The sequence below is a fragment of the Anaerovorax odorimutans genome (genome assembly GCF_024459955.1).
Lineage (GTDB): Bacteria > Bacillota > Clostridia > Peptostreptococcales > Anaerovoracaceae > Hominibacterium > Hominibacterium odorimutans_A.
In genome coordinates, this window is the sequence record NZ_JANFXK010000003.1 from 1 (window position 1) to 57,482 (window position 57,482).

General features: G+C 48.0%; 59 protein-coding genes and 1 pseudogene (1 of these 60 running past the window's edge). 50 read left to right on the forward strand and 10 right to left on the reverse strand.

The genetic code is table 11. The features are described from left to right. Positions 1-584 (forward strand): hypothetical protein (locus NE619_RS03565; RefSeq protein WP_330640663.1); only part of this gene is annotated, 584 nt, incomplete at its 5' end. 17 nt (positions 585-601) lie between these two features. Further along, entirely contained in the window at positions 602-2,278 is a 1,677-nt protein-coding gene (locus tag NE619_RS03570) for an N-acetylmuramoyl-L-alanine amidase (RefSeq protein ID WP_256130997.1), read from the forward strand. 67 nt (positions 2,279-2,345) lie between these two features. Here the strand turns inward: NE619_RS03570 and NE619_RS03575 are convergent, their stop codons facing one another. The 4 genes from NE619_RS03575 to NE619_RS03590 all read right to left on the reverse strand — a co-directional run bounded on the left by NE619_RS03575 (position 2,346) and on the right by NE619_RS03590 (position 6,759). Further along, a complete protein-coding gene (locus tag NE619_RS03575) occupies positions 2,346-3,416 on the reverse strand; it encodes an Rpn family recombination-promoting nuclease/putative transposase (RefSeq protein ID WP_256130998.1) in 1,071 nt (356 codons plus the stop codon). Positions 3,417-3,609: 193 nt separating this feature from the next. Continuing rightward, entirely contained in the window at positions 3,610-4,728 is a 1,119-nt protein-coding gene (locus NE619_RS18995; RefSeq protein ID WP_256130999.1) for a sensor domain-containing diguanylate cyclase, read from the reverse strand. A gap of 134 nt (positions 4,729-4,862) precedes the next feature. Further along, complete coding sequence (gene dapA, locus NE619_RS03585) at positions 4,863-5,744, reverse strand: 4-hydroxy-tetrahydrodipicolinate synthase (protein ID WP_256131000.1); 882 nt, start codon at positions 5,742-5,744, stop codon at positions 4,863-4,865. Between the two features lie 22 nt (positions 5,745-5,766). Next, positions 5,767-6,759 (reverse strand): aspartate-semialdehyde dehydrogenase, encoded by a 993-nt coding sequence (locus NE619_RS03590; RefSeq protein ID WP_256131001.1) that lies wholly within the window; start codon positions 6,757-6,759, stop codon positions 5,767-5,769. A gap of 185 nt (positions 6,760-6,944) precedes the next feature. Here NE619_RS03590 and NE619_RS03595 point away from each other — a divergent pair, with 185 nt between their 5' ends. The 8 genes from NE619_RS03595 (at position 6,945) to NE619_RS03630 (ending at position 16,882) form a co-directional block, all read left to right on the forward strand. Further along, entirely contained in the window at positions 6,945-7,781 is an 837-nt protein-coding gene (locus NE619_RS03595) for an undecaprenyl-diphosphate phosphatase (RefSeq protein ID WP_256131002.1), read from the forward strand. 20 nt (positions 7,782-7,801) lie between these two features. Beyond that, a complete protein-coding gene (locus NE619_RS03600; protein ID WP_256131003.1) occupies positions 7,802-10,516 on the forward strand; it encodes an FtsK/SpoIIIE family DNA translocase in 2,715 nt (904 codons plus the stop codon). Next, complete coding sequence (rimO, locus tag NE619_RS03605; protein WP_256131004.1) at positions 10,517-11,830, forward strand: 30S ribosomal protein S12 methylthiotransferase RimO; 1,314 nt, start codon at positions 10,517-10,519, stop codon at positions 11,828-11,830. A 1-nt stretch (position 11,831) separates the two neighbouring features. Continuing rightward, the gene (gene pgsA, locus NE619_RS03610; RefSeq protein WP_256131005.1) at positions 11,832-12,359 is read left to right on the forward strand and encodes a CDP-diacylglycerol--glycerol-3-phosphate 3-phosphatidyltransferase; all 528 of its coding nucleotides are present in this window, start codon (positions 11,832-11,834) and stop codon (positions 12,357-12,359) included. A gap of 31 nt (positions 12,360-12,390) precedes the next feature. Continuing rightward, positions 12,391-13,620: a competence/damage-inducible protein A gene (locus NE619_RS03615; protein ID WP_256131006.1), complete on the forward strand. Its 1,230-nt coding sequence runs from the start codon at positions 12,391-12,393 to the stop codon at positions 13,618-13,620. Between the two features lie 169 nt (positions 13,621-13,789). Next, on the forward strand, positions 13,790-14,872 hold the full coding sequence (gene recA, locus NE619_RS03620) for a recombinase RecA (RefSeq protein WP_305146566.1): 1,083 nt from the start codon (positions 13,790-13,792) through the stop codon (positions 14,870-14,872). A gap of 73 nt (positions 14,873-14,945) precedes the next feature. Further along, positions 14,946-15,728: an SDR family NAD(P)-dependent oxidoreductase gene (locus tag NE619_RS03625; protein WP_256131007.1), complete on the forward strand. Its 783-nt coding sequence runs from the start codon at positions 14,946-14,948 to the stop codon at positions 15,726-15,728. Between the two features lie 17 nt (positions 15,729-15,745). Beyond that, positions 15,746-16,882, forward strand: coding sequence for a DUF4317 domain-containing protein (locus NE619_RS03630; protein WP_256131008.1), 1,137 nt, complete (start codon positions 15,746-15,748; stop codon positions 16,880-16,882). Between the two features lie 67 nt (positions 16,883-16,949). Here NE619_RS03630 and NE619_RS03635 read toward each other — a convergent pair whose 3' ends face one another. Beyond that, positions 16,950-18,230 (reverse strand): serine dehydratase subunit alpha family protein, encoded by a 1,281-nt coding sequence (locus NE619_RS03635; protein ID WP_256131009.1) that lies wholly within the window; start codon positions 18,228-18,230, stop codon positions 16,950-16,952. Positions 18,231-18,399: 169 nt separating this feature from the next. On the opposite strand from NE619_RS03635, the gene NE619_RS03640 reads away from it, so the two are divergent. The 15 genes and pseudogenes from NE619_RS03640 (at position 18,400) to spo0A (ending at position 32,940) form a co-directional block, all read left to right on the forward strand. Then, the gene (locus NE619_RS03640) at positions 18,400-19,029 is read left to right on the forward strand and encodes a GntR family transcriptional regulator (RefSeq protein WP_256131010.1); all 630 of its coding nucleotides are present in this window, start codon (positions 18,400-18,402) and stop codon (positions 19,027-19,029) included. Positions 19,030-19,039: 10 nt separating this feature from the next. Then, the gene (locus tag NE619_RS03645) at positions 19,040-20,452 is read left to right on the forward strand and encodes a Sapep family Mn(2+)-dependent dipeptidase (protein WP_256131011.1); all 1,413 of its coding nucleotides are present in this window, start codon (positions 19,040-19,042) and stop codon (positions 20,450-20,452) included. 254 nt (positions 20,453-20,706) lie between these two features. After that, on the forward strand, positions 20,707-21,549 hold the full coding sequence (locus tag NE619_RS03650) for an Rpn family recombination-promoting nuclease/putative transposase (protein ID WP_256131012.1): 843 nt from the start codon (positions 20,707-20,709) through the stop codon (positions 21,547-21,549). Between the two features lie 186 nt (positions 21,550-21,735). Then, positions 21,736-22,044, forward strand: a pseudogene (gene rplU, locus NE619_RS19000) (50S ribosomal protein L21); the annotation flags it as partial. Positions 22,045-22,293: 249 nt separating this feature from the next. Continuing rightward, positions 22,294-22,554 carry a 50S ribosomal protein L27 gene (rpmA, locus tag NE619_RS03660; RefSeq protein ID WP_305146568.1) on the forward strand — a complete coding sequence of 87 codons (261 nt, stop codon included), beginning with the start codon at positions 22,294-22,296 and terminating at the stop codon, positions 22,552-22,554. 64 nt (positions 22,555-22,618) lie between these two features. Then, the gene (gene obgE / locus NE619_RS03665; RefSeq protein WP_256131014.1) at positions 22,619-23,911 is read left to right on the forward strand and encodes a GTPase ObgE; all 1,293 of its coding nucleotides are present in this window, start codon (positions 22,619-22,621) and stop codon (positions 23,909-23,911) included. A gap of 80 nt (positions 23,912-23,991) precedes the next feature. After that, positions 23,992-24,501 (forward strand): M23 family metallopeptidase, encoded by a 510-nt coding sequence (locus NE619_RS03670; protein ID WP_256131015.1) that lies wholly within the window; start codon positions 23,992-23,994, stop codon positions 24,499-24,501. A gap of 64 nt (positions 24,502-24,565) precedes the next feature. After that, entirely contained in the window at positions 24,566-25,102 is a 537-nt protein-coding gene (locus tag NE619_RS03675) for an HD domain-containing protein (RefSeq protein WP_256131016.1), read from the forward strand. Next, a complete protein-coding gene (locus NE619_RS03680; RefSeq protein ID WP_256131017.1) occupies positions 25,103-26,938 on the forward strand; it encodes a TIGR03960 family B12-binding radical SAM protein in 1,836 nt (611 codons plus the stop codon). It abuts the gene before it with no gap. Next, positions 26,935-27,603, forward strand: a complete 669-nt coding sequence (locus NE619_RS03685; protein WP_256131018.1) for a TIGR03936 family radical SAM-associated protein — start codon at positions 26,935-26,937, stop codon at positions 27,601-27,603. Before NE619_RS03680 ends, NE619_RS03685 begins: the two co-directional genes overlap by 4 nt. Positions 27,604-27,684: 81 nt before the next feature. Next, on the forward strand, positions 27,685-28,323 hold the full coding sequence (locus NE619_RS03690; RefSeq protein WP_256131019.1) for a helix-hairpin-helix domain-containing protein: 639 nt from the start codon (positions 27,685-27,687) through the stop codon (positions 28,321-28,323). Positions 28,324-28,332: 9 nt separating this feature from the next. After that, complete coding sequence (locus tag NE619_RS03695) at positions 28,333-30,417, forward strand: SpaA isopeptide-forming pilin-related protein (protein ID WP_256131020.1); 2,085 nt, start codon at positions 28,333-28,335, stop codon at positions 30,415-30,417. A 40-nt stretch (positions 30,418-30,457) separates the two neighbouring features. Further along, positions 30,458-30,919: a BofC C-terminal domain-containing protein gene (locus NE619_RS03700; protein WP_256131021.1), complete on the forward strand. Its 462-nt coding sequence runs from the start codon at positions 30,458-30,460 to the stop codon at positions 30,917-30,919. Between the two features lie 11 nt (positions 30,920-30,930). Beyond that, the gene (gene spoIVB / locus NE619_RS03705) at positions 30,931-31,989 is read left to right on the forward strand and encodes a SpoIVB peptidase (RefSeq protein ID WP_256131022.1); all 1,059 of its coding nucleotides are present in this window, start codon (positions 30,931-30,933) and stop codon (positions 31,987-31,989) included. Positions 31,990-32,142: 153 nt separating this feature from the next. Continuing rightward, complete coding sequence (gene spo0A / locus NE619_RS03710) at positions 32,143-32,940, forward strand: sporulation transcription factor Spo0A (protein WP_256131023.1); 798 nt, start codon at positions 32,143-32,145, stop codon at positions 32,938-32,940. A gap of 157 nt (positions 32,941-33,097) precedes the next feature. Here the strand turns inward: spo0A and NE619_RS03715 are convergent, their stop codons facing one another. Then, positions 33,098-33,307, reverse strand: coding sequence for a helix-turn-helix domain-containing protein (locus NE619_RS03715; protein WP_256131024.1), 210 nt, complete (start codon positions 33,305-33,307; stop codon positions 33,098-33,100). Between the two features lie 136 nt (positions 33,308-33,443). On the opposite strand from NE619_RS03715, the gene NE619_RS03720 reads away from it, so the two are divergent. Together NE619_RS03720 and NE619_RS03725 are read left to right on the forward strand one after the other, a co-directional pair. After that, on the forward strand, positions 33,444-34,547 hold the full coding sequence (locus NE619_RS03720) for a GGDEF domain-containing protein (protein WP_256131025.1): 1,104 nt from the start codon (positions 33,444-33,446) through the stop codon (positions 34,545-34,547). Positions 34,548-34,640: 93 nt separating this feature from the next. Beyond that, complete coding sequence (locus tag NE619_RS03725) at positions 34,641-35,186, forward strand: flavodoxin family protein (RefSeq protein ID WP_256131026.1); 546 nt, start codon at positions 34,641-34,643, stop codon at positions 35,184-35,186. A gap of 124 nt (positions 35,187-35,310) precedes the next feature. On the opposite strand, the gene NE619_RS03730 is transcribed toward NE619_RS03725, so the two are convergent. Together NE619_RS03730 and fabF are read right to left on the reverse strand one after the other, a co-directional pair. Further along, positions 35,311-36,969, reverse strand: a complete 1,659-nt coding sequence (locus NE619_RS03730; protein ID WP_256131027.1) for a class I adenylate-forming enzyme family protein — start codon at positions 36,967-36,969, stop codon at positions 35,311-35,313. Between the two features lie 29 nt (positions 36,970-36,998). Beyond that, the gene (fabF, locus tag NE619_RS03735; protein WP_256131028.1) at positions 36,999-38,231 is read right to left on the reverse strand and encodes a beta-ketoacyl-ACP synthase II; all 1,233 of its coding nucleotides are present in this window, start codon (positions 38,229-38,231) and stop codon (positions 36,999-37,001) included. Between the two features lie 144 nt (positions 38,232-38,375). On the opposite strand from fabF, the gene NE619_RS03740 reads away from it, so the two are divergent. The 5 genes from NE619_RS03740 to mnmA all read left to right on the forward strand — a co-directional run bounded on the left by NE619_RS03740 (position 38,376) and on the right by mnmA (position 41,943). Next, positions 38,376-38,600, forward strand: a complete 225-nt coding sequence (locus NE619_RS03740) for a DUF896 domain-containing protein (RefSeq protein WP_256131029.1) — start codon at positions 38,376-38,378, stop codon at positions 38,598-38,600. Positions 38,601-38,713: 113 nt separating this feature from the next. Next, positions 38,714-39,157, forward strand: coding sequence for a hypothetical protein (locus tag NE619_RS03745; RefSeq protein WP_256131030.1), 444 nt, complete (start codon positions 38,714-38,716; stop codon positions 39,155-39,157). Between the two features lie 91 nt (positions 39,158-39,248). Next, positions 39,249-40,418: a cysteine desulfurase NifS gene (nifS, locus tag NE619_RS03750; protein ID WP_256131031.1), complete on the forward strand. Its 1,170-nt coding sequence runs from the start codon at positions 39,249-39,251 to the stop codon at positions 40,416-40,418. Between the two features lie 12 nt (positions 40,419-40,430). Beyond that, entirely contained in the window at positions 40,431-40,874 is a 444-nt protein-coding gene (nifU, locus tag NE619_RS03755; protein WP_256131234.1) for a Fe-S cluster assembly scaffold protein NifU, read from the forward strand. 1 nt (position 40,875) lies between these two features. Next, the gene (gene mnmA, locus NE619_RS03760) at positions 40,876-41,943 is read left to right on the forward strand and encodes a tRNA 2-thiouridine(34) synthase MnmA (protein ID WP_256131032.1); all 1,068 of its coding nucleotides are present in this window, start codon (positions 40,876-40,878) and stop codon (positions 41,941-41,943) included. A 24-nt stretch (positions 41,944-41,967) separates the two neighbouring features. Here the strand turns inward: mnmA and NE619_RS03765 are convergent, their stop codons facing one another. Continuing rightward, positions 41,968-42,924, reverse strand: a complete 957-nt coding sequence (locus NE619_RS03765; protein ID WP_256131033.1) for an aldo/keto reductase — start codon at positions 42,922-42,924, stop codon at positions 41,968-41,970. A gap of 95 nt (positions 42,925-43,019) precedes the next feature. Here NE619_RS03765 and NE619_RS03770 point away from each other — a divergent pair, with 95 nt between their 5' ends. The 13 genes from NE619_RS03770 to NE619_RS03830 all read left to right on the forward strand — a co-directional run bounded on the left by NE619_RS03770 (position 43,020) and on the right by NE619_RS03830 (position 54,784). After that, positions 43,020-43,190, forward strand: a complete 171-nt coding sequence (locus NE619_RS03770) for a hypothetical protein (RefSeq protein WP_256131034.1) — start codon at positions 43,020-43,022, stop codon at positions 43,188-43,190. Beyond that, the gene (locus NE619_RS03775; protein ID WP_256131035.1) at positions 43,190-43,345 is read left to right on the forward strand and encodes a hypothetical protein; all 156 of its coding nucleotides are present in this window, start codon (positions 43,190-43,192) and stop codon (positions 43,343-43,345) included. The genes NE619_RS03770 and NE619_RS03775 overlap by 1 nt, the downstream gene beginning before the upstream one ends. A 128-nt stretch (positions 43,346-43,473) precedes the next feature. Further along, entirely contained in the window at positions 43,474-44,547 is a 1,074-nt protein-coding gene (locus NE619_RS03780; RefSeq protein ID WP_256131036.1) for an SIR2 family protein, read from the forward strand. Beyond that, positions 44,544-45,053: a nitroreductase family protein gene (locus NE619_RS03785; RefSeq protein ID WP_256131037.1), complete on the forward strand. Its 510-nt coding sequence runs from the start codon at positions 44,544-44,546 to the stop codon at positions 45,051-45,053. The genes NE619_RS03780 and NE619_RS03785 overlap by 4 nt, the downstream gene beginning before the upstream one ends. Further along, a complete protein-coding gene (locus tag NE619_RS03790; protein WP_256131038.1) occupies positions 45,050-47,779 on the forward strand; it encodes a S8 family serine peptidase in 2,730 nt (909 codons plus the stop codon). Before NE619_RS03785 ends, NE619_RS03790 begins: the two co-directional genes overlap by 4 nt. Positions 47,780-47,881: 102 nt before the next feature. Further along, positions 47,882-50,503 (forward strand): alanine--tRNA ligase, encoded by a 2,622-nt coding sequence (gene alaS, locus NE619_RS03795; protein WP_256131039.1) that lies wholly within the window; start codon positions 47,882-47,884, stop codon positions 50,501-50,503. Between the two features lie 177 nt (positions 50,504-50,680). Next, positions 50,681-50,911 (forward strand): IreB family regulatory phosphoprotein, encoded by a 231-nt coding sequence (locus tag NE619_RS03800; protein WP_420314505.1) that lies wholly within the window; start codon positions 50,681-50,683, stop codon positions 50,909-50,911. A gap of 65 nt (positions 50,912-50,976) precedes the next feature. Beyond that, positions 50,977-51,402 carry a Holliday junction resolvase RuvX gene (gene ruvX / locus NE619_RS03805; RefSeq protein ID WP_256131041.1) on the forward strand — a complete coding sequence of 142 codons (426 nt, stop codon included), beginning with the start codon at positions 50,977-50,979 and terminating at the stop codon, positions 51,400-51,402. Between the two features lie 41 nt (positions 51,403-51,443). After that, a complete protein-coding gene (locus NE619_RS03810; protein ID WP_256131042.1) occupies positions 51,444-51,917 on the forward strand; it encodes an acyl-CoA thioesterase in 474 nt (157 codons plus the stop codon). A gap of 87 nt (positions 51,918-52,004) precedes the next feature. After that, positions 52,005-52,493 (forward strand): acyl-CoA thioesterase, encoded by a 489-nt coding sequence (locus NE619_RS03815; protein ID WP_256131043.1) that lies wholly within the window; start codon positions 52,005-52,007, stop codon positions 52,491-52,493. Positions 52,494-52,561: 68 nt separating this feature from the next. Beyond that, positions 52,562-52,966 (forward strand): lipocalin family protein, encoded by a 405-nt coding sequence (locus NE619_RS03820; RefSeq protein WP_256131044.1) that lies wholly within the window; start codon positions 52,562-52,564, stop codon positions 52,964-52,966. A gap of 21 nt (positions 52,967-52,987) precedes the next feature. Next, positions 52,988-53,371, forward strand: a complete 384-nt coding sequence (locus NE619_RS03825) for a lipocalin family protein (protein WP_256131045.1) — start codon at positions 52,988-52,990, stop codon at positions 53,369-53,371. 237 nt (positions 53,372-53,608) lie between these two features. Beyond that, positions 53,609-54,784: a GreA/GreB family elongation factor gene (locus NE619_RS03830; protein WP_256131046.1), complete on the forward strand. Its 1,176-nt coding sequence runs from the start codon at positions 53,609-53,611 to the stop codon at positions 54,782-54,784. A gap of 212 nt (positions 54,785-54,996) precedes the next feature. Here the strand turns inward: NE619_RS03830 and NE619_RS03835 are convergent, their stop codons facing one another. After that, a complete protein-coding gene (locus tag NE619_RS03835; RefSeq protein ID WP_256131047.1) occupies positions 54,997-55,392 on the reverse strand; it encodes a hypothetical protein in 396 nt (131 codons plus the stop codon). 290 nt (positions 55,393-55,682) lie between these two features. Here NE619_RS03835 and NE619_RS03840 point away from each other — a divergent pair, with 290 nt between their 5' ends. From NE619_RS03840 to NE619_RS03860, 5 genes are all read left to right on the forward strand, one after another. Continuing rightward, positions 55,683-55,877 (forward strand): hypothetical protein, encoded by a 195-nt coding sequence (locus NE619_RS03840; protein ID WP_256131048.1) that lies wholly within the window; start codon positions 55,683-55,685, stop codon positions 55,875-55,877. Between the two features lie 42 nt (positions 55,878-55,919). Then, positions 55,920-56,126, forward strand: coding sequence for a hypothetical protein (locus NE619_RS03845; protein WP_256131049.1), 207 nt, complete (start codon positions 55,920-55,922; stop codon positions 56,124-56,126). 50 nt (positions 56,127-56,176) lie between these two features. Next, positions 56,177-56,887, forward strand: coding sequence for a rolling circle replication-associated protein (locus tag NE619_RS03850; protein ID WP_256131050.1), 711 nt, complete (start codon positions 56,177-56,179; stop codon positions 56,885-56,887). Then, on the forward strand, positions 56,880-57,134 hold the full coding sequence (locus tag NE619_RS03855; RefSeq protein ID WP_256131051.1) for a hypothetical protein: 255 nt from the start codon (positions 56,880-56,882) through the stop codon (positions 57,132-57,134). Before NE619_RS03850 ends, NE619_RS03855 begins: the two co-directional genes overlap by 8 nt. 276 nt (positions 57,135-57,410) lie before the next feature. Then, a protein-coding gene (locus tag NE619_RS03860) for a hypothetical protein (protein ID WP_256131052.1) crosses the window boundary here: on the forward strand, positions 57,411-57,482 show its 5' end (the start). 78 nt of this gene lie beyond the right edge of the window; only the first 72 of its 150 coding nucleotides appear in the window; the start codon lies at positions 57,411-57,413; its stop codon lies off the right edge, out of view.

Below are 57,482 nucleotides of genomic sequence, written 5' to 3' on the forward strand. Positions count from 1 at the left end.
ACCAGCTGAAAGCCAAGACAAAGGACGGCAAGTGGGGACAGATCAAAACCAACGGTTACTGGATCTATCTGCCGGGCTACACGAAGGTAGTGACCAGTTCTTCTTCCGGTAGCAGTTCTTCGTCCTCATCATCCAAATCCAAAACAGTAAAGTCATCTCAGAAGGTAAAGGTGATCGTAAGCAGCCTGAATATGAGAAAGAGCTACAGCAGCAGCTCCAAGAAAATGGGAACGGCCAGAAAGAACAGAGTTTACCAGCTGAAAGCCAAGACAAAGGACGGCAAGTGGGGACAGATCAAAACCAACGGCTACTGGATCAGCCTGAAAGGATATACAAAAGTGGTAAGCGGAAGCACTTCCTCTTCCAAATCCTCCTCAAAAGTGGTAAAATCATCTCAGAAGGTAAAAGTGACCGTAAGCAGCCTGAACATGAGAAAAAGCTACAGCAGCAGCTCCAAGAAAATGGGAACGGCCAGGAAGAACAAAGTCTACAAGCTGAAAGCCAAGACAAAGGACGGCAAGTGGGGACAGATTAAAACCAACGGTTACTGGATTTATCTGAAAGGATATACCAAAAAAGCATAACCCAGGGAAGGATTATCATGAAACGACCAGGCAGATTTTTTAGTTACTTTATTTGCGCCACGCTGATTGCGACGATGTTTTCGTTTGCTCCCGGCGTGTTCGCAGCAGAAAAGGACCCTGCTGCGGAAAGCTCACTCAGCGCCGCGGAGACGGTCCGGCAGCAAGAATCACAGGCACTGGACCTCCAAAGGTCCGCAGTCTCAGGATCATCGGAAAACGAAACCACGGAATCTACGGAACCCACTGATCCTACGAAACCAACAGATCCAACGGAGCCGACAAAACCGGAGCCTCCGAAGAAATATTGCAGGGTTACGGTGCAGCAAACCAGCGGCGGTACGGTCGCAGTGGATAAAACGTCCGTCGAACAGGGTGTTGAAACGACGATCCATATTACCGTCACCCCCAATAAAGGATACGGTGTCGCTTCGCTGAATGTAAATGGAGAGAAGCTGGGGGCGACTTACACATACGATTATACCTTTACGCCAAGCAAAGATGAAATTAAGATAAGCGCGTCTTTCAGAAAGAGCAGCAGCTACGTGTTTATCATGCTGGATGCGGGTCATTACGGGAAAGTAAACCGCAGCCCGGTATTAAAGAGCTATTATGAATCATTGATGACCTGGCCATTGCATCTGTATTTGAAGCAGGAGCTGGAACAATACCAGAATGTGGTCGTGGATACGACAAGAGGTTCACAGAGCAAAGATCTGGGCGTATATGCAAGAGGAACTGCCTCAGCAGGCTATGATCTGTTTTTATCCCTTCATTCCAATGCCACAGGATCAAAATCAGCGGATTATCCGCTGGTCATTACTCAGAAAGGTAACACCAAGGATCCACTGGCTGTTTCTCTGGCACAGACCATCCAGTCAATCATGGGAACAAAGGATAACTATCAGATATGGCAGAAACTGAACAAAGATAAGAAAACAGAATACTACGGAGTTCTGAGAGGTTCCAAAGCAGTGGGGACCAAGGGCATGATCGTGGAACATTCCTTCCACACCAATCTGGTTGCGGCAAAATGGCTGTCCAGCGACGCCAATCTGCACAGGATGGCGGAGGCGGAAGCAGCCGACATTGCAGCATATTATGGACTCACCAAGAGCGGCGCCGATACGATCACACCGTCCAAGCCAAGCGTGAGCATATCCAACAGCAGCTACAATGCTCTGACGCTGAAATGGAAAAAATCCATAGGCGCCACCGGCTATGTACTCTACCGTGCCACCAGTAAAAAAGGTTCCTACAAGAAGATCAAGACCATAAGCAAGGGGACTACTCTAAGCTATAAAAATTCAAAGCTGAAAACAGGCAAAACCTATTACTATAAGGTGCGGCCTTTTAGAAAATCGGCAAGCGGAACCAGATATGGTTCCTATTCCAGCATTAAGTCCGCCAAGGTAAAACCCGGCACGCCATCGGTCAGCAGCAAGGCGGGCAAACGCAAGATTACGGTAAAATGGAAAAAAGTCACCGGAGCCAGCAGATATGTGGTGTATCGTGCAACGAAAAAGTCAGGAAAATATAAAAAGATTGCCACATTAAAGAGCAACCGGAGAAGCTACACCAACAAAAAGCTGAAGAAAAATAAGAGATACTATTATAAAGTGAGAGCTTACCGGACGGTAAAAGGTAAGAAATACTACAGCAATTACAGTAGCTATACAACGAAAAAAGTAAAATAAGATAAAGAAATTTTGTAAAGACAAACCCGCAGGAACGTATATACTCCTGCGGGTTTATTATAACCGTTCAATCTTTCAGATACCGGTCCACTGTTTTCTGTGGAAGCCTGCTGACCTGCGCGATCTGCTGCGGCGATATGCCGCTGGCAGCAAGATTTCGTATTAATTCCATCTTCTCCTTTTCCCGGGCTTGTTTTTCCTGAACCAGGGCATCTTCGGTTTGCGCCAGAGTTTCTTCGGTTTGCGCCAGGGTTTCTTCGGTTTGCGCCAGGGTTTCCTCGGTTTGCGCTAGAGTTTCTTCGGTTTGTGTCAGGGTTTCCTCAGTTTTTTCCAAGTCCTTTTCGGTTTTCCCTAAAGCTTCCCTGGTCTTTTTCAAAGAATTCTCGGTTTCCCGCAGCGCCTCCTGCGTTTCCCGTTCCTGCTGCTCCCGTGACTTCTGCCGCATGATAAACTTTTCTCTGGCAATGGCCTGTTCCCGAATGATCTGCTCAGCGGTTGCTTCCTTGAGCAATCTCTCCGTCATGTCGATCTCCTTCCCGCCCTGTCTGCGCAATTGCGTCAGGTACGCTTCCTCTGACGGGTCGCCTGCGTAACGCAGGTATTCCAGGTACCGTTCCAACTGGCTCATCTGGCTGACGGTTTTTTCCCTGGCCGGGTTCACCTTGGCCAATTCCAGCCAATGCATCTCCACTAGATCGGTCAGGGGAAACAAGTCCTGGCGTTCCATCAGGCAAAAGGTGGTATGGTACCGGTCCGTTTGCGCGAACTGGACATAATCCGTGATGAAAATACTGATCGTTTTTTTCATCATACCATAATTTTGCCCGGGTTCCAAGGCCTCGAGAACCATGCCCGCATGATAATAGATGCCGTGGGCGATGAAGTTTTTGTCGTAAAGCAGGTGGATTTCCAGGTCCAGCAGCTCGCCCTGGCCGGTTTCCACTTTGATGTCCAGGATGGATTCCTTCTGCGTCTCGAATTTGCGGACGTTGAAGGGATTGCGATAGTGGATGCGGACAATCGGGTCTTCCTTGCGGTCCAGAATCAAATTCAGCACGGCGATCAGGGCCTGTTTGCATTTCTCGTCCTCCCGGCCGTAGACCGCTTTGAAGAGCAGGTCGTTTTTTAATGTTAACATGATAATCCCCCTTTGCGATATGTAATTATTTAACTGGAATATATTGTAACATATATGGAATAAAATGTAAATAAGGGATAATTACATTTTTCCACATAATAAAAACGGGAGCGGATCAAAAAAGCTGGAATGCCTGACCTGACTCCCATTTCCATACAAAGGGAATATATGAATTTATTCGGTCGAAAGCAGCCTAAAACCGCCTGACTTTTAGCGAATCGCCGTAGATTGTATATCCGTTTTTTCCCTGCTCTTTGGTTTGATAAAGAGCTCTGTCAGCGTGCCGGTACAGGGTTTTGAAATCTGTGCCGTCCTGTGGCGCGACAGCGATGCCCATACTGACAGAGAGCCGGTATACATGCGTCATTTCAAAATTTTTATGGTGAATGGCACGGAGGAGTTCTTTTGCTCTTGTTTCCGCCTGCTGCAGGGAAGAAAGCGGGATAAAAGCTACGAATTCATCGCCTCCGATGCGGCCGACGATGTCTTCTTCACGAAACTGTTCTTTTAGAACAGACGCGAATTCTGCAATTGCCAGGTCTCCGATCTGATGGCCGTACCGGTCGTTGATGGTTTTGAAATCGTCGATATCCAGAATAAAAAAGCCGTATGGGCTGCCGGGTGTTTCACGCAAGAGCCCGTCGATTTGTTCCTGCGTTGCGATTTTGTTGTAAAGTCCGCTGAAAGAGTCGCGGTGAATCTGATCCAGCATTTGCAGTTCCCGTTGTTTTTCCGCATCAATATTCTGGCGGTACGCGAACATGTGTATGGAGTGGTCGCCTTCCCAGCGAAAGATCCGGGATGTGATGCGCATCCAATGATAGGTCTGCCCATCTTCGGTAACCAGGAAATCATAGCGCAGCGTATCTACACCGGAAGCGTAGGATTTTAGCACGTGCGACGGACCGAAAGTGGTGATGTATCCCTGGCGATATTCTTTTTTGATCTGATGCTGGGCGATATAACGGAGGGCCTGGTCATAAGGCGTGTGGGCAGGAACTCCCAGACTTTGAAAATACTGTTGCGTATCCTCGTTAGCCGCACAGTTGTGGGAAATATCCAGCTCATAGATGTTTTCATACAGCTTTTCCGTCTCCTTTTGAAAAGCGGTACGGTGCGCTTGTTCTCTGGCGGCCAGCTCAGCCTCACGCATATTGTACCCGCGAATCATATTGGCTATGGACAGCAGAATAAATCCAAGAGAAATGGCAGTTACAGCTGTCTGGACAGCGGACCGGCAGCCGGAGGCGAAGATAGCAGAAAAGCCCAATGCGATTGTAATATAAGCGATCAGATTGCCATGTTTTTTCACAGATACCCCTTCTTTCCGGCAAATCATATGTAGGGTTACCGTAAAAGAAGGCTCCTCCTCATGGCCGGGCGATGCCGTCAGACAAAGCCACAAGGGGAGCATCCATCCGGAAAAGTTCTAAAGCGAGCAGCCTGCTATTTGATCAGGCCGTAATCTTTCATCTGACACATGATCTCATACAGAGAAAGATTATCCGGCTCACACAGAGGCAACCGGTATTCAGACTTGATTTTATCCATCATGGAGAGAGCGGCCTTGACTGGAATCGGGTTGACTTCCACGAACATGGCATCGATCAGATGTTTCATCGCCAGCTGCATTTCCATAGAGCCTTTAACATCGCCCTCCAGATACTTGTGGATCATCTGGCTGGTGTCGGAAGGGATAATGTTGGCTACCGTGGAGATCGCGCCCACGCTGCCCACAGAAAGCAGAGGAACGATCATATCGTCATTTCCTGAATACAGAGCAAAATCATCGGAGACATAACGGGCTATTTCCACTACCTGGGACATATTGCCGCTGGCCTCCTTAATGCCCACGATATTCGGATGACGGGAAAGGGCGGCAACAGAAGAAGGACTTATATTAACACCTGTCCTTCCGACAACGGAATAAAGTATGATCGGAATATTTACTGAATCCGCGATCTTCTCGTAGTGTTTTATAAGTCCTCTTTGTGTACATTTGTTATAATAGGGCGTTACGATCAAAAGACCATCGGCACCCACTTTTTCCAGTTCCTGAGCCATAAAAACGGCATGGCCCGTGTCGTTGCTTCCTGCGCCTGCGATGACAGGCACTTTTTTCTTTACTGCGTCTACAGTAAATTTTACGGTATTTATATGTTCTTCATCATTAAGTGTAGAAGCTTCTCCTGTGGTACCGCAGCTTACAATGGCGTCGATACCGGAAGAAACCTGCCAGTCTAAAAGACCGGCCAGGCTGCCGTAATCCACGTGGCCCTCCGAAAAGGGAGTTACCAGTGCTACGCCAGCGCCTTTAAATAAGGTCACTTCGCCTCATCCTTTCACTTAATTATTTGATCAGTTCCTCCGCGATCTGTACCGTATTGGTAGCGGCGCCCTTACGGATGTTGTCGGCAACTACCCAGAGGTTGATTCCGTTTTCTACGGAAAAGTCACGTCTGATGCGGCCTACGAATACTTCGTTGCGGCCGGCTGCGTCACGCGCCAGCGGGTATACGTTGTTGGCAGGATCGTCCTGAACGATAATTCCAGGAGAATTTGCCAGAAGCTCCCTTACCTCATCCACGTCAATCGGATTTTCAAATTCGATATTGATGGATTCGCTGTGGGAGTCGAATACCGGCACGCGGACCGTGGTCGCTGTTACCTTGATACTGTCATCGCCAAGGATCTTATGGGTTTCGTTGATCATTTTCATCTCTTCTTTTGTATATCCGTTATCCAGGAACACGTCGATGTGCGGCAGACAGTTTCCGGCAATCGGATGCGGATATGCCTCGCACTTGTCGTTTCCTTTCAAACCTTCGGAGAGGTCGCTGATTCCTTTGACTCCGGAACCGGAAACAGCCTGATAAGTAGAATATACGACTCTCTTGATCTTGTATTTATCGTGGAGCGGCTTTAATACGACCATTGCCTGGATGGTAGAGCAGTTGGGATTGGCAATGATGCCCTTGTTCCATTCCACATCATCCGGGTTTACTTCCGGAACTACCAGAGGTACTTCCTTATCCATACGCCATGCGCTGCTGTTGTCTACAACGGTTACACCATGCTCAGCCGCGATCGGCGCGTATTTTTCGCTGATGGTTCCGCCGGCAGAGAAGAGCGCGATGTCGATATCCTTGTCAAAGGAATGTTCGTTCAGTTCTTCCACCACATAGTCCTTACCCTTGAAAGTGACGGTCTTGCCTGCGGATTTGGAAGACGCCATCATGTATAAATTTTCAAAAGGGAAATCCCTTTCTTCCAATACCTTGAGGAACGTAGAGCCGACTACTCCCGTTGCGCCCACAATTGCGATGTTTGGTTTTTTGTTCATTTCTTTTCTTCCTCCCGAATTTATATTAATATTTTTTAAATAACGTTACTAAGAGACAGTATACCACTTCCGACCGTACTTTGTAAAACCTTTCGTATGATTTTGATAGAATATAGTATATGTTTTTAACTGCGTTTGTGTTATAATATATGTTGATTTTTTATGTTTTTGAGGAGGATGAGATTGTGACGTTTATTCAGGCTGTCATTTTGGGGTTAGCTCAGGGGCTGGCGGAATTTCTGCCCATCAGCAGTTCCGGCCATCTGGCTTTATTGCAGTATTTTTTTGATATCAGTGCGGAAAATGTGCTGCCTTTTGCGGTACTTTTGCATTTAGGCACGCTGATTTCCATCTTTGTGGTATACTGGAAAGACATTGTCGAACTGGTATGTGAGCTCTTTGCGTGTATTAAGGACATTTTTACGGGAAAGGGTCCCAGGATCAACGCCAATCCAACCAGGAGGCTGGGGTTTATGATCCTTGTGGCAACCATTCCTACGGCCATCATCGGCCTTGCTTTCAATGACCTGTTCGCAGGCCTTTATTTGTCGCTTCCCGCCATTGGTTTCGGCCTTCTGATCACAGGTACCATTCTGGTCATTGCTGAGAAGATGGCAACGGGCAGAAAGCGGGTGGAACAGATGAAATTCAGGAACGCGGTGCTGGTTGGTTTGATGCAGGGGATCGCCATCTGGCCCGGTATTTCAAGATCCGGTTCCACGCTCTTCGGAGGACTTGTTTCCGGCCTCAATAGAGAGTTCGCCGTTAAGTTCGCTTTTTTGATATCCATACCGTCCATTCTGGGTTCCGTCATCGTGGAAGCTCCGGACGCTTTCAGCGCCGGCATGAGCATGGGCGATCTGGGTCCGGTCATCGTTGGAGTAATCGTTTCCGCGGTATCCGGCTTTTTCGCTATCAAAACAATGATCCGAGTTGTATCCAATAAAAAGCTGACCGGCTTTTCCATCTATACCTGGGCACTGGGCGCCCTGGTATTACTCTATGCGATTTTCCTCGCTTAGGATACAGAAAGGGATAAAAAATGGCAGAAGCAAAGAAAAAACCCGGAAGACCTCCGGGCTCAAAAAATAAAAACAGCGGTCAGAGAAAAACTGCCAGCCAAAATACAGCTTACGCGGCGCGGACCATGGATCCGGCGGTAAAAGATGAAATCTGGTCCATCGTGATCATAGCGCTGGGAGCATTTCTTGTGGTGGCATTCCAGACACATGCCGCGGGCGCAGTGGGAGAGGGGCTGTCCAATTTTTTTAAAGGCTGTCTGGGAATGATCGCATACGCGCTACCTTATTACCTGATTCTTTACGGAATTTTGCTGTTCGCAAGAAAAACCATCCATATCGGCGGCAAGTCGGTAATCCTTCTGTTCATCATTCTGCTGACGGCTTCATTTATAAATTCAGCAAGGTTTATTGATCCGCAGATGCTGGCCTTTGGCCTTGCGGACGCGGCTGATTATTACAGAGACGGAATTGTTCTGGACAGCGGAGGTCTGTTCGGCATGTACATAGGAAGCCTTCTGGTAAAAGCTTTTGGAATACCGGGACTCTACATCATTTCCATTGTGGTAATTATAAGCTGTCTGCTGCTGATAATCAATACGCCGATCTCCCGGTTCTTTGAACGGGCTGCGGAAAAGCGCCGCATAAGAAAAGAAGAAGATCTTCTGGAGGATGAAGAAGATCTGCAGGTTCCGGCCATGCTCCCGGAAAAAGCGGAAAAGAAAGAAAAGAAGCGTGCGACGATTCGGCAAAAGCTGGAAAAGGAACAAGGCATCCAGGAGGAAATGGACCTGAGCAAAAGACAAAAGCTGTCTTCTCAATTGGATTCGGCGCAGCCGCGCCACCCGGACAGCGGCACTTCCTATGTGCCGGGAAGGATATCTCCGGGACAGAAAAACATTCTTGAATATATGAAAGACGACGATCTTTTCAGCGGCGGAGCAGAAGACGAGGGCTATGGGCTGGACGAGGAGCCAAAGCTATCTAATGGTTTTGGACTGGAGCCGGATCTGGGGATGGACGATATGGACCTGGGGGTGGACCCGGTAGAGGACACACCGCAGGGCTTGGGCCTGACAGATGATTCGGAGCATCCTGGTGGCTCCGTAACAAAGGGCAGTCATCAGGCAGAGCCGCTTACAGACAATCATGGAGGTATTCAGGAAGCCCTCCCAATTGCTGCGGGGACTCTTAAAAAGGAACCGGAAAAGATCTCCAACAGCCAGGCAGCGAAAGCATCACTGGACCCAAGTGAAATCAACGCGGCCACGCAGCCGGTTCCGGCTTACCGGTTTCCGCCGGCAGAGCTTCTTAACAAGGCCAGTACCCCGCAGAATCGCTCGGGCATTACGGCTTCGCTGAAGGCCAAGGCGCTGAAGCTGGAGGAGACGCTACAGAATTTCCATATCGACGCGCAGGTGGTGCAGGTTACACAGGGACCTGCCGTTACCCGCTATGAAATACATCCCAATGTGGGAGTAAAAGTAAAGAGTATCGTCAATCTGGCCGATGATATCGCGCTGAACCTGGAAGCCAAGAGTATCCGTATCGAGGCGCCGATTCCGGGGAAGGCAGCCGTAGGCATTGAGGTGGAAAACGATAAGGTGAACATGGTTACCATCCGTGAGATCATCGACTCCAGGGAGTTCAAAAACTCGAAATCCAAGATCACCTTTACGGTGGGCAAGGATATCGCCGGCAACGCCATTGTCGCCGATCTTAAATCCATGCCCCATCTCCTGATCGCAGGCTCCACAGGGTCAGGTAAGAGCGTCTGTGTCAACAGCATCATCACCAGCATTTTATATAAGGCAAAGCCGGAAGAAGTTAAGCTGGTGCTGATCGACCCTAAGGTGGTGGAGCTGACCAATTACAATGGAATACCGCATCTTTTGATTCCCGTGGTCACCGAACCGACCAAGGCGGCTGCCGCGCTGAACTGGGCGGTTGCCGAAATGGAGGACCGCTATAAAAAGTTTGCCGAGGAAGGCGTCCGTGAGCTGGCAAGCTATAATACGAAAGTGAAAAAGGACGGCGAGGAAGATAAGTTCCTTCCGCAGGTGGTAATCATCATTGACGAGCTGGCGGACCTGATGATGGCCGCTCCGTCCCAGGTGGAAGAATCCATATGCAGACTGGCTCAAAAGGCCAGAGCCGCCGGGATGCACCTGATTGTAGCCACACAGCGGCCGTCGGTGGACGTTATTACCGGTGTTATTAAGGCCAACATCCCCTCCAGGATCGCTTTCGCCGTATCTTCCCAGTTTGACTCCCGAACCATCCTCGATATGGCCGGGGCGGAAAAGCTGGTGGGTAAAGGGGACATGCTGTTTAATCCTATGGGAGGAGGCAAGCCGACCCGCGTCCAGGGGACCTTTATTTCGGATTCAGAAGTTCACGATGTCATTGAATTCGTCAAGGGCCAGGTTACGGAAACCGAATATTCCGATGAGGTGATCCATACTATAGAGAAAGTAAATACACCGGAAAAAGAGGATGATGCGGATGAGCTTCTGCCGGAAGCCATAGAAACGGTGGTTTCCGCCGGACAGGCATCGGTTTCCATGCTCCAGAGACGTTTTCGTATCGGTTACAACCGGGCGGCTCGGATCGTGGATATGATGGAAGCCAGGGGAATCATCGGACCTTCCGAGGGCAGCAAGCCGCGGCAGGTTCTGATGACCGAAGCAGAGCTGAACGCACTGAACAATGATACAGAGGAGATGGAAGAAGAATAGATGAAAATTTTTATCGAAACACTGGGCTGTCCGAAGAATTTCAATGATTCGGAAATGGCAGCGGGAATTTTAGAACATGCGGGGCATGTTCTGGTGGGATCGCCGGAGGAAGCGGACCTGATCATGGTCAACACCTGCGGTTTCATCAACGATGCCAAAACCGAATCCATTGAACGAATCTTCGATATGGCGCAGTACAAAGGAGACAGTAAGATACTGGCGGTATCCGGCTGCCTTTCGCAGCGGTATGAAGATGAGCTGTTTGCGGAAATGCCGGAAGTGGACCTCTTTCTGGGGGTCAATGATTATGAACGTCTGCCGCAGATTTTGGAGGGATACCAAAGGGGAAAGCGGGAAAAACATCTTAGTGATTACAATAAAATGTTTATGGAAACTCCGTTTCGCAAGCTGCAGGAAAATCCTTACACAGCTACGCTGAAGATCGCTGAGGGCTGCAATAATGTCTGCGCTTACTGTGTGATTCCTCATATTCGGGGTAAATATCGCAGCAGAAGGCAGGAGGACATTGTCCGTGAAGCGGAAATGCTGGCGGAAAACGGCTGCAAAGAGCTGATTCTCATTGCTCAGGACGTGACGGCCTACGGTATGGATCTCTATGACGGGTTCGTACTTCCGCAGCTTCTGCGAAAGCTCTGCCGGATCGACGGCCTGCGCTGGATACGCCTGATGTACTGCTATGAGGATCGCATTTCCGACGAGCTGATTCAGGTGATGGCTGAGGAAGATAAGATCTGCAAGTATATTGATATCCCATTGCAACATATCAGCGACCGCGTCCTTACGGCTATGAACCGCAGATCAACGGCTGAGGGGATTCGCAGGACCATCGGACGGCTGAGGCAGGCGATGCCGGATATCCATATTCGGACGACTTTTATTACCGGTTTCCCCGGAGAGAGCGAAGCGGATTTTGAAGAGCTTCTCGATTTCGTAGAAACCACCCGTTTTCAGCGTCTGGGGGTATTTGCCTATTCCCAGGAGGAAGGAACGCCGGCGGCAGATATGGCCGATCAGATCGATGAGGAGGTAAAAGCCCTGCGGCAGGATGCCATTATGCGCAGACAGCTGGATATCTCCCTTTCGTGCAACCGGGAGAAGCTGGGAAAAGTCTTTGAGGTGCTGGTGGAGGAAGATGAAGGCGGGGGCAGTTATGCAGGACGGACTGCTTATGACGCGCCGGAAATTGATAATTCCGTTGTGTTCACATCCGGGCGGGACTTGAAGCCGGGGGACATGGTGCGGGTAGAGATAACAGATGCTTTTGATTATGATCTGACAGGCAAGGAGGTTTAAAATGAATTTGCCTAATAAATTAACACTTCTCAGAATCGTTGCGATCCCTGTTTTTATCGTGGTGCTCCTCTTTGGCCACAGGTACATCGCCACTATTATTTTCATCGTTGCCGCACTGACCGATATGCTGGACGGCCATATTGCAAGAAAGTATAATCTGGTTACAAATTTCGGCAAACTGATGGACCCTCTGGCCGACAAGCTTTTGGTCATGTCGGCGCTGGTATGTCTGGTGCAGCTAGGCAATGTCCAGGGATGGATGGTCGTTGTCATATTGGCCAGAGAGTTCGCAGTGACAGGCCTGAGACAGGTAGCGGCTTCCGAGGGAATCGTCATTGCCGCCGGAGCCACCGGGAAAATCAAGACGATCCTGCAGATGATCGCCATTCCGCTGCTGCTTTTGGACAATTGGCCGGGCTGCTATATCGGCGTGCCTCTGGACCAGATTTTCCTTTGGGCAGCTGTAATCATGACGATTGTTTCAGGAACCGAATACATTGTAAAAAACAGAAAGCTGCTGTCGATGTAGCTTTGACATCTGAGAAAGAAGGATAAAGAGAATGAAATCAGCGATTTTGAGCGTGGGGACCGAGCTTCTTTTCGGTCAGATCACCAATACGAACACTGTGTTTTTATCCCAGCAATTAAACCTGCTGGGATTTGATGTCATGTATCATTATACGGTGGGCGATAACCCGGAAAGGCTTGAGGATATGATCGCCCTGGCCTTCAAAGACTGCGACCTGATTCTGACCACCGGGGGACTGGGGCCTACCCAGGACGATCTGACAAAGGAGATCGTCTGCCGGGCGCTGGATGACCACATGGTGCTTCATCAGCCATCCATGGAAAAGCTGGAAAGCTATTTTAAAAAACAGAATCGCCAGATGACGGAGAACAACCGCAAACAGGCGTATATGCCTTCCAGGGCCGTGGTATTCGACAACGATGCTGGAACAGCTCCGGGCTTTGCGCTGGAAAAGGACGGTAAACAGATCATCTGTATGCCGGGGCCTCCCCGGGAAATGACCCGCATGTTTGAACGGAGCGTACTGCCCTATCTGGAAAAAAAGTCGGAGAGTACGATTTACTATCGGATGATCCGCACCTTTGGCATCGGGGAGTCCATGCTGGAAACTAAACTGCTGCCATTGATCGATGAGCAGACGGATCCTACTCTGGCCACCTACGCTAAGGAAGGGGAGTGCTGCCTGCGCATCGCCTCCAAGCGGGCGACAAAGGAAGAGGCCAAAGAAGCGGTGGACGCTATGCTGGAAAAGGTAAAAGCTATCATTGGCGAGTATATATACAGCTGTGACAATGAGGAACTGGTGGATGTGGTGTCCCGGAAACTGCTGGATCGGGGGCTGTCCATTTCCAGTGCTGAATCCTGTACGGGCGGAATGTTTGCCGCGGCGCTTACCAGCGTGTCGGGAATCTCCGCCGTTTTTGACCGCTCCTTAGTTACCTACAGCAATAATGCTAAAATGGCAGAGCTGGGGGTAAAGGAAGAAACTCTGACAGCCTATGGGGCGGTCAGTGAAGAGACGGCAAGAGAGATGGCCGAGGGGCTTCACAGAGTCAGCGGCAGCGACATCTGTGTTTCTGTGACCGGTATTGCGGGGCCCGAGGGCGGCACGGCAGAAAAACCGGTCGGACTTGTCTATATCGGCGCCCATTATCAGGAAAGGACCATTTGCAGGAAGATACAGATGCGGAATGTCAATCGTAATTGGAACCGGAATTTTGCGGTGCTTTCCATGCTGGATGTTGTCAACAAGCTGATTTAGCGACCGGTATGCGGGGCCTGATTGCGAGAAAACGAAAATAGGACCTTGACACCCAGAGAAATAAATGATATTTTTTATATGTAAAATATTTACATTCAGGAAATTTGCTTGACCTGCGAAAGAGAATGGGGTATTATAAGAGAAACGAACAAATGTTCACATTGGAGGTATGAACGTGGCAATCAACAAAGACGATAAAGATAAAGCCTTACAAGAGGCTCTGAAGCAGATACAGAAACAATTCGGCCAGGGGGCGATCATGAAGCTGGGGGATGACAGCGTCAGAATGAATATTGAGGCGATTTCCACCGGTTCCATGAGCCTGGATCTGGCAACGGGAATCGGAGGCGTTCCAAAGGGAAGGATCATCGAGGTCTACGGGCCGGAATCTTCCGGTAAAACGACTCTGACCCTACATATCATCGCTGAGGCGCAGAAGGCAGGCGGCAGGGCTGCCTTTATCGACGCAGAGCATGCGCTGGACCCGGAATATGCCAAGAACCTGGGCGTAAACGTGGACGAACTGCTGGTATCTCAGCCGGATACCGGTGAACAGGCACTGGAGATCTGCGAGATGCTGGTGCGCAGCGGGGCCATCGATATCGTTGTCGTGGACTCGGTTGCGGCGCTGGTTCCAAAATCCGAAATAGACGGCAACATGGGAGACAGTCATGTAGGCCTGCAGGCCCGTCTCATGTCCCAGGCACTGAGAAAGCTGGCCGGCGTTATTAATAAATCTGGCACTTCCGTTGTATTCATCAACCAGCTGAGAGAAAAAGTAGGAGTCATGTTCGGCAACCCTGAGACGACCACTGGAGGCCGGGCCCTCAAATTCTACGCCAGCATGCGTTTTGACGTGCGCAGGATTGAGAGCATCAAATCCGGAGACAATTTCCTCGGTAACCGCACGCGGGTAAAAGTCGTAAAAAATAAAGTGGCGCCGCCCTTTAAGCAGGCTGAATTCGACATTATGTACGGAAAGGGTATTTCCCGGGAGGGCGATGTTCTGGACTGTGCGGTGGAGGAGAAGATCATTGAAAAGGCCGGCTCCTGGTACAGCTTTGACGGCGATCGGATCGGACAGGGCAGAGAAAACGTAAAAAATTATCTCACCGAACATCCTGAAACCCTGGAGAAGGTGGAAACGCTGCTGCGCGACCAGCTCAAAGCAGCGGCCGCTGCCGAAACAGAGAAAACGGGAGAAACGGAAGAAGATCTGAAGGTGGATGAAGACGGTGTTATCATTGAATAGTGCAGAATAACCGGCAGGGAATGACAGGCAGACGTTTTTCGTCTGTCTGCCGATGTTTTTTGGGAGGCATTTCATGGGGGAGAACAAAAGGAAAATCGCAGTCATAACGGGAGCTTCCAGTGGACTGGGCCGCCAATTCGCACGGCAGATCCGGCGGGAAAAGATTGATGAATTATGGATAATCGCCCGCAGAGAGGACCGGCTGAAAGAGTTGGCTGAGGAGATCCCCATGCCGGTGCGGACATTACCGCTGGATCTGACAAAGCAGGAGAGGCTGGATGATTTAGCAGAACTTTTAAAACATGAGGCTCCCGATGTACGAATTTTAATTAATGCGGCCGGTTACGGAAAGATCGGCAATTATAAAGAGGTTTCCGTGCAGGACAGCCTGAACATGATCGATCTCAACTGCCGGGCAGCGGTCGCTGTGACAGAGGCCTGTATTCCCTATATGGCAAAAGGAGCAAGGATTTTGGAGATTTGCTCTACCGCGGCTTTTCAGCCGCTGCCGTCGCTGAATGTCTATGCGGCATCCAAAGCGTTTCTCCTGCGTTACAGCCGGGCCTTGCGCTGGGAACTTTTCGGTCGGGGAATTTTGGTCACCGCCGTATGCCCCTACTGGGTGCGCGACACTGAGTTTATTCCTACTGCAAAGGATACGAAAAATGGACGTGCGGTTCGGCACTTTCCTTTTGCGTCCACCTCGCAGAGAGTCGTTCGGAGGGCGCTGCGAGACAGCAGGCTGGGGATGGCCGTTTCCACGCCGGGACCGATCTGCCTGCTGCATAGGGTCACAGCGAAATTTATACCCCACTGTATAATGATAGCAGGCTGGGAAGGCCTGCGCAGACTATAAAAGAGAGGACTATAAACATGATTAGTAAAGAAATTCTGGAAATCAAGAAACAATTTACTCCTGAGAACTGCGCCATCACCCGCATGTGCGGCTGCTATGTGGATGCGGAAAAAACGCGCAAGTACGAAGTGAACCGTTCTTTTTTATCCCTTCCTGAGGAAGAGGCTTTTAAGTATTTTGAAATCTTTAAGCAGACTCTCACCGGGACTCTGGGAAAAAAGCTGATTAATATGGAGTTCCCATTGTCTCAGGAAGAGCCGGGAGGAACTCAGGAATTCCTCCTGCGCCTGCGTAACAGCAAGCTGCAGGACGAGTCCCTGGTGGATGAATTTTTCAATAAGATCATTGATAACTATGAATACGGAGAAAACTACTATATAATCCTGATCCATGCGGTCTACGATGTCCCGGGAAAAGCGGAAGACGGCCTGGAAATGTTCGATGCTTCGGACAATATATATGAGCATATCCTCTGCAGCATCTGTCCGGTCAAGCTTTCAAAGGCGGGCCTCAGCTATGACGCGGATCAGAACAGCATCGTAGGGCGCAGCAGGGACTGGGTGGTCGATCCGCCGGCCAAAGGTTTTCTCTTTCCGGCCTTCAACGACCGGACCGCGGATATTCATCAGGCGCTGTACTTTTCCAAAAAACCGGAAGAACTGCAGCCAAAGCTGATTGAAGAACTGCTGGGAAGCGAAATTCCTCTTTCTGCGGAGAACCAGAAGGTGACTTTCAACGAGATCATTTCTGAGTCTCTGGGCGAGGAATGCGATTTTTCCATGGTCAGATGCATCCACGACAATCTGCAGGAAATGATCGAGGAGAGCAAGGAGGAGCCCGAACCGCTGGAGCTGGACAAGTTCGATATGCGCAGGCTGCTGGAACGGAGCGGAGCCTCGGAAGAGAAACTGGAGAAGGTGGAAACCACCTTTGAGCAGACGGCAGGGGAGCGCCGGAGACTGATGGCTGCCAATGTGGCGGAAACGAAAAAATTCAGCATCGAGACGCCGGATGTGGTAATCAAAGTGAGTCCGGACCGGGCCGATCTGGTGGAAACCAGAGTCATTGACGGCAGGAAGTGCCTTGTAATCGGCATCAACGACCATGTTGAGGTCAATGGCCTGGACATCGACATTAAGGAAGAAGAAAATTAAAAAATGAATAAGGCGGGTATAAGAATAAAAGCGTCGATTCTTATACCCGCCTGTTTGATTTTTTGACCTAATCGCAAATACGATTTTTCAGCATCAGCTTGAGAATTTCTATATCCGTGGTTTTCATTCCCTCCCGGCCGATGTAGCCCATATTGGCGATAGTAGATTCAATATCTTCAGTGATAAACCCTTCACCGGCCTGAAATCCGCGGCTTCTCATGGACATGTTGTGAGCCATGATGGCGGCGTCCAGAGCAGAGGCGATCTTGGCGGCACAGGAAGCTTTGGCTCCGTCACAGACGATACCGCCCACATTAGCAAGGGTGTTGACGATGGTCGAGGATATCTGCAGGAGGCTGCCGCCGTGCATGTAGGTGATGGCTGCTCCGCTGCCGCAGGCTGCGCTTACGGCGCCGCAGAAGGCGGACAGATTTCCGATATAATGCTTGATATGGATGGAAATCAGGTTGCTCAGAACCAGCGCCCGGTGCAGTTTTTCACGGCTCAGCTGTAATTCTTCGGCATATTCCACAACAGGAACCGTCACAGTGATTCCCTGGTTTCCGCTGCCGGAATTGATGATAACCGGCAGACAGCTGCCGCCCATTCTGGCGTCCGATCCGGCCGCTGCCTTTGCTTTCGCCCGCACATGAACCGAGCTGCCTTCTGTCTCTAAGAGAGTTTTCCCCACACAGGCCCCATAATTTTCATCCAGGCCGGCCTGTGCGATCGCACAGTTTACCTGAATCTGCTGCTCCAAAAGTTCCGTAAGCGGCGTGATATCATACTGGTCGGCAAAGGCCACAATATCCTTGATATTCAAACGTTCTTTATCATCTGTTCCCGATGTGTTCTTTTCATCTTTTTTATCCAGCAGAAGCTCTTCGTTGTGTTGGATGAGGACAATATTCGTATGGGTGTTTTTTATAATGACTCTTGCGGATTCATCTCCAGCCAGCACCGAAATGTCAATATACAGATTGTCTTCACCTTCCTGCAGCGTGCATGTACAAAAATCAGCGGCAAGAAGGGACCGGGTCTTTTCGCGGTCAACCTCGCCGGCCTGTTCCAGAACGTTCAGCTCTTTGGAAGGATCTCCGATTACGGCGCCCAGGATCGCCGCTGCTTCTACGCCCCGCAGACCGCCCGAGTTGGGCACAAAGACGCCTTTGACATTTTTAATAATATTTCCGCTGCAATTGACGGACATGCTCTGGGGAAATTTCCCAAGGATCTGCACGGCTTTGGCGGCGGCATAGGCCAGCGCTCCCGGTTCCGTACAGCCGAGGGCCGGTATCAGCTCCTTTTCCAGTATTCGTATATACGAAGCGGCAGTTTTTTCATCCATGTTCTTACCTCCTGTTTACCGGGTTAATTATATTACTGATAATATCAGAGATATAACCACGAGTCAATACCTTTATTTTGCGCAAATTCAATGGCTGACAGCCGTTTACTTTAAAGCCGCCGTTGTGGTATGATAGAAAAAAGACAAATGGGAGAGAACAGGAGAGACAATGGCAGAGAACGGGAATTTAAAAGATATGATTTACAATAAAGTCTTTTCAGCGATCATCGAAGGCGAATACACGGCCAATGATATTATCAGTGAAAAACAGCTGATTGAAAAATATAAGGTGAGCAAGTCGCCGGTGAGGGAAGCTTTGGGCAAGCTGTGCAGCGAAGGGGTGTTGAAAAGTATGCCCCGCTTTGGCTATGTGGTGGTGCAGCTGACGAGAACGGATATTGAAAACATCCTGAAATTCAGGCTGGTGCTGGAAGGGGGCAGTCTCAGAGAATGTATCCATCAGATTGGCACAGATCAGATCGAAAGACTGAAAACAATCAATGATCTGTGCGAAAACGATCAGGCGAAAAACGATTTCTGGATACATTGGGAGCATAATATGAATTTTCATCTGGCACTGATTTCCTTCTGCGGCAATGAGTTCTCTTATAATATGCTAAAGCAGTCGCTGGATACGCTGACGCGGGCGTACGCTCAGTTTTACTGGGATAAGTGGAAGAAAATCGTATTCCCCACGGACACCAAATACCATGCCAAGATTATCGAATGTCTGGAAAACAGAGACGTGGAGGGGGCCATACATTTTTTAAGACAGGATATCAGCGATTTTGGCAGATAAGGAGACGGATATGATCGAGAAAAAATTTGACGAACTGCTGGAAGGGTATCATCAGGAAATGGTTGGCAATCTCTGCCGACTGATACGGATAAAATCGGTATTGGGGCCGGAGGAACCGGACGCGCCTTTTGGCAGAGGCCCTAAAGAAGCTTTTGACTTTGCCATGAATCTGGGGCGTGAAAAAGGCTTTGAATGTGTAAACTTCGACAATTATGCCGGTGAAATCAATTTTGGCGAAGGCGAAGAGGCCGCCGGCGTGATCTGCCATATGGATGTCGTACCGGAGGGAGAAGGCTGGACCTATGAGCCCTACGGCGGCCAGGTAGTGGATGGAAACATCTATGGACGGGGAGCGGTGGATGATAAGGGATGTTTCATTGCCGCTTTTTATGCTTGTCTGGCTTTAAAGGAAAGCGGCGTGCCGCTGCGCCGCCAAATCAAGCATATCATCGGTACCAATGAAGAACAGGGATATTTCCCGTGCATCCGCTATTATAAAGAGCATACGGATAAAATGCCCATCTGCGGAATCGTTCCTGATTCCTGGTTTCCTGCGGCCTTTGCGGAAAAGGGCTTTTTAAGTTATGAGTTTCATAAGACCTTTTCAGGTGAACAGTGCGGAACAGAACAGCCGGTGCTGCGGAGCATCAGCGCCGGCAGCGCTTTGAATGTGGTGATACCGGAAGCAAAAGCCGTCTTTGAAGGGACCAAAGAGCAGAGAGCGAAGATCCTGCGGACAGCGGAAGAAATTCTGCCTGCAGGCAGAATTAAAGCCATGGAGGACGGCGACCGGCTGACTATTTATACTGTGGGAAAATCGGCTCATGCTTCGGCTCCGGAGATCGGAATCAATGCCGGTTCTTTGCTGCTGCGGGTTTTGCGCAAACTGGAATTTTTCCCGCAGAGCGCCTGCAGAACACTTCATGCCTGGGCGGATCAAATTGCTTTTGATACGGATGGCAGTGGGCTGGGCGTGGCTTTCTGCGATCATACCGGCCCTCTGACTAATAATCTGGGGATCTTCCGCATGGACGAAAACAGCCTGTACGCAGGGATGAATATCCGCTACCCGGTCACGCAGGATACCACCCTTTTAGAAGAACAGCTTTCCTGCGCCGCCGCTAAATCCGAGTCGCGCTGTGAAATTATAATGCGTAATCCGCACTTTTACGTGGACCCGGAAAGCCCACTGGTCCAAACCCTGACAGATATCTATAGAGATATGACCGGCGATGAGGAGAGTCAGCCTGTAGCCCATGGCGGCGGCTCCTATGCCAGAATTCTGGAAAACTTCATCCCTTACGGGCCTTCCATTCGCGGGGAGGAGCTGTGCTTTCACAAGCAGGATGAGCATATTTCCTGTGAACGTTTGCTGTTGCTGAGTAAAATTTATGCGCGGGCGCTGTATGCCATGGCGAAGTAGTGCTGCTGAGAGGATAGCGAATGAAACTCCCGATTGAGAATAACTGTTTTTTAAGCGCCAGAGCATCTCGGATGTCCCTGGCGCTTTTATGCGTTTAAGATGAAAACAGGCCGCTAAACGCAGAGAGCTTTCAAATAATGAATTTACATATATTTACATATAGGCAATGGTATGATATATTAAAAGTAAATATATTACAATTCATTGTGTCAATTGTAATGGCGATGAAAAACGTTTATAATAAGGGGAGAAATATGCAATTAGAGAAAGAACTGAAAGATTTGAATTTGCTGGATCGGTTTTTGTTTGCGGAAGCTATGGAAGATCCGGAAATCGTGGAAATGGTGCTGGAAATCCTCCTTGGCAAAGAAGTCGTATTGAAGCATCTGCCGCAGGTGGAAAAAGAAAAACGCAGCACGCTGTGGAACCGCCAGGTCAAGCTGGATATCTGGGCAATGGATGAGGACGAAACGGTCTATAATGCGGAAGTGCAGAAAAAGAACACCTTTAACTTACCGAGGCGCAGCAGGTTTTACCACAGCCTCATTGACAGCAGACTCCTGAAGAAGGGGACGATCGACTTCAATGAGCTGAATGATGTATACGTCATCATGATCATGCCGTTTGATCTTTTCGGCAAGGGCCTCTATCAGTATACCTTCCGTATGGAATGTGAGGAAATTCCCGGCCTGCGGCTGGAGGACGGCGCAGTTCGGATCTTCTTCAATACCCATGGCAGAAAACCTGAGAATATGAATCCGGAGCTGCCTGCGCTACTCCGGTATTTTGAACACACTACCACAGAAACAGCAGAGGCTTCATCCAGCAAAACGATTCGGAAAATCCATGAAAAGATTCAGGCCATCAAGGCCGACGAAGAAATCGGGGTGAAATACATGAACGCATGGGAAGAAAAACTGATGGAACGCCAGGAAGGATACGAAGCCGGTATGAAAGAGGGCCGATTTGCCGGTCACCGGGAAGGTTCACGGGAAAAGCAGAAAGAAATTGCCTTGAAAATGAAAAGCCGGGGAATTTCCCTGGAAGAAATCGCAGAGCTTACGGGTCTTGCGCCTGATGAAATTGAAGCTTTGTAACTATCTCTTTTTCGGCTTTTCATGTCTCTGTCCTGCAAAACCCTTCATAACCGCAAAAAACCTTTGACACCAGCCTGTCCGCATGGTATTATATATTACTGTAAGCCGCACAAACTGGGCTGTTTTGTAAAGCATGAATTTGCTGCCCACACTGGCGAGACTGGATAGAGGAGGTAACATACCAAAATGTACGCAATTATTGAAACAGGCGGAAAACAGTACCGTGTAGCCGAAGGAGATCAGATCCGAGTAGAAAAATTAAAGGTGGATGACGGCGAACAGATTAAGTTCGACAAAGTACTGGTTCTCGGCGAAGGAACTGACGCAAAAGTAGGAGCACCTTATGTAGACGGTGCCGCCGTATACGGAGACGCGATCGAAACCGCAAAGGGTGACAAGGTCATCATCTTCAAGTACAAGGCAAAGAAAGACTACAGAAAAAAGCAGGGACACAGACAGCCATACACATTAGTTGAAATTACAGGAATTTCAGCGGATGGAACGGCTCCGGCAAAGAAAGCCGCAGCACCTGCAAAGGAAGAGGCGCCGGCAGAAGCCGCTGCTGACGATTCCCAGAAGCCGTCTTTAAAATCCATGAAGAAGGCTGAGCTCATCGAATTTGCAAAAGAAAACAGCATCGACATCGATGAAAAGGCGACAAAGCCGGTTATTCTTGAAGCAATTGAAGAAGCGTTAAAGTAATTAATTTCCAAGTAGATTGATATAGCGAGGAGGTGTCTTTTCATGGCAAGTAAAAAAGGTGTAGGAAGCTCGAAGAACGGTCGCGACAGTGAGTCGAAACGGTTAGGAGTTAAACGTGGAGACGGTCAGTACGTGAGCGCCGGAAGCATTCTGGTTCGTCAGAGAGGAACCAAGTTCCACCCTGGCAACAACGTAGGAATCGGCGGAGACGATACCTTATTTGCAAAGATTGACGGAGCTGTAAAGTTCGAAAGACTCGGCAAAGACAGAAAGCAAGTAAGCGTATATCCAAAAGAAGCTTAAAACATGTTTTGAGAGCCCCTATACAATATAGGGGCTTTTGATATTAGAGAAAAAGGAGGTTCTGATGTTTGTAGACAGAGCCAAAATAATGATCCGTTCCGGTAAGGGCGGCAACGGAGCCGTTTCCTTCCGCAGAGAGCCTTATGTGCCGGAAGGCGGCCCGGACGGGGGAGATGGCGGAAAAGGCGGGGACGTAGTGTTCCAGGCCGACGGCAGCCTGAGGACCCTGATGGATTTCCGATATAAACGTAAATATGAAGCGGAAAACGGTCAGGATGGCATGAAGAAGAAAAAGTTCGGCAGGGACGGAAACGACCTGATTATTAAAGTACCGCCGGGAACCGTGGTCATCGACGAAGAGACAGGGTTAGTTATGAAAGACCTGGTAAATGACGGCGATTCTTTTGTTGCGGCCAAAGGCGGAAAAGGCGGAAAGGGCAACGTTCACTATAAAAATTCTGTGAGACAGGCACCCAACTTCGCAGAAGCAGGGGGCTTTGCCAAAGAGCGCAGCGTAATTCTAGAAATGAAGCTGATTGCTGACGTGGGCCTTGTGGGCTTCCCTAATGTGGGAAAATCCACGCTGCTGTCTGTCGCTACCAGCGCAAAACCGAAGATCGCCGACTATCACTTTACCACCATCGACCCCAACCTGGGAGTTGTACAGATTTACGATACCAGCTTTGTAATGGCGGATATCGCCGGCATCATCGAAGGCGCCCACCAGGGCGCGGGACTTGGTTTCCGTTTCCTAAAGCACATTGAACGGACTAAGGTGCTGATTCATGTGGTGGACATTTCCGGCAGCGAAGGCAGGGACCCGATCGAAGATTTTGACAAGATCAATAAAGAGCTTGAGCAATACAATCCGCAGCTGCTGAAAAAACCGCAGATCGTTGCCGCCAACAAGATTGACATGATTGATGAAGACGGACCGGAATACAAGCGTTTTAAAGAATACGTGGAAGGCAAGGGCTATAAAGTGTTCCCTATGTCAGCTCCCATCAACATCGGCGTCAAGGAAGTTCTGGCGGAGGCAGCAGCAGAGCTTGCCCGTCTGGATCAGGGGCCGCCGGAAGAAGAATATATCGAAACCTTTGATTTCGAAAGGGACAATGAAGATCTCGATTACAGAGAGATCTATATTTCCCGGGATGAAGACGGATTCGTGCTCACCGGAAAACAGCTGGAGAAGATCTTCAACTCCACCAACTTCAATGATTCCGGTTCTATGCGCTACCTTTACAAATACATTGAAAAGAGCGGCGTCTTTGAAAAACTCAAAGAAATGGGACTGGAAGAAGGAGACGTTGTGAAGGTCATAGATTACGAATTCGAATATTACGACGAATTTTAGATAATGCCCAATGGAAAAAGAAGGTGAGGAACCTTCTTTTTTTGTGGTTTCCGCATAAGATGTTCCAGGAGGGAAATTTTATGTGGAAATCAAAACTATTAAAACAGACAGGCGTCTGCGTGATCGTCGCTCTTGCCCTGCTGCTGGCCCGTAGCGTGGATGTTCCCCAGCTCAACCGGGGAAGCGAAGCGGCCATAGCTTATCTTTCTAAGAACTATACGGTATCCGATGCCATGACCTTTGCTAAGAACAGCATTACAACCATCGCGAAAGCGCCTGTAACCGTGACCAACGCCGTTTTATCCACCAAAGAGGAAGGCAAATACGGAAAACCAGCCGATGAGGCAAAGGAAGGCGAAACCGTATCCGTTTACGCAGTGGGGGCAGGCACCGTGTCGGCTGTAGGTGAAAACGAAAAGATCGGCAAATTCATTAAGATCAACCACGGCGACGAAGCGGAGAGCATATACGGCAACTGCACGGGAGTCTATGTAAAAGAGCTGGACCGGGTTAAAAAAGGGCAGGTTATCGCCACCTTCAAAAAAGAAGGAGACCGGGAATTTTATTATTCTTTTCGAAATCTGGACTGAATTTATGGTATAATAGTTCCGCTATTTGAATGCGGATCTGCCGCAGGAAGGACTGATTTTAACTATGAGACAAAAACATCCGAGCAGACAGGAGTGTCTGCGGCTTTTGGAAGAATATAAGACGCCGGAGCATGTGGTGAAGCACTGCAAGGCAGTGGCCGATACGGCGGTAAAGATGGGAAAAGCCTTGAACCAACACGGCTATCATTTGGATCTGGAGCTGATCGAGGCGGCGGGCCTGATCCACGACATTGCCCGGGTCGAGGACGAGCACTGGGAAAAGGGCTATGAGCTGGCCAAGTCCCTGGGCTATGATCAGGAGGCCGATATCATCAAGGTGCATATGCGTTATTCACCTTTTTCTGCTGTGGAGCACGTCAACGAAACGGACCTTGTATGTCTGGGTGACCGTGTGGTCAAGGAAGATACCTATGTAGGTCTGGACAAACGCATGGAGTATATCATCGAAAAGGCCAGAAAGCAGGGTCATGCGGATGCGGAAAAACGGATACTGGAAAAGAAAAAGGAAGCGCAGGAGCTGATCGGCGGAATTGAGAAAACTGTGGGAATGACTTTAGATCAACTGATGAAAGGTATGTAAATGGAAATTAGTAAAGAACTGGACAAGTTATTGAAAAAAGTAGAAAAACCGGCCCGTTATATCGGCGGCGAGATCAATGCGGCGGTCAAGGACCCGGAGCAGGTGGCCTGGCGCTTTGGTTTCGCGTTTCCCGATACCTATGAGATCGGCATGTCTTATATGGGTATGCAGATCCTGTATCACATCCTCAATAAGGAAAAGGATATCTATTGCGAAAGACTTTTCGCGCCGGCCATGGATATGGAGCAGCAGATGCGGCAAACAGGCATGGAGCTGTTTACCCTGGAGACCAAAACACCGGCCTCTCAGCTGGATTTCATCGGCTTTACCCTTCAGTACGAGCTTTCCTTTACCAATCTCCTCAATATGCTGTCTCTGGCAAAAATACCGTTTCTTTCTGAGGAAAGAGACGATTCCTATCCGATTATTCTCGCCGGAGGTCCCTGTGCCTATAACCCGGAACCGCTGGCTGACATCGTCGATGTTTTCCTCATCGGAGACGGGGAAGAATTGCTGCCTCAGGTGATTAAAGAGAAAAAAGAAGGCCAGTCCAAGGAAGAATATTTAAAGGCCGTCTGCCGGATTCCAGGCGTTTACGTGCCGCGTTTTTATCAGCCGGTCTATAACGAGGACGGAACGATAAAAGAAATCCGCAGAACCTTCGAAGGCGCTCCGGAAAAGGTTCAGCGGGCCCTGATCGAGGATCTGGATAACGCATTTTTCCCGGAAGAACTGATTGTACCTTTTATTGAAGTGGTTCATGACCGGGCAGTTGTGGAAACCTTCCGCGGATGTACCAGGGGATGCCGTTTCTGTCAGGCAGGCATGATTTACCGGCCTGTCCGCGAACGGGAGCCTGAGACCATAAAAAGGATCGTAGAAAATCAGCTGGATAACACCGGACATGAGGAATTATCGCTATTATCTCTTTCCACCAGCGATTATTCCCGCTTTGAAGAACTGGCTCTGGATCTGATGGCCATGTGCAAGGAACGGAACGTTTCCCTTTCCCTGCCGTCTCTGCGTCTGGATTCCTTTTCCTTCAATGTGCTGCAGGAGATTCAGGGATATAAGAAGTCGGGACTGACCTTTGCGCCGGAAGCCGGCTCCCAGAGACTGCGGGATGTAATCAACAAAGGCATCACGGAGGAAGATATCTACGGGGCCGTGAGACAGGCTCTGGAATTGGGATGGAGCAACGTAAAGCTGTACTTCATGATCGGCCTGCCTACGGAAACATATGAGGATCTTTCCGGCATTGCCGAAATCGCAAGAAAGATCAAGGAAATCAATTATGAGATCAAGGGCAGAAAAGGAGGCCGTTTCAATGTTACGGTCAGCATTTCCAACTTTGTGCCCAAAGCCCATACACCGTTTCAGTGGGAGGCCCAGGATACGGAGGAAGCCTTCTTTAAGAAACACGATTATTTGACGAAAAAGCTATCCATCAAGGGTGTTACCTTTAATTATCACGACACGGAAGTCAGCGCCATAGAAGCCGTATTCGCAAGAGGCGACCGCAGAATCGGCAAGGCCCTGATCCGCGCCTTTGAACTGGGCTGCAAATTTGACGGCTGGTCGGAGCATTTCAAAGCGGAGCTGTGGAAACAGGCCTTTTCCGAAACGGGAATCGACCCGGCCTTTTACAGTACCCGCGCCAGAGACTATGATGAAATCCTGCCATGGGATATGATCGACTGCTTCGTTTCAAAGGATTTCCTGATCCGTGAAAACGAAAAGGCGAGAAAGGAACAGATTACGGAGGACTGCCGCAAGGGCTGCGCAGGATGCGGAATGAACAGTAAAGCCAATTGTATGCCGGAGGTGAACGAATGAGTCAATACGCGATCAAATTTTCAAAAGAAGGATATATTTGCTATACCTCCCATCTGGATATGCTGAGGCTCTTTAAACGAGCTCTGAAAAAGGCAGGAATCAAGCTTTCCTATTCGCAGGGGTTCAATCCGCACCCCAAAATGGGATTTGCCCAGCCATTGTCTCTGGGGTATTCCAGCATCGGAGAATACCTGGAATTTGAGACAGATGAGGACTATTCCGAAAGCGAGCTGAAAAAGGCGCTGGACCGTCAGATGCCCGAAGGCGTGAACCTGTTTGAATGTAAAAAGCTGATTGGGCAGAAGAAAAGTCTGGCGGCCAGAACGAAATCGGCCGAATATATCATCGGCATACCTTTGGGAAGGGAGCCGAAAAAGGACGGACAGACCCTTTGTGAGGAATTTCTGAAACAGAAAGAAATCCTGGTACCGAAAAAGCAGAAAAAATCTAAAGAGATGAAAGATGTGAACATACGGGACAAAATCCGTCTGCTCAATTTCGTCATTGCCGGTGAAAACTTACTGGTAACGGCGATTCTGGACTGTGGAAGCGAATCGAATCTCAGTCCGGAGCTTTTGATAGCCGCTCTGACGCGCTTTCTTATGGTTGATACTGACCGGTCGGAAATGGATGTTCTGCGGACGAAAATTCATTTTAACGACTGACAAAATTTACATGTAATATATTGACAATCCCCTTTATGAATTGTAAAATAATGTAAAACATTCATGAAAGGGGATTTTGAGATGAAACAATATCTGAACAAAGAGTTTCTGCTCAGCAACAAAAAGATTCTGATAAAAGTAGCTGCGATCGCTGTGATTATTGCGGCTGCTTTTTTTGTTTTTGTACTGGGCGGAGATGACGGCCAGGAGAAGCTGGCTGTTTCGGAATCCGCGCAGCAGGCTTCTGTCGGCGGTGAGGCTGGGGAGGAGACAGAAGAGCCGGAATCCATTATTGTAGATGTAGGAGGGGCTGTAAACACGCCTCAGGTGGTAGAATTGAAAGCGGACAGCAGGGTGGCGGACGCGGTTTCTGCGGCAGGAGGGCTGAAAAGCAACGCTGATACGGCGGGAATCAATCAGGCAGCCTTTCTTTCAGACGGAGAGAAGGTCTATATTCCGGCCAAGGGGGAGGATATTTCCGGAATAGCCGCCGCAGCCGCAGAGCAGGGAAGCTCAGGTGAACAAAAGACAAAGGTCAACATCAACACTGCCACCGCCGAAGAACTGCAGACTCTGAACGGAGTGGGGCCTGCCACTGCGGAAAAGATAATGGATTACCGAAAAAACAACGGTTATTTTAAGAAACCTGAGGATTTGAAGAATGTCAGCGGAATTGGGGACAAGACATTTGAAAAATTAAAGGAACAAATTATGGTTTAGGGGGATATTATGAAAAGGAACAAAAGGGTGCTTTCCTGGGTACTGGCTGTCTGTATGGCGGTCTCTTTGTTTCCTGCCGCGGTTTTCGCCGCCTGGGAGCACGGAGATAAGGGGTCTGCGGATTTTACCAAGATACTGGTGGGGAAAGACGGGAAACAATACTACATAAATGAAAACGTGAAGACTGTTTTCTATAACAGCAACGGCACAAAGAAGATAAAAGCAGGCAACGGCCGCAGCAAAGTCAGGTGGCGGTACCTGAAGATCAGCGATAAGACCAGCGGCAGCGCCCGGTATGGGTACTGTATCGAGTTTGGCGCCGGATTTGCCGATACGGCCAATTATAAGGCTTATGACTCCGGCAAAGATAAAACACTGTTTCAGAATCTGCCCGCCGATACACAGAAGATCATTTCGGCAGCTCTGTGCTATGGCAGAAACGGTTCGCGGAAAGTGCCCGTTTCCGGGGCCAATGACGCAGATTATTATTTTGCTACTCAGGTCCTGATCTGGGAAGCGCAGCAGGGGCTTCGAACCATTGTCAAAAAAGACGGCAGGCCAAACGGAACAAAACTGGCGAAAGCCCACAGCATGCCGGCAAAACACATGTATGGCTTTCTCAAAGGAAGACCGGCGGAAAAATGTTATGACTGGCTGATAAAAAAGGTGAATGACCACCTGAAGGTACACAGCTTTGCGTCTGAGAGCAAAGCGGGAGCACCCGTATATGATATGCGGTACGATCAGGCGGCCGGCCAGTGGACGGTGACCTTAACCGATACCAACAAGAAAAGCAGCGGGATCAAAAGCGACATTCCCGGCGTAACTGTGGCCCGCAGCGGCAATCAATATACCTTCAAAAGCGCCTCGCCCATTGCTTCACCGATAATCCTGACAGGGAAAAACACCTTGGACGGCGGCAGTTCTTCCGGTAAGATTCTGGTTTGGAACTGTACGACAAATTCTGCGTATCAGTCGATGATTATGGGCTCAACGGATCAGTTTTCCATGTATCTGGGCCTTCGCACAGTGAGCGCGCCGGAAGTACAGATTGAGAAGAAGGATAAGGAAACCGGAAAGCCGGTAACCGGTGCTCCGGCGGTTTTTCAGGTGAACAGCACATCTGACGGCAGTCTGGTGGCAGAGGGGCTGACCACTGGCGCGGATGGGAAAGTCCGGCTGCCCAAGGCGCTGGGAGCAGGCGTCTATCAAGTTCGGGAAATGCAGGCGCCGGAAGGCTATCTTTTGGAAAAAGAACCGGTATCCTTTACAATTTCCGACAGCACCACCGGGACTGTAACCGTGGAGCAAAAGGATATGCCGCAGAAGGGCGTTATCCGACTACATAAAAAGGGAGAGACCGCAGATGCACAGGAGGGAGAGATAAAAACAGGATGGAAAAACCTTGAGAATGTTCGTTTTGACATTTTGGCGGCTGAGGATATCGTCACAAAGGACGGTACTGTTCGTCTGAAAGCCGGAGAGCTGGCTGACACGATTGTCACAGATAAAGAGGGAAACGCAACTTCCAAGGAATTATATTTAGGAAAATACAATATAGTGGAGAAGGAAGCGCCTCTCGGGTATCAGCTGTTACCGGAACCGGTAACGACAGAATTGCGTTTTGCGGGAGGGGATACGGCCCTGACATCTGTCAGCGTGGAGCTTACCAATGAACTGACAAAGGGCGGCGTGGAGATTGAAAAGACAGATGTTTCCACAGGAAGCCCGCTTCCCGATACGGGTATCGAAATCCTGGATGAACATAAAAAAGTCTTGATTCAGAAAAGAACGGATAAAGAAGGAAAGGCTTTCTTCGAAAAGCTGCCGGCAGGAAAGTATTATTTCCGTGAATTCGATGCTCCCAAGGGATATCAGATCGATGAGACCGCGTTTCCTTTTGAAATAAAAGAGCATGGGGAAATCGTAAAATGCGAAATGACAAATAAGAAATTGCCTGCCGAAACCGTTCCTGAGAAAAAAGACCGTTCACCGCAGACGGGAGACCGTTTTTCTCTGGGAGTATGGGTATTTCTCCTGCTTGCAGCGGTTTTCCTGATTTTTCTCACAGCTTATCGGCGTAAGAGGTATTAAATTCTAATTATTAGATAATACTACCAAATGAGGTGGTGTTATGTTTAGTAATCAGAAAAAGAGTTTTTTTAAAAGTAAATGGTTCTATGGAATCATCGCAGCAGCTTTGCTGGCCTTCGGCGTATGGGTCAATTACGACGGAAGCAGTCAGAAAGCCAATACTGCTACAGAGGTCGATCAGCAGACACAGAGCACGACACAGAGTCCCGCAGTCGTTGACAGCAGGGACGATGAAACTTCGGATGAAACCGACGAAGAAACGACAGATGAAAGCGAAACTACGCAAACCGAAGAAACACAGCAGACCTATTTTCTCATACGGGAAATAGAGGGCGTTGTGAAAGTGTTCTACTGTAATGAAAACGGCGAGGAAAGTCTCTATCAGATCACGACGATCCCCTTTGCCCTGCTGAGCAAGGAAGACCAGCAGATGCTGGCAGAGGGCCTTCAGGTCAACTCCAAGGATGAGTTGGCAGACTTCCTGCAAAACTTTGATAGCTAGAGGAGGCAGCAATGAAGAGTGCGATAAAAAAGGGGGGCCTGATCTTTGTGGGCCTCCTCCTTACGATCATCATCATCGGTCAGTTTACTATGAAAAACGATGATACGGCAAGCGTGGATGTGGTATCCGAAACCGTACTGGTTCCGGGAGGCCATTCCGTAGGTGTCAGAATGGACGTTAAAGGCGTCTTGATCGTAGGGCTGGAGGAAATCGAAACCGCAGACGGAGAAAAGGTAAACCCTGGAATTAAGGCGGGACTGCAGATCGGTGACATGATTCTGGAAATAAACGGAACCAAGGTGTACAAAGCCGATGAAGTTCAGGCTTTGGTAAACAAGATTCAGGGCGACGTAAAACTGAAAATAAAGAGAAAGACCCAGAAGCTGGATATCAATTTGACGCCGGTGGTGGCAAAAGACGACAATCTGTATAAGCTGGGCGTATGGGTTAAGGATAAGACTGCCGGTATCGGCACGCTTACCTACTACAATCCGGTGGACCAGTCTTTTGGCGCGCTGGGCCATCCCATTGTAGATCCGGAAACCGGTTCGATCTTATCGGTAGATAAGGGTCAGTTGCTGCAGGCGCAGGTACAGTCCATTCAGGAAGGTACTGCCGGAACCCCCGGTGAAATAAGAGGCGTCTTTTACGAAGCGGAATCACCCCTGGGAGGCCTGGAGAAAAACAGCTCTTACGGTGTGTTCGGCAATGCGTATCATCCCATTGAAAACCCGCTTTATTCAAAGCCTCTGGTGGTGGGCAGGCAGGATCAGATAGAAAAGGGAAAAGCCTATATTCTAACCACGCTGGACGACAATAAGCTGGAACGGTTTGAAATCGAGATTGAAAAAATCGACCATCAGAGTGAGCCGTCAGATAAAGGAATGGTAATTAAAGTAACCGACCCGCGGCTTCTGGAAAAGAGCGGCGGCATTGTTCAGGGAATGAGCGGCAGCCCGATCATCCAGAACAATCGCATCATAGGCGCGGTAACCCATGTATTTGTCAATAATCCCAAGAAAGGATACGGCATCTTTATCGAATGGATGCTGCAGGAGTCTGACTCATAACTGAGAAATTTGTCGAAATACTACGCAAAATGACTTTCTTTTTTCGTTGCTATTTTTACAGGATAATCTAAAATTATATATGGAATAACAAGCCAATAGAGAGAAAAAGAGGAAAACAAATGTTTAATGCGTTTATTGACAAAGGAGGATTACATGAAAAGAATTAAAATCGGTATTGCTGATGACAACAAAGACTTTTGTGACATTCTGTCGGATTTTTTCCAGGATAAGGACGATATCGAAATCTCGTTTATCACCCACGACGGAGTAAAAACGGTGGATGCCATAAAAGAACATATGCCCGAGGTTTTAGTTCTGGATATGATAATGCCCCATTTGGATGGACTTGGCGTCCTGGAAACCATCAGCGGAATGGATCTGCCGGTGTATCCGCGAACAATCGTGCTTTCTGCGGTAGGACAGGAGACGATAACACAGAAGGCCATCAACCTTGGAGCAGAGTATTACATCGTGAAGCCTTTCAGCTTGGATATTCTGCTGAAAAGGATCAACCAGCTGGCAGGAAACGACTCCCAGGAAGAAGGAAAGATCAGCTTTGCCAGAGCCATACTCAACAATCAGGAGGAGGATTCCCGCGAGGATCTGGAAGTCGATATCACCAATATCATTCATGAAGTGGGCGTACCAGCTCATATAAAAGGCTACCAGTATCTGAGGGATGCCATTACCATGGTGGTAAAGGATATGGACCTTTTGGGAGCAGTGACAAAGGAATTATATCCGGCTATCGCACAGCTCAATAATACGACCCCCAGCAGGGTAGAACGAGCAATCCGGCACGCCATCGAAGTTGCGTGGAACAGAGGAAAAATTGAAACGATCAATAGCCTGTTTGGCTATACGGTACACAACGATAAAGGAAAACCAACCAATTCAGAATTTATCGCAATTATTGCAGACAAGCTGAGGCTTGAAAGAAAAGCAGGCTGAGTGGAGCGGAGCAAGAAGTAATTATTCTAGGATACAAGCATAATAATTATAAAGGAATTAAAGGATTCGATGGAATTATTGTAATGGAAATACTTATTATTGGTTTGAAATAAACTCCTTTTATCAGCATGAGAATGAAGATAAAAGGAGTTCTTTTTTATTGATTTTCGACATCTACATATTGAAGTATTTCCGATACGGAACACTGCAGAATGCGGCAGAGATCATTGAGCGTCGTGGTGGTAACCGGCTTGTTGTTTTTCAGCCGCGAAATCGTAGAACTGCTGATATTATAGCGAGTTATCAGAGCATAGGTGCTGACGCCTTTTTTTTCTAATGTATTCCAAAATGGATCATAGACGATCATAATACACCTCCGCTTCTATAAAAGTATATGGTAGTATCATTTAATTGACTATACTCGATAAAACGACTATAATAGTTTTAGATCCATTAAAAAAATAATACATGGAAGAATCATCCAAAATATGAGGATTACTAATATGAACGTTACTTTTAATTTCATAATTGTCCTGGAAATTGTGATCGTGAACCTGGCCGCAGCCAATATCTGTTTACATAAAAAATATGGAACGGCCTGCGTCTTTTTTTCCCAGGCGTTATATTCTGCCGTGGATACGGCAGTCAGCCTGTATTTGATCCATCGGCTCGGCGACTTCGGGAACGGAAGCAGCTTGGTCATCCTGCTCAGTCTGCTTCTGCTCAGCCCGGTCGTTTTTTTGTATAAGGAGGATTTTTCGGTATTCCTGACAGCTCTGTCCGCGTCCTGGGCCTGCACCATGCTGATTTTTTCCTTGGCCTCCTGTATTGCCGCCTTGACTCCCGGTCGTTTTCCCATCATGCTTTTCGCAATTCAGACGCTTCTCCTTGCCGGTTTTCTATACGGGCTGGCGCGGTTTATTAAATGTGGATTTTTATATTTTTTGACCAATGCTTCACCCAAAATCAATGATTGGTTTCATTGGGTCAGCATCATATGGCTGATACTGATTGTCGTTTTGAACCTGGCCTTCAGCTATCGATGGCTCCTTGTGGCCGTCTTCATCCTCCTGGGGATAAATCTGGCGTTCTCCTATGTGTTTTTGTTCCGTCTGGTTAAGAACTGCATGGATATTACCTATCTGCAAAATTGCAGCTATCTGGACGAAATGACGGGGCTATGCAACCGTTCGCGGATGTTTCTGGATGCTGCGCAAATGATAGAAGAAAAGATACCTTTCTATTTGTTCTATATGGACCTTGATGATTTTAAATCGGTCAACGACTCCTATGGGCATCTGGCCGGAGACAAGTATTTGTGCATCATCGCCGACGGGGTAAAGGAAATCATCGGCAGCCAGGGGAAGCTATACCGTATGTCCGGGGATGAATTCATCGGTGTTTACACGGGAGAAGATGTCATGCACTGTCTGAAACAGCTCAGGGAATACCCCTGGGATCAGCAGCTTGGCGATATGGAGTTTCTCGGATTCAGCCTGGGATACGCCCAATATCCGGAGGATTCCAACGAGCTGGATACACTGATCCACATTGCGGACAGCAGGATGTACCGACAGAAACGGCAGGACAGAAAAAGCGGGCCCTGAGACTTTCCGGAATAAAATCTTTCCCTTGCCGTTGAAAAACCGGAGCAGCGTAGTATAATAGTTACTGATATGATGGAAAAGGAGAGTTGAATTATGAAGATAATAGCTGTTCTGGGGAGCCCCAGAGACGCCAGCGTTTCCACAAAGATCGCCATGAGGGCGATAGAGGGCGCAAAAAACGCAGGACATAAGGTAAAGATTTACAATGTGAACGAAATGGACATACTGGGATGTCACGGCTGCGGCTGCTGCCGGAAATACGACACGGACTGCGTGATCGAAGACGATATGGAAGAATACTTTAAGGATCTGAGAGAAAGCGGCGCCTTGATTTTGACTTCCCCCAATTACTATTCCCAGGTGACGGGACCGATGATTACCTTTATGAACCGCCATTACTGCCTGTCCGACAAAGACCGCAAACCGCGTATTCAGTCCGGCATCAAGCTGATCGGCATCTTTGCTCAGGGAGCGCCGGCAGATTATGAAAAATATCAGGCCAACTACGATTGGTATCTGAGTACATATACCAGCAAGGACATGGATCTTGTGGGAAAACTCATTGCCGGAGGAGATACGGATACCAGCGATGAAAGCGAAATCATGAAGCAGGCTTACGAATTGGGAAAGTCTCTGTAGCATAAAAGTAAGGCGAAAATTGAATGGGTCGGAGAATATCTGCTCGCAAAGAGAAAAAATCCGCTGTCTGTCAGGGAAAACCTGCGGACAGCGGATCTGTTTTTATTCAGATGGTTTGAACTTTTTAAGGTCGCTGCAGTTTTTTGGCGGCCTGATCTTCCGCGGCCATTTCCATTACCTTATAGTGCATCAGCTTGCCGGTGGCCGTATGAGGAAGTTCTTCGACAAAGCGATAGAACCGCGGACATTTGTAATTGGCCAGCATTGGGTGTTCCATACAGTAAACTCCCAGCTCCTCGACGGTAAGGCTGTCATCCGACGGAACGATGTATGCGGCTACGGCCTGTTCTCTCAGTCTGTCGGCAACGCCTACCACTGCGGATTCAAAAACCTTCGGATGCTGGTTTAAAACCTCCTCCACCTGAGAAGGATAAATGTTTTCACCGGCGGAAACGATCATATCGTCTTTTCTTCCCACAATGGTGACGAACTGGTTTTCATCCCATGTGGCCAGGTCTCCGGTATACATAAACCCTTTATAAAACTTCCTGTCCATTTCAGCAGGATTGTTGTAATAGCTGTAAGAGGATTTTGCAGGGGAGCAGAGGATAACTTCTCCGATATCCTGTCCGTCCTTTTCGGCCAGATCATCCGGCTCAGCTTTGTGGCCTTCATAGACTTTTACAACGCGGACATCGTCATCCGTGCAGGCACGCCCTGCGCTTCCCGCCATTTCCGGCAGATCGTAGGGCCGCAGGAAGGTATTCCAGAAAGTTTCGGTGGTACCGTATCCATTGAAGATATTGGGACTGAGGACTTTATGGAATCGTTCACAGGCCGCTTTTTCAAGAGGGCTGCCCATGGTTACGATTCCTTTCAGATTGGAAAGGTCTACAGGATTGCGTTCCTGGACCTGCGTCAGCAGTGTCAGAACCGCAGGGACTCCGATTAAAAACGTGATCTCATATTTTTCTGCGTATTTCAGACATTTTTTTGGGGTGAATTCCCTGAGGATGATTACTTCGCCGCCGGCATACAGTGTTGGGCAGGGACCGCCGGAATGAAGACCGCCTCTGTGGAACCATGGCGTCATGTTCATCGTTCGGTCCATCGGCGTCAGGGGGAAGTGCATTAAGACGTCGTGGGCGGACAGCACTTCGTTGATATTGTTGAGCGGAACGCCTTTCGGTCTGCTGGTGGTTCCCGATGTATAGAGCCGAGTCGTTTCGTCATAGATATGGGAAGGCTCCGTTCTGACCGGATTCTCATCGGACTGATCTTTTACATAATCTTCATAAGTAATGTGGCCGCGGGGGAGTTCATCTTCATCCGTACATCCGGTCATAATGAGGATTTCCGGGCGGTGGGCACACATGGCAAGCGCCTCCTGCACCGTCTCGCGGCTCTCCATGTCGTAAACAAATACCTTTGGCCTGCTGTCATCAATGGACATGGCAGTTTCTCCCGGCGCCAGCCGGTAATTGATCGGAGAGTTGATGGCTCCGATCTTCTGGGGAGCCAGATAGCAGAATACGAATTCCGCACAGTTGGCAAGCTGGTACATAATTACGTCATTTTTCCGGATACCGTCTTCGGCCAGAGCATTAGCCAATCGATTTACATCCTGATTCAATTCTGCGTAGGACCACCTTTTCTCTGTTTCGGGATCAAACAGAGCAGGCCGGTCCGCAAATCGCGACACATTGCGCATAAATCCATTTAAATAGGTAAATGATGTTTCAAAAGTTTCTTTAAACATCGTTGCGTCATAAGTAAATGACATCGTACAAAACCCTTCTTTCTCATCTTCAATCATTTTCTGTATTTTTTCACAATAATACTGGAATTCTGTCCGCCGAAGCCAAGCGCATTGGACATGGCTGCGCCGATGGAGGTTTCTCTGGCATTGTTGGGAATATAGTCCAGATCACATTCCGGATCCAAAGTGCGGTAATTCAGGGTAGGGGGAAGGATTCCGGTTTGGATGGCTTTGATACAGGCGATGACCTCTGTAATGCCTCCTGCTCCCATGAGATGCCCTGTGGCGCCTTTTGTTGAGCTTACAGGAGGAACCTTTTCTCCGAACACCTCCTTGATCGCTTTTGTCTCGATGGGATCGCCAAGAGGAGTCGATGTGCCATGGGCGTTGATATAGTCGATTTGATCGGGAGCCATTTCTGCAAGATCAAGGGCGCGCCTCATACATGCCACTGCGCCTTTTCCCGATGGATCGGGAGACGTTACGTGATAGCCGTCGGATGTATTGGCGTATCCAGCCAGCTCTGCCAGGATATCGGCTCCGCGGGCCAGCGCATGAGTTTCCGTCTCCAGGATCAGCGCTCCGCCGCCTTCCCCCATGACGAATCCGTTTCGATCCGCGTCAAATGGGCGGCAGGCTGCTTTAGGGTCTTCGTTATGCCTGGACAGAGCCTTCGCCTGGGCCAGACTTCCCAGAACGACAGGACAGAGGCTGCTTTCGCCTCCCATGATTACCATAGCATCGGCTTCACCGGCGCGGATAATCATCGCCGCCATACTCAGGGCATCACCACCGGAAGAACAGGCGGTATTCAGCGTATAGCTGGGGCCGTGGATTCCCTTGGCAATGGAAAACTGAGCCGCTGCCAGATTGCCCAGAATTTTTGGAACGAACCTGGGACTCACTTTCTTTGCCTTTCCTGAGGTAAGCTCGTCCTGTGTCATGGCTGTCGTCGCCACTCCATTCATAGCCGTACCCATAACGATTCCCAGCCGGTCCGATTCACTCTCCACGGGAAAACCGCTCTGATTGAGAGCCTCGTCAGCTGCCGCGTAGGCATATTGCTGGAACAGATCCATTTCACGGATCAGTTTTGGCGATATATATTCTTTTGGGTCAAAATCTTTTACTTCGGCAGCAATCTGCACTGCCAGTTCCTGTGGGTCAAAACGGGTAATACGGTCGATCCCGCAGACCCCCTGCACCAGATTATTCCAATAAGTCTCAGTACCGGTTCCGATAGGAGTAACTGCTCCCATGCCGGTGATAACTAGTTTTTCATTCATTTATTTTCCTCCAGTTATAATTACAATCCATAACATTTTACCATATTTTTTGTAAAAATCTACTGTCAGGTTGACAAAAAAAGTTGGATTTTATATACTGAATCCGCAAACACAACGATTTTACCGGTAAGGAAGTGATTGAACATGATAGGAAAAGAAAAGATCGACCGGATTAATGAACTGGCGAAAAAGCACAAAGAAGAAGGTCTGACGGATGAAGAGCATAAGGAAAGAGAATCTCTGCGTCAGGAATATCTGGCCAAGTTCCGCGAAAATTTCAGAGGCCATCTGGACCGAATCAAATTCGTGGAGGATATGAGCGAGGAAGAACTGGAAGAATACAACAAAAAACATAAAAAAAATATCTGATCGGACGGCGGGAAAAGACAAATTTCCCGCTTTCTTTGTTTTATACTGTATTTATCATTGACATCGGCGCTGCCGAGTCGGTACAAGTAGAAAAAACAAAGAGGTGTGTACAAATGAAAAAAAGGTATTTCAATTTGCTGGCGATCCCTGCTCTGGCGGTGATCGTGTTCTGCCTGTTCAGCGGCTTTTCTTCTCAGGATACCCAGGACGCGGCCAAATCGCTGATCGACCAGAGAACTGTAATTCTGCAGGGTTTTTCACAGGGAGAGATTCCATACGCGGAGGCGGAAAAGCGACTGCGCCGCATTGAGGATGAAACGATATTGGAAGAGGATCTCGCGGATCTGTCGGACAAAGAGCTCTTTGACGCGTCCAGGATGTGCTCTGTGGACTTTAAAACAATGATAAAGAAAAAGCAGTTCTTTCAATACATAACTTATGAAGCGGAGATCGTATGGGATACTGGGACCTCATCTTCTGAGGCGCTCTATAACGTTGTAGTCCGGGAAGACAACGGCAGATATAAGCTGACGGTTTTTGAACCGTCAAAACTTTAAAAAATTTTGGCAAAAAGTGTTTAAAAGCAGCTGAATATTGGTATAATAGTATATTGTATTGAAAGGAATTGAATTACAAAAGGAGTAGAATATGCGACAGGTTTATTTAGATTATTCAGCAACTACGCCGGTAAAACAAGAAGTGGTAGACGCCATGCTTCCTTATTTTACCGAGCTCTATGGAAATCCATCCAGTTTATATAGCATAGCGGCAGAATCCAAAGAGGCCCTTGCGGGAGCAAGGAAACAGGTGGCGGAGCTGATCGGCGCCGAGGAAAAGGAAATTTTCTTTACATCCTGCGGAACCGAAGCCGACAACTGGGCCGTCATGGGAGCCGCCGATGCGCTGCGCAAAAAGGGAAACCATATCATTACTACAAAAATCGAGCATCACGCCATGCTCCATTCCTGCGAGTTTTTAGAAAAGCGGGGATATGACGTTACTTATCTGGACGTTGATTCAGAGGGCAGGGTGAATCCTGCGGACCTGGAAGCGGCCATTACGGACAAGACGATCCTGATCAGCATCATGTTCGTCAACAATGAAGTGGGAACGGTGGAGCCGATCAAAGAACTGGCAGCTATCGCCAAAGCCCACAAAATTCTCTTCCACACTGATGCTGTGCAGGCACTGGGCAATGTTCCCATCGATGTGAAGGAGCTGGGCATAGACTTAATGTCCATGTCCGCACATAAGATTTACGGTCCAAAAGGTATCGGAGCGCTTTACATCCGCAAGGGCGTAAAAATTTCCAACTATCTTCATGGAGGCGCGCAGGAAAATAAAAAACGCGCCGGCACGGAAAATCTGGCCGGCATCGTAGGATTCGGAAAAGCCGCTGAACTGGCCCGCACAAATCTTACGGAACACATTAAACATACTTCCTCACTGCGGGATTATTTGATTCAGCAGGTTCAGGAAAATATCGACAACGTTTATGTAAACGGCTCTATGGAACACCGTCATCCGGGGAACGCCAATCTGACCTTCGAATTCATTGAAGGCGAAGCGATGCTGCTCTATCTGGATATGAACGGCATTGCCGTTTCCACAGGCTCAGCATGCTCATCAGCGTCCCTGACGCCTTCCCACGTGCTGTCAGCTCTGGGAATTCCGGTGGAAAGGATCCACGGGACCCTGCGTTTCACCGTAGGCGATATGACGACAAAGGAAGATATCGATTATGTTGTTTCAACCCTGAAAAATGTGGTAAATAAACTTAGAGAAATTTCATCAGTATCAAGCGAGAAAGGGTGGTAAGACATGGCAAACATGTATAACGATAAAGTAATGGATCATTTCATGAATCCTCATAATGTTGGAGAAATAGAGAACGCCGACGGCGTTGGTACTTACGGAAGTCCGGTATGCGGAGACATGATGCAGATCTCAATCACAGTTGAAGATGACAAGATCACCGATGCCAAGTTCAAGACTTTTGGCTGCGGGTCGGCCATCGCGTCTTCCAGCGTGGCGACGGATATGATTATCGGTATGACGATCGATGAGGCTCTGGAACTGACCAATAAGCAGATTATCAACGAGCTGGGAGGTCTCCCGGCGGTCAAGGTTCATTGCTCCGTCCTTGCGGATCACGCCATCAAATCGGCGATCTACGACTACGCACAGAAAACGGGAAAGCACTATAAAGGTCTTGAAGGCTTTGATCCCAATGCGGATGAGGACGACCATCACGATCTTCCGGAGGAAGCGTAGGATGAGTGCGGCACTCAATAAAAATAAAGTTATATTAGGCTTAAGCGGCGGAGTAGACAGTACTACCGCTGCTTTGCTGTTACGGGAAAAAGGCATGGATGTCACAGGCCTTTATTTTGATGTGTCCTGCGGCAATGAGGAGGGGCGACGCGCTGCTGAGCAGGCGGCCTCTGAGATCGGTATTCCTTTCATCTACCGCAATGTGAACCAGCTGTTTGAAAGCACGGTCATCGATAATTTCTGCAGAGAATACGCGGCGGGAAGAACGCCTAACCCCTGTGTTTTCTGCAATCCCACCGTCAAATTTAAAATACTGACTCAGGAAGCCGATCGAATCGGGGCCTTCCATATCGCCACCGGTCATTATGCCAATACCGCCTGCAGCCCGCAGCTGGGGTGGACGATCCGCAGGGCGGCCAATGAAAAAAAGGATCAATCCTATATGCTCTACCGGCTTCCGGCAGAAATCATCAAACGTCTGCTGCTGCCGCTTTCTTCCATGGAAGATAAGCAGCAGGCCAGAGCGATCGCCAGGGAGCAGGGGCTGTTCAACGCAGATAAAAAGGACAGCCAGGAGATTTGTTTTATCGCAGATGACGAGAATTACGCCGACTATATCCGCCGCAGGGGCTTTACCATAACGGAAGGTGATTTCGTCGATAAGGAGGGTAAGGTCCTTGGACAGCATAAAGGTCTGATTCATTACACCATCGGCCAGAGGAAGGGGCTGGGCATTACCTTTGGAAAACCGGTCTTTGTCATTGGAGTGGACCCGGTGAAAAATACGGTGACTCTGGGCGACCACGAAGATCTTTTTTCCCGGGAAGTAATCAGCTCAGAAAGCTTTTTCCCGGCCACAGGGAGCGGCAGGATGCCGGAGTATCTGGAAAACGCACAGGTATTGGCTAAGATCCGCTATGCGGCAAAGCCTGCGCCTGCCCGCATAAAAACTATGCCGGACGGCAGAATCCTTGCTGCCTTTGAAGAAAAGCAAAGAGCTGCTACGCCCGGCCAGTCGATCGTCTTTTACCTCAGCGACTGTGTCGTCGGAGGAGGGTTCATCGAATAGAAACCATAAAAATATTATGTAAACTCAGAACATGATAATCGCACGTACCGGGCAGACTGGCGCGCAGTACCCGCAGGTGAGACAGATGGAATGGTCTACCTGAGCCAAACCGTTTTCATTGCGGAAGATCGCTTTATTGGGACAGCGCTCAATGCAGGCCCCGCAGCCTTCACAGTCTCCCTGGTCGATGCGGATTCTTTTTTTTGAAACATCGGGCGTATAATTGCGGTCAATGGTACCTTCTGCGTATTCTACGATGCGGTCCACTTCTTCCTTGCTGCCAAAACCGATCATAATGGAAGCGACTCCCGGCAAATCCCGGACATAATCCAGGGCTTCCAAGTAAGAGCCCGTCAGATTTCCGCCGCCGAAGGCTTTCATGGCAAACACGCCTTTTCCCGCATCGGCATTGGCTTTGATGGCGGCTGCCATTTCTTCTTTTGTCCCTGATCCGCCGCCTTTACGGATCCCCAGGCTTTTAAAATTGATGAGCGGAAAGAGCACATCCACTTCCGGAATACTAGCCATTTTTTCCGCCACGTCCACATGGTGCGTGGAAACGCCGATGGCTTTCACCAGGCCTTTTTCCTTGGCCTCCACCAGACAGCGCCAGGCGCCGGCGCGGTCGTCCCAATCGGGATCCTGGCGGACCTCATGAAGCAAAAAAATGTCAATGTATTCAAGCTCCATTTCTTCCAGAGCTTCATTAATGGCAAATTCCATCTGGCTGTAGGTCAGATCCAGCGATTTGGAACAGATGACCGGCCGATGATCGATGCTTTTCAATGCCTCTCTAATATACGGATACGTTTCATAATACTGGGCCGTATCTAAAAAATTAATGCCTTTTTCCAGAGCATAACGAAGAACCTCAGCACCTTCCTCCACAGGAAGATTGAGCTGCGTGTTCCCCACGGTGAGCACTCCGAATCCCACAGGCGTCACTTCGATCCCGGTATTTCCTAATTTATTTTTTTTCATAAAAACCTCCTGAAACATGGTTCTATAGTAACATAATATTTACAGGTAAGGACATACTAATTTTAAACAAACGAAAATACAAGGAGGGACAGAAAATGGGAAAATTTTGCACTGGTGCTGTGGGCATCGGCATTGCCGGCGCTATCATCGGAATGCATATGTACATGTTCCTGTCGCCAAAGGATCAGAGACAGATCCACCGAGGGCTGAAAACAGCTGTGGATGATTTGAAAACAGTCACTGAAAAATTAACGGAGGTAATGTAATGGGTATTTTGGATGATATGGAAAAGGATAAAATCTGGAATCGGATGGATGATATGAAAATCCTGGGTATGACCAGAGAAGATCTGGACGATGATGACGGGATCATCGAAGAGCTGAGAAAAAAAGACGAAATCCTTTCAAAAAAGGAAAAATAGGATGTGGAAAAGAGTGTGCAGACGGGCAAAATTCCGGCTATGCGCTCTTTTTTGTTTGCGCCGCAACCGGCATAAGTATATAATAAGGAAGGAGTATTTTAAATTTTGTCAGGCACAGGAAAGAGCGCATGGAAAGAATCGTGGTATTTTTGGGGGCCGGCGCATCGAAAAGCGACGGCGCGCCCTTACAGAAAGAATTGTTCCGGGCCTATATGGACTCCGTGGATGAGTCCGGGGAAACCCGTGAGCGCTATTACAAAAACAATCCCTTTTACAAAAACGTGAAAAGCGATCTTTTTGCGTTTTTTGACGTTTATTTTGGCATTAACCTGAGCCATTCCCGGGAAGCCCTCTTCCCCACATTTGAAGAAGCGCTGGGCGTTTTGGAGGTGGAAGGAGGCTACGCCGGAAAAGAAACCGTCCGGAAATACAAGGATGCCATCATTGCCAGCATGGCGCTGGCGATCGAATCCCAGCTGGATAATAAGCGAAGTGAGCAGAACTATCGGATTATCGATAGTTATCACAAGCTGCTGATTGAGAATCTCTGCGACCGCGGAGGCCACCAGGTGGATTTTCTTTCCACCAATTATGATCTTCTGGCAGACAACGCGCTGCTGTCACAGGGCAGACCGATCAACTATGGTTTTACCGATCAGGGCCACGGTATACGTCTGCTCAAGCTGCACGGCTCCATGAACTGGCTCTACTGTCCCGGCTGCGGCAGGATTCAGGCAACGGGCGCCGCAGAAATTTCTGCCAACAATCTGCTGGACTTCAGCGCACACAAATGTGAAAACTGCGGCAGCGTGCAGACATCGGTAATCATCCCGCCCACTTATTTTAAAAACTTTGTGCAGTATGGGGACAATATCCGCCGCGTCTGGGAAAATGCCTATGAAGCGCTTTCGCAGGCAGACCGCATTATCATCTGCGGTTATTCCTTCCCCCATGCGGATATACATATCAAAACCCTGCTGAAAAAGAGCGAGCAGGGCAGGAAGCGCTCAACACCCCTGAAAGTATCCGTCTTTAACGGATATGAAGGAAAATCCGGCGAAGAGAAGAGGAAGGAAGCGTATCGTTACCTTCGCTTCCTCAGAAAAGACACAATTTTAGATTATCAGGGCGATATTCCATTTGAGGAATTCGCCAAATCACCACAGCAATATATAGATGGAACACAAGGAGGAACGATATGAACGTATCAGAAGCCATTCGCAGCAGAAGAAGTATCCGAAAATACAAAAAGGGAGTCACAATACCAAAGGAACACATCGATTTGATGCTGGAAGCAGCCATGATGGCCCCTAGCGCAGGAAATACCCGGCCCTGGGAGTTTATCGTACTGGAGAACAGAGGCTTGATGGAAAAGATTACGGAAATCAATCCTTACTCCAGGATGCTGAAAACCGCTTCCGCAGCTATTGTAATTTGCGCGAAACCTGAACTGCAGACCGGCATCTGCTCCGGGTTCTGGCCGCAGGACTGCGGGGCGGCGGCGGAAAATGTGCTGCTGCAGGCACAGGAACTGGGATACGGAACCTGCTGGTGCGGCATGTATCCCATTCAGCACCGGGTAGAAAAGCTGCAGGCATTGCTCAATATAAAAAGCGTGCCATATGCGGTAATCGCGGTTGGTGTTCCGGCTCAGGAGCCGGAGGCCAGAGGCTACTTTGATCCTCAGAAGGTAAGGTACATAAAATGAGTAAACGTTTCCGCATTGTGGCAGCCATTGTCACAGCACTGGCCGTTTTTCTGGGAAGCGTTTCCACGGCCGCGGCCGCAGGCGTGCCGCAGATGCGGCAGGAAAAGAAAGAGGCCGCATATAAAGAGGGGGAGGCTATCGTTCTTTTCAAGGATACGTCTAGCTTCAGCGTCAGTAAAAGAGCGGCGGCGCAGGACATTGGTCTGTCGGATCTTCAGGTTACTGATGTCTGCAATTTTACTCATGCTGTTAAACCGCAAGATGGACAGGCTATAACTGAAAAAAGTACGTTACAAAGCGGGGCAGCTAAAATAACATCGGTTGCCATGGTAAAGTCTGATACCCTGTCCACTGAAAAACTGATTGAAAAGTTAAAACAGGAGGATACGGTCAAATATGCGTTCCCTAATTTCAAAGTGAAAGCCAGCGCCTTAACTAATGATACCTTTGCCGATTCCCAGTGGGCGCTTAATAACACCGGACAGAACGCCGGTACCATCGATATGGATCTGAATCCTGAGGCTCTTTGGAACAGCGGAACGACCGGTTCCTCCAAGGTGGTCGCCGTAATTGATACCGGGGTGGACTACATCCATGATGATTTAAAGGACAATATGTGGATCAATCCTTATACCTCACAGCTGCCGGGAAAATATGGCTATGACTTTTGTAATGACGACAGCGATCCCATGGACGATAATGACCACGGAACCCATTGCGCCGGCATCATCGGCGCTGCCGGCAATAACGGCGCAGGGATCAGTGGAATCAACCAGCGAGTGAAGATCATGGCCTTAAAGGTTTTGGACGCCAACGGCGAAGGCGATACCAGCAGTATTCTTCAGGCTTATGAGTATATCAGCCGCGCCCAGGATTTGGGGGTTCCCATCGCAGCCATCAATAACTCTTACGGATTTGAAATCGAAAACGCCGGAGAAATTTCTGTCATCAGAGAACTGAATCAAACAATTGCCCCAATTATGACGATCACCGGTGAAAAGGGGGCCTTATCCTTCAGTGCCGCCGGAAACAGCTCTGCCAATAACGATCATATGCCCGTGGTCCCTGCTGGCGCGGACAGTCCCTATAACATTGCAGTCGCGGCATCCGACGCGGCGGGTAATCTGGCGCCTTACTCCAACTACGGAAGGGGCACTGTAGATCTGGCGGCTCCGGGCTCGCAGATTCTTTCCACCGTCAGCCATGATTCCTTTACGCCGGGAATCTACAGCCAGGAAAAAAGAGACGAAACCTGCAGTGCGTTTGCGGACTATGAAGATGATGCGTCTCTTAATGGCTGGGGTGTGCCGGAGCTGGTTTCTTTTTCAGGCAGGGCCGGCGTTTCCATGGAAGCTGAAATCGATAAAACCCGTTGGTTCAATAAGAGTCATCAATCTTTAAACCTATCTTTCAAAGGTGTAGAGGATCAGATGGTATATTTTATGCTGCCTTATACCGTGCAAACGACCGATGCTCCCATTTCTGTCAGCCTGGCCGTACAGAGCAGCAAATCCACCTCCGGAGAGGAAAGGGCCATTTTTGTCTTTGACAGAAAAAAAGGGGACCGTAGTCCTTTGGTAGAAGATCCTGCTGCCGCCACCTATGTTGATTCTGACTGGCGTTTTTTATCTCTGAATTCAAAGGCGGAATTAAACAAACATGAGAAACAGGAGCGCGAGTTGATCTTTGCCTTTTCCACAGTGGAAGACGGTGATTGCAGCATCAATCTGGATCAGGTAGGCATCAGTAAAGAAAATGTAAGCAGCAGCCGATTCGGCAAATATACATTCTTAAGCGGCACTTCCATGGCAACCCCCTATGCGGCAGGCGCGGCGGCCCTGGTTTCCGCCGGTGATCCTGCTCTGTCTGCGCTGGAAGTTGCCGCTACGCTGAAAAAAAGCGTGCGGAACACGGCTTCCCTGCAAGGAAAAGTCGCTTCCGGCGGCACGCTGGACCTGGCAAGGCTGAGCAAACCGCAGGCCGTGACAGGCATAGCGCTCAATCGGACTTCCGCCAAAGTAAAGAAAGGTACATCCTTCACTTTAAAGGCATCCGTTTATCCTTATGGAGCTGTGGAGAAAGGCGTTACCTGGCGATCCTCCAACAGCAAAATCGCATCTGTCGACAAAAACGGAACGGTACGGGCAATCGGCTACGGACCGGCGACCATCACTGCTGTTTCCAAAGGTAAAGGCCAGAAATCCGCTTCCTGCAAAGTGACCGGCTGCTACACCATCAATTACAAGAAAAACAAGGGAACACTGGCGAAAAACAGTCCGACCATGTATTACAATCAAAAGGTTACCCTAAAAAAACCGACCCGGTCCAAATACGCGTTTAAGGGCTGGTATACGGACAAAAAATACAAGCATAAAATCAAATATATCAAAAAAGGAACCAGGAAAAACTATACGCTTTATGCAAAATGGTCGAAGGTGAAGAAGCCGGGCCAGACTCGTATTAAAAAGCTTAAGAAGATCACCCAAAAGAAAATGTCCGTCAGCTACAAGCGGGTATCGGGAGCACACGGGTACCAGATTAAATACTCCAGGTCCAAGAAATTCAAAAAGAAAGCTACCAAAACCGTCTACACCCGGGCCACCAGCAAAAAGATCAAAGGCCTGAAGAAAAACAAACGCTACTATGTGAAAGTTCGTGCCTATAAGGTCGATTCTAAGGGCAAAAAGATCTATGGCAAATACAGCAAACGAATTAGTATAAAATGACATTTAAAAGCGCCTTTTGAGGAGCCGAATCCTTGAATCACACCGCCCATTGTGATATAATTATGGGCAATTGTTTAATAAATTCAGGAGGAATAAATCATAATGGAAAAGTTGGGACTTAATCAGATCAGAGAGGCCTTTCAGAGCTTCTATGAAACAAAAGGCCACTATAAAAGAAAAAGCTTCTCTCTTATCCCGGAAAACGATAAGAGCTTACTTTTAATAAATTCAGGAATGGCGCCGCTGAAACCGTACTTTGCAGGCATTGAGACTCCGCCTTCAAAGAGAATGACTACCTGCCAAAAGTGCCTCCGTACCGGAGACATCGAAAACGTAGGCTACACGTCCCGTCACGGCACATTCTTTGAAATGCTGGGGAGTTTTTCCTTCGGCGACTATTTTAAAGTGGAATCCATCACCTGGGGATGGGAATTCATGACAAAGGTGCTTGACCTTCCTGTGGATCGCCTCTGGGTTTCCGTCTACGAAGAAGACGATGAAGCATACGACATTTGGAAGGATATCGTAGGTTTCCCGGAAGAGCGGATCGTGCGCCTGGGCAAGGACGATAATTTCTGGGAAATCGGGACAGGCCCCTGCGGTCCCTGTTCAGAAATATATTACGACCGGGGGGAAGAATACGGATGCGACAATCCGGACTGCAAGCCCGGCTGTGAATGCGACCGCTATATCGAATTCTGGAACCACGTATTTACTCAGTTCTCCAGGGACGAGAACGGTAACTATACGGATCTGGCTCACCCTAACATCGATACCGGTATGGGCTTGGAGCGTTTGGCGACCATCATGCAGGGTGTGGACTCCATTTTCGATATCGACACGGTCCGCTATGTTCTGGACGGCGTAGTGGAAAAGGCCGGTGTGAAATACGAAAACGGACAGGCCCCCACCGATGTTTCCATCCGCATTATCACGGATCATCTGCGTTCCATTACCTTTATGATCGCTGACGGTATTATCCCCAGCAACGAGGGCAGAGGATACGTGCTGAGAAGACTGCTCCGCAGAGCGGCCCGTCACGGCAGGTTATTGGGTATCGAAGGTTCATTCCTGGCGGACCTGTGCGGAAGAGTCATTGAGATTTCCGGAAAAGCATATCCGGAGCTGGAAGAAAAACGGGTATATATTAAAAAAGTCATTTCCATTGAAGAAGATAAATTCAGCAGCACCATCGACCAGGGAAGCAGCATCATTGAAGAATACGTAAAAGAAATGAAGGCTGCCGGCGAAACGGTTCTGGACGGAGAAAAGGTGTTCAAGCTTCACGACACCTATGGTTTCCCTCTGGAGCTTACGCAGGAAATTCTGGAGGAGCAGGGCTGCAAAGCCGATGTGGAAGGCTTCAATAAGCATATGGAGCATCAAAAGGAGTTGGCAAGAGCTGCTCAGAGATCCAAGGAAGACGCAGGCTGGGAAGAGGCTGCGACGGATTATGTCTTTGAGGGGAGCACGGTTTTCACCGGCTATGATACAGTAGTGGATACCGGTACCGTTAAAGCCATGTTCTGGGATAAAAAGCCGGTTAGCTGTCTGAAGGATGGCGAAGTCTGCAGAATCGCGCTGGATAAGACTCCGTTCTACGCCGAAAGCGGCGGTCAGGCCGGAGATCTGGGAATCATCTACAACGACGACTTTGCGGGAGAAGTTCTGGAAGTGATCAAATTCCAGAATCTCTTTGCCCATAAGATCAAAGGTCTTAAAGGCGAATTGCGCATCGGAGATGAAGTGAACTGTCTGGTTTCCGCGCCCAACAGAAATAATACTGCGAGAAATCATACTGCTACCCATCTGCTCCACAAAGCACTGAAGGAAGTGCTGGGGGACCATGTGCAGCAGGCCGGCTCCAGCGTTACAGCCGACACACTCAGGTTTGACTTCAATCATTTTGAAGCCATGACCGCTGAGGAAATTAATAAGGTAGAGGAAATCGTAAACGACAAGATCAGTCATTTCATACCGGTTTCCACCAAGGAGATGTCGCTGAAAGAAGCGGCAAAAGAGGGGGCTATCGGACTGTTCGGCGAAAAATACGGCGATGTGGTACGTGTGGTTTCCGTCGGGGATTACAGCAAGGAACTGTGCGGAGGCACCCATGTTGCCAATTCCGGCCAGATCGGAGCCTTCAAAATCCTTTCTGAATCCGGGGTAGCCGCAGGCGTTCGCCGAATCGAAGCCATCACCGGAACAGCGCTGCTGCAGAAAGTAAAGGATACGGAAGCTACCATCGCTGAGGCGGCGGCGGTGCTGAAAACCAATCCGTCCGGCCTGCTGACAAAGCTGGCTAATCTGACGGAAGAGATCAAGTCCGTGAAAAAAGAGCTGGACGAGTTCAAGAAGAACGCCATCGGCAATGCCATGGACAAGATGTTCGAGGATGCGAAAGAGGTGAACGGTATCACTCTTATCACCAGAGCGTTCAAGGATTATACGATCAACGATCTCCGCGGCCTCTCGGACGATATAAAGGCTGCTCATAAAAACGTCGCCATGGTATTTGCGACGCAGAACGGCGAAAAGGTAACCTTCCTGGTTTCGCTCACAGATGATCTTCTGGATCAGGGCTACCACGCAGGAAAAATGATTAAACAGATCGCAGCGGCAGCCGGCGGCGGCGGCGGCGGTAAAGCGGATATGGCTCAGGCCGGAGCAAAGGATCCTTCCAAGATCAAGGATGCTTTCGCAGTTGCCGAAAGCCTGCTATAAAGCGCAGAATATCACAGATTCCATACAATATTTGCCGCAGCAGGGCCTTGCGCTGCGGCAATGTTAAGTCTTTGTGAAATCACACAAAATCCCTTGTGCTTTATTGTATAAAAGTGTATAATGAAACTCAAAGTAGAGATTGGTAAGGAGGTATATGCCATGGACAGACAGACAAGAATGTACGATAATTTCGATAAAATAGAACAACGGACTATTGAAGAAATTTTAAATATTGTGTACGATGCATTGGAGGAGAGAGGTTATAACGCGATTGACCAGATGGTGGGATATATCCTGTCGGGAGATCCTTCCTATATCACCAGCCACAACAACGCGCGAAACATTATCGGGCATATCGAACGTGACGATCTGGTAGAGGAACTGATTAAATCTTATCTACATAAATAGAGAGTTGAGAAGAGCGGGCCATGTAATTTTCGGTCCGCTTATTTTTGTTTAAGCGAGGAATACTTATGAAAAAAATTGCATTGGATGTTGGAGATAAGACCATCGGCGTGGCGGTAAGCGATCCTTTGCTGATTACAGCTCAGGGAATCACTACCATAGAAAGGGTAGGCATCCGCAAGGACGCGGGAAAAGTCATGGATCTCATCAAAGAACACGACTGTGACACAGTCGTCATCGGACTTCCCAAAAAGCTGGACGGTACCGACAGCATTCAGACAGAAAAAGTCTATGAATTTAAAACCATGCTGGAGAATAAGATGAAGAGTTCCGGTATGGGACATATCAAGGTCGTTTTCCAGGATGAGCGTCTGACGACCGTCATGGCGGAAAAGGTTCTGATCGAAGGCGACGTTCGCCGGAAAAAACGTAAAGAAGTAATCGACAAACAGGCGGCAGTGCTGATCCTGCAAGGCTATCTGGACACACTTTAGCATGTTTGGAAATAGAAAGACATTTGAGGAGGAAAAACAGTATGAAAAATATGAATGTAAGCAATCAGATTGTGATGAGTCAGGTAATGCTCCCGCATCAGGCCAATGTGGCCGGGAACGTACACGGCGGAGAGATCATGAAATTTATGGATACAGCAGCAGGAGCCGTGGCGATGAAATATGCCAAAGCAAACTGCGTAACAGCCAGAGTAGATGAGCTGGAGTTCCATCTGCCCATTTTCGTAGGGGCGCTGGTAACCTGTACGGCTTCCATCGTGTATGTGGGCCGTACCTCTATGGAAGTTCTTGTAAACGTGGAAGCGGAGGACCTGGAGTCCAACAGCAAGCCGCAGAAGGCCCTGTCTGCTTACTTCACGATGGTATGCATGGGCAAGAACGGCCGGCCCCAGTGCGTAGCCGATTATGTACCGCAGACCGAAGACGAGCTGCGCCTGTATGAAGAAGCAAAAGAACACGTGCAAAGGAAAAAGGAGCTGGCCAAGAAATCCAAATAACGATTTCCGTTAAATCTGACGCCTTCGTTCATTATATGTTATCATAATAACAGGAATAGCACCGATACCATAGGGGAAACCTTTGTATTGGAAAGGAACTTGAAAGGAATGATGACAAAGATGGACGTAAGAAATCAGATTGTAATGAGCCAGGTAATGATGCCCCACCATGCCAATGCACTGGGCATTGTGCACGGCGGAGAAGTTATGAAGTTTATGGATACGGCAGCGGCGGCGGTAGCGATGCGCTATGCCAAGGCAGACTGCGTGACAGCCAGGGTGGATGAAATGAACTTCCACTTCCCGGTCCATGTGGGCGACCTTGTTGTCTGCACGGCCTCAATCGTATATGTAGGCCGCACTTCGATCGAAGTTCTGGTGACCGTGAATTCGGAAAATCTAAAATCCGAAGAGAACGCAAAGGTTGCTTTATCTGCTTACTTTACTATGGTCTGTATTGATGAGAACGGCCAGCCCCAGCAGGTAAAACCATATACGCCGCAGACCGATGATGAAAAAACGCTCTATGAACGGGCAAAAGCTTATATTGACCGAAAAAAGGCTTTAAGAAAATAAATTGAATTCGTTTGAATTGTTCTGTATAATTTTAGATACAAAAGAAGAATGGAAGGAAGTTTTGTTTTATGTATCAGATGAGAAATAAGGCTATAGCATTGATCTTGGCAATGGTTTTATGCGTTGGGTTGTCCGCCTGCGGTCAGGGCAGCCAGAAGAAGGGCGGAGACACGGCAATTGTTGGCACCTGGGAACTGTCGGAAATCGGAACCGGCAGCAGCAAAATGAGCGCGGATGACTATATGAAATCCGCCGAAGTCAGCAAAGTTCCGGCGCTGACTTTCGAGGATGATGGAACTGTTACTCTGGATGTGGACGGCAACTCCGGAACCGGCACCTGGCTTGAAGAAAGCGGATCTTATTCCATCACTTATAAATCGGGCGACGAGGAAGTCAAAAAGGATCTGGAACTGACCGATTCCTCTTTGAAGATGGAACAAGACGGTTTTGCGCTGACCTATCGGAAAAAATAAGGCAAACGAAAGGAAACGAAGATGAAACAGGCAAGAAAAATACTATCGGTTATTTCCGTAGCCATTCTGCTGTGCATTGCTTTTACCGCATGTGGGGATTCCAGCGATGATCCGGTAGTGGGCACCTGGGAGATGACTTCCGTGAGCGCCATGGGCCAGGAAATGTCGGCAGCAGACTTTCTCAAGGCCGCAAATTATACGGAAACACCGGTTATCACCTTTAACGGTGACAACACCGTAGATGTGGATATGCTGGGCAATAAAGGAAGCGGAAAATGGGAGCTGAAAGATGGCAAATACCATGTGACGGACAACAGCGACGTTTCGTTGGAATTCACTTTGGAAGATAATAAACTAAGCACAGAGCAAAGCGGCGGAAAACTTGTATTTGAAAAGAAGCAATAATCTTTGAAATAAAGCTGGCAAAGATCCTACATTAAATTAAATACCCATGTGTAGAAATGAGAAAACTATTGTTTGATTTAAAAAATGAAGCAATAGTTTTTTTATGTCAACTTTGTTCCTTACTCATCTAATGATCCAGCTTGATAAGCACATAAGACGACAGCCCATGCTTGTGCAGTTTTATGAGATACGGTATACTGATAAAAAGCAAGTAAACTTTGTAAGGCAGGTATATCTATGAATGTTTTACATGTTGGGGACAAATTATATCGCAGAGAAGGCAATAAAGTCATGCCTTATAAAATCATCGCTTATGATAAAACGGTTACGCCTGCACGTCTATTGCTAGAGGATGATGATGGTATCCGTGAAATCTGCACAGTGAGTGATATAGAGCGTTGTTTTTTCACAACGTATATTGCAGCTGAAATTCAAAAAGGGGATTTGTTATATTACAATGATGCCGGATATATAAAAAGCTGTAAAGTATTGGATGTAACCATAGATGCAATTACTGTCACGTGTAATGGTGATAAAAAGTTTGCTGCTGGGATCGACAAAGTGGGTAAGACAGTTTTTGTCCGTTTAAAAGATGTACCTAAGTTCAGTCCAAAACCAGGGACTAAGGTTAAACCCAGACCAAAGCCAAAATCCAATAAAAAGGATACAGCTGATCTTGTGTTAAGCAGCAGTGCGGCATTTAGTTTTACAGGTTCTGGATTATATGATTCCCCTCGCGGTGTAGCAATTAAACCGAATGCCAAACCTTTACCTCAAGACCTTATACAGACCTCTGAAAAGTATTCTAAACCAGGGATCCAAAAAGAAGATGATTGGAGTAGATACGATTATAAAATAAAGGAATTTGATTTGAGCTCAAATGTGTTCGTGCATCCGGGTTGTGATGTTCAGATCGTAAATATTGATACAAGGGAAAGAGAAAATTATCGTTTTGTAAAACCTGATGACAATATGAATGATGAAGAAGCAATATCCAATAGAACGCCTCTTGGCATGAGTATGTTTTATATAGGGCAAAAGCTTTATTATAAATATCGTAATAAAGTGCGTAAAGGAGAAATTATTCGTTTTGACGATAAGAAACATAAACTTAGGTTAAAGCTTGAAAATGGAAAAATAGTAGATGGCTATTATTATCAAGTAGGGAAGACTATTTTTAGAAATTATGAAGCTGCCCTTCATAGTGACGATAAGAAAATAGTTCTTGATGAAACTGCGATTGAACTGGATTTCTATTTCAATGAACATATGGATGAACATTTGTATGGTCCTTCTGTGCGAGGTAACGCATCAAGAAGTGGGCGTGCTAGAGAAGATAAATATAAAAGAAATGCTGCTGGCAAGCCGGCCTTGAAGGTATTGAATAAGCCTCTCCAAAAAGATGATAAGTAAGTCCTGAGTAACGTCATTTAAATTTACGCTCAATGGAATAGATAAAAGAAAAGAAGACTTAATAACGCCTTCTTTTCTTTTTATCTTGAGTTCTTTTTATTTTGCCGACTATGCTCCACATTATTACAAGGAGCAGTACCGCTGCACCAAATATTGCAATAGGGTAGGTGTCGAAAAAAATACTGCGGCTTGTGATATTCTTATCAGCATAGTTATATAGGATGATAGCCGAAACCGGAATAATCGGGGTGATTAACATTCGCTTCTTGGATTGCTGTTAAGATAAATATCGGGATAAAAATATTGATTATTATCGCCATTATTTTTGCTATTAACGTAGTGCTGTTTCCTATTATATTAGGAGCTACATTTTGATCCAAAGTGGGGTCATAAGGTGCTATTAACGTGGGCAATGTAACAAAGATGGCCATAATCAGGAAGAGTATAATTCCCATTACAGTGAATGTTATACCGTAAGCGATATCTTTTTTTGAATAACCTTCTATTGATTCTTTTAAGATTTTCTTCAATTTTTTTATGAAGAATCCTATTAAGACTAGTGTAAAGAGACATAGAGTAACAATTGAAATTATAATAGCGGTGTCCATAATCAACCTCCCGTAAAAGTATTATACTATGTTTTGTATATTATAAAATGGCTTTTACTTTAGGGGCAGGGAGTCCCAAAGAACTATTCCTAAAATAGAACACCCATTTTAGGAATAGATTGACAGAGAAAGGAAGATGTAAAAGCACCTTCGCTTTTTCTCAAATATCGGTATCTTCCCAAAACGTCCGTAGGTGAAATTTATTACTAAAATGGTGATTTTGGGGATAGTTTCCTAACCTTACACAAGGTTAGGTTTTTTTATTTTTTGAGAAAAACGGAGGTAAAGACATGAAAGTAAAAGTGATTTCAGTACAGGAGCAGGATTTTAACGGCACAAAGATGAACAAGGTAAATGTGCTTTGCGCAGACGGTTCAGTGGGTCATGTGTATTCGAAAGAAGATATTAAGGCCGGTCAGGAAATCACCCTTGTGATTTATGCAAGGAATGACGGTAAATTCGGCGTGCGACCAGCTCGTCAGTAGCAGTGGTTTTTTGGTATCAGGTATAGAAAGAGAGGGCATAGCATGAATATTTCCATTAATGAAACGAAAATAAAGGTTATTGAGGAAGTTCTTGATTCACAATACGAGATCATTGCGCAATTAGACGGTATTGCTAAATCTGCGGTAGAAAGTGAATACCGTGGCAGGTTGTCTTCGTTTCGCATGTTGGGCGTTGACATCCAAGTAACCGATGGAAAGCACCATGTTATACTCCCGACCGCTGACTGATATTCGGCGGTGGCTATACTTGATATTAGCCACAAATTGCGCTCACCCTGATGGGCAAGGACGGTAGAGTCAACCAGTGCATCAGGCATTATCCTGACTTCGACAAGACGGTTACGTTCAGTTATCCTGTGTATAATCCTGATAAACTCCCTACAGAAAGTAAACGGAAGGACTATAGCAAAGATAAGAACGAAACAAGACCCGATAGTCTAAAACGTGCGGTGGATAAGATCTTTGATATCGCTTATTTAAACGACTTTGAATATTTCGTCACCCTTACGCTTAATGGAGCGTTCGTTAATCGTTACGATTCTTTAGATGTTGGGAAAAAGCTAAAAAACTGGTTGCGAAATCAAAAGCAAAGGAAAGACGCCAGATACATCATAGTGCCTGAATTGCATAAAGATGGAGCGATTCATTTTCATGGCCTTATGTCGGGTCGTTTCCATGTCACAGATAGCGGAAAACATACGTGTAAAGGTCAGGTTATTTACAATCTTGAGGATTGGACGCTCGGTTATACAACGGCTGTTCGGATAGATGGGGAGAAGGTCGCAGTTTCCCGATATATCTGCAAGTACGTCACGAAGGACACGAAAAAGATATTTGGAAACGTTTACTTTGCAGGGGGTGACATTGTCAGGGAACCCTGCAAGAGTTACGCCCATGTGAACTATTATAAGGCAAAAGGGGTTGAACGGGAGATAGAAGCAACTGGAATGAAAGTCAAGTATTATACAGAGGTATACGAACATGAATAAAAAGAATAAATGTGAGGTTTATGCGGAAGGCAGTTTGACTATACGGAATGGAGAGGGAAAAAATGTCACGGTTTTGTTCGATCTTGAGGAACGTAACTTTGATCTTGAGAAATTTGTCTGGGGGAAAGAAGATAGCTTTATTGTTATTCAGCTTGGCGCTGTACTGTGTGATGCGTGGAGGACATTAAACAGCCCTTGTCGCGTTTCTCAGTATGACGCAAAGGAAGGAGTGTCGAAAGTTGGTTGATTTAACTACTACGAATGATTTGTTGCAGAGTATCTGCGGGTTCGAGATATTGCAGACTGCAATTTTAACCGCCTTTGCTGTGTTGTCGTTCTTTTTCATGAGGGGGCATTAGTAGATATGATCGCAGATGAATTTGTGCATGAGTATTTCGTTGTTTTTGGTGCTTTTTGCGTGTGTCTCATTGTGAACTATTTTGTCGCTAACGCATTTCAATTCATGCGTAATATATAGCGGAACCATTGTCATTATCTAAGATATTTTTGAAAGGAGGTTCTTATGCCAGAGGGTGTAATCAATGCAATTAAAGGGGCCGCCACTAGCGTTACGGCTGATGCCGCTCCGATCATT

Bases quoted from the DNA above. Each gene is read 5' to 3' on its own strand.
- NE619_RS03720 (WP_256131025.1), top strand. From the start codon at position 33,444: ATGAACGTTACTTTTAATTTCATAATTGTCCTGGAAATTGTGATCGTG.
- NE619_RS03835 (WP_256131047.1), bottom strand. From the start codon at position 55,392: ATGGACACCGCTATTATAATTTCAATTGTTACTCTATGTCTCTTTACA.
- NE619_RS03700 (WP_256131021.1), top strand. From the start codon at position 30,458: ATGTTTAGTAATCAGAAAAAGAGTTTTTTTAAAAGTAAATGGTTCTAT.
- NE619_RS03685 (WP_256131018.1), top strand. From the start codon at position 26,935: ATGAGTCAATACGCGATCAAATTTTCAAAAGAAGGATATATTTGCTAT.
- NE619_RS03570 (WP_256130997.1), top strand. From the start codon at position 602: ATGAAACGACCAGGCAGATTTTTTAGTTACTTTATTTGCGCCACGCTG.
- NE619_RS03845 (WP_256131049.1), top strand. From the start codon at position 55,920: ATGAATATTTCCATTAATGAAACGAAAATAAAGGTTATTGAGGAAGTT.
- pgsA (WP_256131005.1), top strand. From the start codon at position 11,832: ATGAATTTGCCTAATAAATTAACACTTCTCAGAATCGTTGCGATCCCT.
- NE619_RS03770 (WP_256131034.1), top strand. From the start codon at position 43,020: ATGGGAAAATTTTGCACTGGTGCTGTGGGCATCGGCATTGCCGGCGCT.
- spoIVB (WP_256131022.1), top strand. From the start codon at position 30,931: ATGAAGAGTGCGATAAAAAAGGGGGGCCTGATCTTTGTGGGCCTCCTC.
- NE619_RS03730 (WP_256131027.1), bottom strand. From the start codon at position 36,969: ATGTCATTTACTTATGACGCAACGATGTTTAAAGAAACTTTTGAAACA.
- rpmA (WP_305146568.1), top strand. From the start codon at position 22,294: ATGGCAAGTAAAAAAGGTGTAGGAAGCTCGAAGAACGGTCGCGACAGT.
- NE619_RS03780 (WP_256131036.1), top strand. From the start codon at position 43,474: ATGGAAAGAATCGTGGTATTTTTGGGGGCCGGCGCATCGAAAAGCGAC.
- alaS (WP_256131039.1), top strand. From the start codon at position 47,882: ATGGAAAAGTTGGGACTTAATCAGATCAGAGAGGCCTTTCAGAGCTTC.
- nifS (WP_256131031.1), top strand. From the start codon at position 39,249: ATGCGACAGGTTTATTTAGATTATTCAGCAACTACGCCGGTAAAACAA.
- NE619_RS03800 (WP_420314505.1), top strand. From the start codon at position 50,681: ATGTACGATAATTTCGATAAAATAGAACAACGGACTATTGAAGAAATT.
- NE619_RS03675 (WP_256131016.1), top strand. From the start codon at position 24,566: ATGAGACAAAAACATCCGAGCAGACAGGAGTGTCTGCGGCTTTTGGAA.
- obgE (WP_256131014.1), top strand. From the start codon at position 22,619: ATGTTTGTAGACAGAGCCAAAATAATGATCCGTTCCGGTAAGGGCGGC.
- NE619_RS03625 (WP_256131007.1), top strand. From the start codon at position 14,946: ATGGGGGAGAACAAAAGGAAAATCGCAGTCATAACGGGAGCTTCCAGT.
- NE619_RS03740 (WP_256131029.1), top strand. From the start codon at position 38,376: ATGATAGGAAAAGAAAAGATCGACCGGATTAATGAACTGGCGAAAAAG.
- spo0A (WP_256131023.1), top strand. From the start codon at position 32,143: ATGAAAAGAATTAAAATCGGTATTGCTGATGACAACAAAGACTTTTGT.
- NE619_RS03670 (WP_256131015.1), top strand. From the start codon at position 23,992: ATGTGGAAATCAAAACTATTAAAACAGACAGGCGTCTGCGTGATCGTC.
- NE619_RS03830 (WP_256131046.1), top strand. From the start codon at position 53,609: ATGAATGTTTTACATGTTGGGGACAAATTATATCGCAGAGAAGGCAAT.
- NE619_RS03825 (WP_256131045.1), top strand. From the start codon at position 52,988: ATGAAACAGGCAAGAAAAATACTATCGGTTATTTCCGTAGCCATTCTG.
- NE619_RS03785 (WP_256131037.1), top strand. From the start codon at position 44,544: ATGAACGTATCAGAAGCCATTCGCAGCAGAAGAAGTATCCGAAAATAC.
- NE619_RS03590 (WP_256131001.1), bottom strand. From the start codon at position 6,759: ATGAACAAAAAACCAAACATCGCAATTGTGGGCGCAACGGGAGTAGTC.
- NE619_RS03790 (WP_256131038.1), top strand. From the start codon at position 45,050: ATGAGTAAACGTTTCCGCATTGTGGCAGCCATTGTCACAGCACTGGCC.
- NE619_RS03855 (WP_256131051.1), top strand. From the start codon at position 56,880: ATGAATAAAAAGAATAAATGTGAGGTTTATGCGGAAGGCAGTTTGACT.
- nifU (WP_256131234.1), top strand. From the start codon at position 40,431: ATGTATAACGATAAAGTAATGGATCATTTCATGAATCCTCATAATGTT.
- NE619_RS03680 (WP_256131017.1), top strand. From the start codon at position 25,103: ATGGAAATTAGTAAAGAACTGGACAAGTTATTGAAAAAAGTAGAAAAA.
- ruvX (WP_256131041.1), top strand. From the start codon at position 50,977: ATGAAAAAAATTGCATTGGATGTTGGAGATAAGACCATCGGCGTGGCG.
- NE619_RS03850 (WP_256131050.1), top strand. From the start codon at position 56,177: ATGGGCAAGGACGGTAGAGTCAACCAGTGCATCAGGCATTATCCTGAC.
- NE619_RS03600 (WP_256131003.1), top strand. From the start codon at position 7,802: ATGGCAGAAGCAAAGAAAAAACCCGGAAGACCTCCGGGCTCAAAAAAT.
- NE619_RS03630 (WP_256131008.1), top strand. From the start codon at position 15,746: ATGATTAGTAAAGAAATTCTGGAAATCAAGAAACAATTTACTCCTGAG.
- NE619_RS03820 (WP_256131044.1), top strand. From the start codon at position 52,562: ATGTATCAGATGAGAAATAAGGCTATAGCATTGATCTTGGCAATGGTT.
- NE619_RS03810 (WP_256131042.1), top strand. From the start codon at position 51,444: ATGAAAAATATGAATGTAAGCAATCAGATTGTGATGAGTCAGGTAATG.
- NE619_RS03840 (WP_256131048.1), top strand. From the start codon at position 55,683: ATGAAAGTAAAAGTGATTTCAGTACAGGAGCAGGATTTTAACGGCACA.
- fabF (WP_256131028.1), bottom strand. From the start codon at position 38,231: ATGAATGAAAAACTAGTTATCACCGGCATGGGAGCAGTTACTCCTATC.
- NE619_RS03690 (WP_256131019.1), top strand. From the start codon at position 27,685: ATGAAACAATATCTGAACAAAGAGTTTCTGCTCAGCAACAAAAAGATT.
- NE619_RS03745 (WP_256131030.1), top strand. From the start codon at position 38,714: ATGAAAAAAAGGTATTTCAATTTGCTGGCGATCCCTGCTCTGGCGGTG.
- NE619_RS03650 (WP_256131012.1), top strand. From the start codon at position 20,707: ATGCAATTAGAGAAAGAACTGAAAGATTTGAATTTGCTGGATCGGTTT.
- mnmA (WP_256131032.1), top strand. From the start codon at position 40,876: ATGAGTGCGGCACTCAATAAAAATAAAGTTATATTAGGCTTAAGCGGC.
- rimO (WP_256131004.1), top strand. From the start codon at position 10,517: ATGAAAATTTTTATCGAAACACTGGGCTGTCCGAAGAATTTCAATGAT.
- NE619_RS03575 (WP_256130998.1), bottom strand. From the start codon at position 3,416: ATGTTAACATTAAAAAACGACCTGCTCTTCAAAGCGGTCTACGGCCGG.
- NE619_RS03765 (WP_256131033.1), bottom strand. From the start codon at position 42,924: ATGAAAAAAAATAAATTAGGAAATACCGGGATCGAAGTGACGCCTGTG.
- recA (WP_305146566.1), top strand. From the start codon at position 13,790: ATGAACGTGGCAATCAACAAAGACGATAAAGATAAAGCCTTACAAGAG.
- NE619_RS03640 (WP_256131010.1), top strand. From the start codon at position 18,400: ATGGCAGAGAACGGGAATTTAAAAGATATGATTTACAATAAAGTCTTT.
- NE619_RS03695 (WP_256131020.1), top strand. From the start codon at position 28,333: ATGAAAAGGAACAAAAGGGTGCTTTCCTGGGTACTGGCTGTCTGTATG.
- NE619_RS03775 (WP_256131035.1), top strand. From the start codon at position 43,190: ATGGGTATTTTGGATGATATGGAAAAGGATAAAATCTGGAATCGGATG.
- NE619_RS03715 (WP_256131024.1), bottom strand. From the start codon at position 33,307: ATGATCGTCTATGATCCATTTTGGAATACATTAGAAAAAAAAGGCGTC.
- NE619_RS03725 (WP_256131026.1), top strand. From the start codon at position 34,641: ATGAAGATAATAGCTGTTCTGGGGAGCCCCAGAGACGCCAGCGTTTCC.
- NE619_RS03615 (WP_256131006.1), top strand. From the start codon at position 12,391: ATGAAATCAGCGATTTTGAGCGTGGGGACCGAGCTTCTTTTCGGTCAG.
- NE619_RS03635 (WP_256131009.1), bottom strand. From the start codon at position 18,230: ATGGATGAAAAAACTGCCGCTTCGTATATACGAATACTGGAAAAGGAG.
- NE619_RS03645 (WP_256131011.1), top strand. From the start codon at position 19,040: ATGATCGAGAAAAAATTTGACGAACTGCTGGAAGGGTATCATCAGGAA.